At 68.3% G+C, this 55,552-nt stretch carries 53 protein-coding genes (2 of these 53 only partly in view); 40 read left to right on the top strand and 13 right to left on the bottom strand.

Translation table 11 applies throughout. From position 1 onward, the window contains the following. Positions 1–471 carry the 5' portion of a crotonase/enoyl-CoA hydratase family protein gene (locus HHL11_RS21170; protein ID WP_169420548.1) on the bottom strand. Its footprint begins 306 nt before the window's first position, so 471 of the gene's 777 nt are visible here — the first part of the coding sequence; it begins with the start codon at positions 469–471; the stop codon falls past the left edge of the window. A gap of 99 nt (positions 472–570) precedes the next feature. Between HHL11_RS21170 and HHL11_RS21165 the strand changes: the two genes are divergently transcribed. From HHL11_RS21165 to HHL11_RS21135, 7 genes are all read left to right on the top strand, one after another. Then, positions 571–1,434 carry an amidohydrolase family protein gene (locus HHL11_RS21165; protein WP_169420547.1) on the top strand — a complete coding sequence of 288 codons (864 nt, stop codon included), beginning with the start codon at positions 571–573 and terminating at the stop codon, positions 1,432–1,434. 68 nt (positions 1,435–1,502) lie between these two features. Next, entirely contained in the window at positions 1,503–2,390 is an 888-nt protein-coding gene (locus tag HHL11_RS21160; protein WP_169420546.1) for a glucosamine kinase nucleotide-binding domain-containing protein, read from the top strand. Continuing rightward, positions 2,387–3,520 (top strand): N-acetylglucosamine-6-phosphate deacetylase, encoded by a 1,134-nt coding sequence (gene nagA / locus HHL11_RS21155; protein ID WP_169420545.1) that lies wholly within the window; start codon positions 2,387–2,389, stop codon positions 3,518–3,520. The genes HHL11_RS21160 and nagA overlap by 4 nt, the downstream gene beginning before the upstream one ends. Further along, complete coding sequence (locus HHL11_RS21150; RefSeq protein ID WP_169421209.1) at positions 3,510–4,520, top strand: SIS domain-containing protein; 1,011 nt, start codon at positions 3,510–3,512, stop codon at positions 4,518–4,520. Before nagA ends, HHL11_RS21150 begins: the two co-directional genes overlap by 11 nt. A 278-nt stretch (positions 4,521–4,798) precedes the next feature. Then, entirely contained in the window at positions 4,799–6,721 is a 1,923-nt protein-coding gene (locus HHL11_RS21145; RefSeq protein WP_169420544.1) for a PrkA family serine protein kinase, read from the top strand. Positions 6,722–6,803: 82 nt separating this feature from the next. Then, positions 6,804–8,072, top strand: a complete 1,269-nt coding sequence (locus tag HHL11_RS21140) for a YeaH/YhbH family protein (protein WP_169420543.1) — start codon at positions 6,804–6,806, stop codon at positions 8,070–8,072. Beyond that, complete coding sequence (locus HHL11_RS21135; protein ID WP_169420542.1) at positions 8,069–9,619, top strand: SpoVR family protein; 1,551 nt, start codon at positions 8,069–8,071, stop codon at positions 9,617–9,619. The genes HHL11_RS21140 and HHL11_RS21135 overlap by 4 nt, the downstream gene beginning before the upstream one ends. Before the next feature lie 121 nt (positions 9,620–9,740). Here HHL11_RS21135 and HHL11_RS21130 read toward each other — a convergent pair whose 3' ends face one another. Continuing rightward, positions 9,741–11,243: a UDP-glucose dehydrogenase family protein gene (locus tag HHL11_RS21130; protein WP_169420541.1), complete on the bottom strand. Its 1,503-nt coding sequence runs from the start codon at positions 11,241–11,243 to the stop codon at positions 9,741–9,743. A 189-nt stretch (positions 11,244–11,432) separates the two neighbouring features. Here HHL11_RS21130 and HHL11_RS21125 point away from each other — a divergent pair, with 189 nt between their 5' ends. The 4 genes from HHL11_RS21125 (at position 11,433) to HHL11_RS21110 (ending at position 17,688) form a co-directional block, all read left to right on the top strand. After that, complete coding sequence (locus HHL11_RS21125) at positions 11,433–12,827, top strand: PilZ domain-containing protein (RefSeq protein ID WP_169420540.1); 1,395 nt, start codon at positions 11,433–11,435, stop codon at positions 12,825–12,827. Further along, positions 12,824–15,508: a glycosyltransferase gene (locus HHL11_RS21120; protein ID WP_169420539.1), complete on the top strand. Its 2,685-nt coding sequence runs from the start codon at positions 12,824–12,826 to the stop codon at positions 15,506–15,508. Before HHL11_RS21125 ends, HHL11_RS21120 begins: the two co-directional genes overlap by 4 nt. Positions 15,509–15,556: 48 nt before the next feature. After that, positions 15,557–15,958, top strand: coding sequence for a DUF1801 domain-containing protein (locus tag HHL11_RS21115; RefSeq protein ID WP_169420538.1), 402 nt, complete (start codon positions 15,557–15,559; stop codon positions 15,956–15,958). A gap of 101 nt (positions 15,959–16,059) precedes the next feature. After that, positions 16,060–17,688 carry a methyl-accepting chemotaxis protein gene (locus HHL11_RS21110; RefSeq protein WP_169420537.1) on the top strand — a complete coding sequence of 543 codons (1,629 nt, stop codon included), beginning with the start codon at positions 16,060–16,062 and terminating at the stop codon, positions 17,686–17,688. A gap of 17 nt (positions 17,689–17,705) precedes the next feature. Here the strand turns inward: HHL11_RS21110 and HHL11_RS21105 are convergent, their stop codons facing one another. After that, positions 17,706–19,001: a hypothetical protein gene (locus HHL11_RS21105; RefSeq protein ID WP_169420536.1), complete on the bottom strand. Its 1,296-nt coding sequence runs from the start codon at positions 18,999–19,001 to the stop codon at positions 17,706–17,708. A 154-nt stretch (positions 19,002–19,155) separates the two neighbouring features. Between HHL11_RS21105 and HHL11_RS21100 the strand changes: the two genes are divergently transcribed. From HHL11_RS21100 to HHL11_RS21070, 8 genes are all read left to right on the top strand, one after another. Continuing rightward, positions 19,156–20,061 carry an SDR family oxidoreductase gene (locus HHL11_RS21100; RefSeq protein ID WP_169420535.1) on the top strand — a complete coding sequence of 302 codons (906 nt, stop codon included), beginning with the start codon at positions 19,156–19,158 and terminating at the stop codon, positions 20,059–20,061. Positions 20,062–20,174: 113 nt separating this feature from the next. Further along, entirely contained in the window at positions 20,175–22,535 is a 2,361-nt protein-coding gene (locus HHL11_RS34180; RefSeq protein WP_205964509.1) for a DUF3141 domain-containing protein, read from the top strand. Then, positions 22,532–23,476, top strand: a complete 945-nt coding sequence (locus tag HHL11_RS34175) for a bifunctional enoyl-CoA hydratase/phosphate acetyltransferase (protein ID WP_205964507.1) — start codon at positions 22,532–22,534, stop codon at positions 23,474–23,476. The genes HHL11_RS34180 and HHL11_RS34175 overlap by 4 nt, the downstream gene beginning before the upstream one ends. A gap of 9 nt (positions 23,477–23,485) precedes the next feature. Continuing rightward, on the top strand, positions 23,486–24,667 hold the full coding sequence (locus tag HHL11_RS21090; protein WP_169420533.1) for an acetate/propionate family kinase: 1,182 nt from the start codon (positions 23,486–23,488) through the stop codon (positions 24,665–24,667). A 10-nt stretch (positions 24,668–24,677) separates the two neighbouring features. Further along, positions 24,678–25,184 carry a GNAT family N-acetyltransferase gene (locus HHL11_RS21085; protein WP_169420532.1) on the top strand — a complete coding sequence of 169 codons (507 nt, stop codon included), beginning with the start codon at positions 24,678–24,680 and terminating at the stop codon, positions 25,182–25,184. Beyond that, positions 25,181–25,957, top strand: coding sequence for an enoyl-ACP reductase FabI (gene fabI, locus HHL11_RS21080; RefSeq protein ID WP_169420531.1), 777 nt, complete (start codon positions 25,181–25,183; stop codon positions 25,955–25,957). The genes HHL11_RS21085 and fabI overlap by 4 nt, the downstream gene beginning before the upstream one ends. Before the next feature lie 19 nt (positions 25,958–25,976). Next, positions 25,977–26,213 (top strand): RNA recognition motif domain-containing protein, encoded by a 237-nt coding sequence (locus HHL11_RS21075; RefSeq protein ID WP_169420530.1) that lies wholly within the window; start codon positions 25,977–25,979, stop codon positions 26,211–26,213. A gap of 9 nt (positions 26,214–26,222) precedes the next feature. Beyond that, positions 26,223–27,251 (top strand): hypothetical protein, encoded by a 1,029-nt coding sequence (locus tag HHL11_RS21070; RefSeq protein WP_169420529.1) that lies wholly within the window; start codon positions 26,223–26,225, stop codon positions 27,249–27,251. Here HHL11_RS21070 and HHL11_RS21065 read toward each other — a convergent pair whose 3' ends face one another. From HHL11_RS21065 to HHL11_RS21045, 5 genes are all read right to left on the bottom strand, one after another. Then, positions 27,252–28,217, bottom strand: coding sequence for a virginiamycin B lyase family protein (locus tag HHL11_RS21065; protein WP_169420528.1), 966 nt, complete (start codon positions 28,215–28,217; stop codon positions 27,252–27,254). A gap of 45 nt (positions 28,218–28,262) precedes the next feature. Beyond that, positions 28,263–29,309 (bottom strand): response regulator transcription factor, encoded by a 1,047-nt coding sequence (locus HHL11_RS21060; RefSeq protein WP_169420527.1) that lies wholly within the window; start codon positions 29,307–29,309, stop codon positions 28,263–28,265. A 73-nt stretch (positions 29,310–29,382) separates the two neighbouring features. Continuing rightward, complete coding sequence (locus HHL11_RS21055; protein WP_169420526.1) at positions 29,383–30,495, bottom strand: 5-methyltetrahydropteroyltriglutamate--homocysteine S-methyltransferase; 1,113 nt, start codon at positions 30,493–30,495, stop codon at positions 29,383–29,385. Between the two features lie 49 nt (positions 30,496–30,544). Beyond that, positions 30,545–31,495: a PDR/VanB family oxidoreductase gene (locus HHL11_RS21050; RefSeq protein WP_169420525.1), complete on the bottom strand. Its 951-nt coding sequence runs from the start codon at positions 31,493–31,495 to the stop codon at positions 30,545–30,547. Positions 31,496–31,508: 13 nt separating this feature from the next. Continuing rightward, positions 31,509–32,555: an aromatic ring-hydroxylating oxygenase subunit alpha gene (locus tag HHL11_RS21045; RefSeq protein ID WP_169420524.1), complete on the bottom strand. Its 1,047-nt coding sequence runs from the start codon at positions 32,553–32,555 to the stop codon at positions 31,509–31,511. 140 nt (positions 32,556–32,695) lie between these two features. Here HHL11_RS21045 and HHL11_RS21040 point away from each other — a divergent pair, with 140 nt between their 5' ends. After that, positions 32,696–33,466 carry a GntR family transcriptional regulator gene (locus HHL11_RS21040; protein WP_169420523.1) on the top strand — a complete coding sequence of 257 codons (771 nt, stop codon included), beginning with the start codon at positions 32,696–32,698 and terminating at the stop codon, positions 33,464–33,466. Here HHL11_RS21040 and HHL11_RS21035 read toward each other — a convergent pair. Beyond that, positions 33,460–34,596, bottom strand: coding sequence for an ABC transporter substrate-binding protein (locus HHL11_RS21035; protein ID WP_169420522.1), 1,137 nt, complete (start codon positions 34,594–34,596; stop codon positions 33,460–33,462). The genes HHL11_RS21040 and HHL11_RS21035 overlap by 7 nt on opposite strands. Before the next feature lie 236 nt (positions 34,597–34,832). Here HHL11_RS21035 and HHL11_RS21030 point away from each other — a divergent pair, with 236 nt between their 5' ends. The 7 genes from HHL11_RS21030 to HHL11_RS21000 are packed head-to-tail and all read left to right on the top strand — an operon-like array spanning position 34,833 to position 41,330. Beyond that, positions 34,833–36,005, top strand: a complete 1,173-nt coding sequence (locus HHL11_RS21030) for an ABC transporter substrate-binding protein (RefSeq protein WP_169420521.1) — start codon at positions 34,833–34,835, stop codon at positions 36,003–36,005. 33 nt (positions 36,006–36,038) lie between these two features. Continuing rightward, positions 36,039–36,902 (top strand): branched-chain amino acid ABC transporter permease, encoded by an 864-nt coding sequence (locus tag HHL11_RS21025; protein ID WP_169420520.1) that lies wholly within the window; start codon positions 36,039–36,041, stop codon positions 36,900–36,902. Beyond that, positions 36,899–37,855, top strand: coding sequence for a branched-chain amino acid ABC transporter permease (locus HHL11_RS21020; RefSeq protein ID WP_169420519.1), 957 nt, complete (start codon positions 36,899–36,901; stop codon positions 37,853–37,855). Before HHL11_RS21025 ends, HHL11_RS21020 begins: the two co-directional genes overlap by 4 nt. Beyond that, positions 37,852–38,646, top strand: a complete 795-nt coding sequence (locus HHL11_RS21015; RefSeq protein WP_169420518.1) for an ABC transporter ATP-binding protein — start codon at positions 37,852–37,854, stop codon at positions 38,644–38,646. Before HHL11_RS21020 ends, HHL11_RS21015 begins: the two co-directional genes overlap by 4 nt. After that, positions 38,639–39,343: an ABC transporter ATP-binding protein gene (locus tag HHL11_RS21010; RefSeq protein WP_169420517.1), complete on the top strand. Its 705-nt coding sequence runs from the start codon at positions 38,639–38,641 to the stop codon at positions 39,341–39,343. Before HHL11_RS21015 ends, HHL11_RS21010 begins: the two co-directional genes overlap by 8 nt. Positions 39,344–39,347: 4 nt before the next feature. After that, positions 39,348–40,325 (top strand): Bug family tripartite tricarboxylate transporter substrate binding protein, encoded by a 978-nt coding sequence (locus HHL11_RS21005; protein WP_169420516.1) that lies wholly within the window; start codon positions 39,348–39,350, stop codon positions 40,323–40,325. A 57-nt stretch (positions 40,326–40,382) separates the two neighbouring features. Beyond that, the gene (locus tag HHL11_RS21000; RefSeq protein ID WP_169420515.1) at positions 40,383–41,330 is read left to right on the top strand and encodes an AEC family transporter; all 948 of its coding nucleotides are present in this window, start codon (positions 40,383–40,385) and stop codon (positions 41,328–41,330) included. A gap of 87 nt (positions 41,331–41,417) precedes the next feature. Here the strand turns inward: HHL11_RS21000 and HHL11_RS20995 are convergent, their stop codons facing one another. Continuing rightward, complete coding sequence (locus tag HHL11_RS20995; protein ID WP_169420514.1) at positions 41,418–42,329, bottom strand: LysR substrate-binding domain-containing protein; 912 nt, start codon at positions 42,327–42,329, stop codon at positions 41,418–41,420. A 100-nt stretch (positions 42,330–42,429) separates the two neighbouring features. On the opposite strand from HHL11_RS20995, the gene HHL11_RS20990 reads away from it, so the two are divergent. The 8 genes from HHL11_RS20990 to HHL11_RS20955 all read left to right on the top strand — a co-directional run bounded on the left by HHL11_RS20990 (position 42,430) and on the right by HHL11_RS20955 (position 49,182). Beyond that, positions 42,430–43,119, top strand: a complete 690-nt coding sequence (locus HHL11_RS20990) for a substrate-binding domain-containing protein (RefSeq protein ID WP_205964505.1) — start codon at positions 42,430–42,432, stop codon at positions 43,117–43,119. A 35-nt stretch (positions 43,120–43,154) separates the two neighbouring features. After that, positions 43,155–44,189, top strand: a complete 1,035-nt coding sequence (locus HHL11_RS20985) for an amidohydrolase family protein (RefSeq protein ID WP_169420513.1) — start codon at positions 43,155–43,157, stop codon at positions 44,187–44,189. Between the two features lie 133 nt (positions 44,190–44,322). Beyond that, on the top strand, positions 44,323–45,006 hold the full coding sequence (gene ligK / locus HHL11_RS20980) for a 4-carboxy-4-hydroxy-2-oxoadipate aldolase/oxaloacetate decarboxylase (RefSeq protein WP_169420512.1): 684 nt from the start codon (positions 44,323–44,325) through the stop codon (positions 45,004–45,006). Positions 45,007–45,065: 59 nt separating this feature from the next. Then, positions 45,066–46,046, top strand: a complete 981-nt coding sequence (locus HHL11_RS20975; RefSeq protein WP_169420511.1) for a tripartite tricarboxylate transporter substrate binding protein — start codon at positions 45,066–45,068, stop codon at positions 46,044–46,046. Positions 46,047–46,054: 8 nt separating this feature from the next. Then, positions 46,055–46,987 carry an amidohydrolase family protein gene (locus HHL11_RS20970; RefSeq protein WP_169420510.1) on the top strand — a complete coding sequence of 311 codons (933 nt, stop codon included), beginning with the start codon at positions 46,055–46,057 and terminating at the stop codon, positions 46,985–46,987. Between the two features lies 1 nt (position 46,988). Continuing rightward, a complete protein-coding gene (ligA, locus tag HHL11_RS20965; protein ID WP_169420509.1) occupies positions 46,989–47,375 on the top strand; it encodes a protocatechuate 4,5-dioxygenase subunit alpha in 387 nt (128 codons plus the stop codon). Next, positions 47,375–48,232 carry a class III extradiol dioxygenase subunit beta gene (locus HHL11_RS20960; protein WP_169420508.1) on the top strand — a complete coding sequence of 286 codons (858 nt, stop codon included), beginning with the start codon at positions 47,375–47,377 and terminating at the stop codon, positions 48,230–48,232. The genes ligA and HHL11_RS20960 overlap by 1 nt, the downstream gene beginning before the upstream one ends. Further along, complete coding sequence (locus HHL11_RS20955; protein WP_169420507.1) at positions 48,229–49,182, top strand: Gfo/Idh/MocA family oxidoreductase; 954 nt, start codon at positions 48,229–48,231, stop codon at positions 49,180–49,182. Before HHL11_RS20960 ends, HHL11_RS20955 begins: the two co-directional genes overlap by 4 nt. Positions 49,183–49,232: 50 nt before the next feature. On the opposite strand, the gene HHL11_RS20950 is transcribed toward HHL11_RS20955, so the two are convergent. Then, entirely contained in the window at positions 49,233–49,370 is a 138-nt protein-coding gene (locus HHL11_RS20950) for a hypothetical protein (protein WP_169420506.1), read from the bottom strand. A 156-nt stretch (positions 49,371–49,526) separates the two neighbouring features. Here HHL11_RS20950 and HHL11_RS20945 point away from each other — a divergent pair, with 156 nt between their 5' ends. Then, positions 49,527–50,420, top strand: coding sequence for an acyltransferase (locus HHL11_RS20945; RefSeq protein WP_169420505.1), 894 nt, complete (start codon positions 49,527–49,529; stop codon positions 50,418–50,420). Here the strand turns inward: HHL11_RS20945 and HHL11_RS20940 are convergent, their stop codons facing one another. Continuing rightward, on the bottom strand, positions 50,421–51,173 hold the full coding sequence (locus HHL11_RS20940; protein ID WP_169420504.1) for a GntR family transcriptional regulator: 753 nt from the start codon (positions 51,171–51,173) through the stop codon (positions 50,421–50,423). It abuts the gene before it with no gap. A gap of 112 nt (positions 51,174–51,285) precedes the next feature. Here HHL11_RS20940 and HHL11_RS20935 point away from each other — a divergent pair, with 112 nt between their 5' ends. Continuing rightward, positions 51,286–52,245 carry a tripartite tricarboxylate transporter substrate binding protein gene (locus HHL11_RS20935; protein WP_169420503.1) on the top strand — a complete coding sequence of 320 codons (960 nt, stop codon included), beginning with the start codon at positions 51,286–51,288 and terminating at the stop codon, positions 52,243–52,245. Beyond that, a complete protein-coding gene (locus HHL11_RS20930; protein ID WP_205964503.1) occupies positions 52,245–53,117 on the top strand; it encodes an isocitrate lyase/PEP mutase family protein in 873 nt (290 codons plus the stop codon). Before HHL11_RS20935 ends, HHL11_RS20930 begins: the two co-directional genes overlap by 1 nt. Before the next feature lie 14 nt (positions 53,118–53,131). On the opposite strand, the gene HHL11_RS20925 is transcribed toward HHL11_RS20930, so the two are convergent. Further along, positions 53,132–54,067 carry a LysR family transcriptional regulator gene (locus HHL11_RS20925; protein ID WP_169420502.1) on the bottom strand — a complete coding sequence of 312 codons (936 nt, stop codon included), beginning with the start codon at positions 54,065–54,067 and terminating at the stop codon, positions 53,132–53,134. A 102-nt stretch (positions 54,068–54,169) separates the two neighbouring features. Between HHL11_RS20925 and HHL11_RS20920 the strand changes: the two genes are divergently transcribed. Together HHL11_RS20920 and HHL11_RS20915 are read left to right on the top strand one after the other, a co-directional pair. Then, positions 54,170–54,967 carry an alpha/beta hydrolase gene (locus HHL11_RS20920; RefSeq protein ID WP_169420501.1) on the top strand — a complete coding sequence of 266 codons (798 nt, stop codon included), beginning with the start codon at positions 54,170–54,172 and terminating at the stop codon, positions 54,965–54,967. Between the two features lie 87 nt (positions 54,968–55,054). After that, positions 55,055–55,552: the start of an efflux RND transporter periplasmic adaptor subunit gene (locus tag HHL11_RS20915; RefSeq protein ID WP_169420500.1), read on the top strand. The gene runs 696 nt beyond the window's last position; the window shows 498 of its 1,194 coding nt (coding positions 1–498); the start codon lies at positions 55,055–55,057; its stop codon lies beyond the right edge, outside the window.

The raw sequence follows: 55,552 nt of genomic DNA, 5'->3' as shown, positions 1-55,552 counted from the left end.
CGTCATGCGCGCGGCGCCGATCAGGCGCGGGATGCGCACGGCGCCGCCACCGCCCACGAAGATGCCGCGGCTGCCTTCGGGCAGCGCGTAGAACGTGGAGTCGTCGGCCACGCGGACGTGGCAGGCCGCGGCCAGCTCCAGGCCGCCGCCGACCACCGCGCCATGCAGCGCCGCGATGACGGGCACCGGGCCGTATTGCACCTCCTCCAGCGCGGCATGCCACATGCGCGAGTGGTGCAGGCCGGCGCCGGCGTCGCGCTCCTTCAGCTCGGACAGGTCGAGGCCGGCGCAGAAGTGGTCGCCCGCGCCGGCGAGCACGGCGGCGCGCACGGTGGAGGGCAGGGCCTGGAACGCGTCGCGAATGGCCAGCACCAGTCCATCGGACAGGGCATTGCGCTTGGTGGGGCGGTTCAGGCGCACGATGGCGATGTCGCCATCGATCTCGATTTGGATGTCTTTGCTGCTGGTCATGGGTTTGCTCGGGTGGCGGATTATTTGTTATAAACAATAACCAATTCAAGCCAAACCTCCCTAGGGATTACCCTAGATAGGCGCCTAACGGAGACGACCGTGGATCCCACCAACCTCATCGCCATCGACATCCACACGCACGCGGAAATCAGCTGCTGGAACCCCTTCGACAACTACGGCGAGGAGTACGACCGCGCCGCCGACAAGTACTTCCGCAGCAGCCGCCGGCCGACGATCCAGGAGACGATCGCGTACTACCGCGAGCGCAAGATCGGGCTCGTGATGTTCACGGTGGACAGCGAGTCCAACCTGGGGCGGCGCCGCATCCCGAACGAGGAGATCGCGCAGGCCGCGCGCGAGAACAGCGACATGATGATCGCGTTCGGCAGCATCGACCCGCACAAGGGCAAGATGGGCGCGCGCGAAGCCGAGCGCATGATCAGGGAAGAGGGCGTCAAGGGCTTCAAGTTCCACCCGACGGTGCAGGGCTACCACCCTTACGACAAGATGGCCTGGCCGATCTACGAGGTGATCAACGCGCACAAGCTGCCGGCGATCTTCCACACCGGCCACAGCGGCATCGGCAGCGGCATGCGCTGCGGCGGCGGGCTGCGGCTGGAGTACAGCAACCCGATGCACCTGGACGACGTCGCCATCGACTTTCCCGACATGCAGATCGTGATGGCGCACCCCAGCTTCCCGTGGCAGGACGAAGCGCTGTCGGTGGCCACGCACAAGCCCAACGTGTGGATCGACCTCTCGGGCTGGAGCCCCAAGTACTTCCCGAAGCAGCTGGTGCAGTACGCCAACACGCTGCTGAAGGACCGCATCCTGTTCGGCAGCGACTACCCGCTGATCACGCCCGACCGCTGGATGAAGGATTTCGAGGAAGCCGGCTTCAAGCCGGAAGTGATGCCCGGCATCCTGAAGGGCAACGCGGTGCGGCTGCTGGGCCTGGCGTAGGCCGAAGGCCATGCCGGGGTTGCCACCCCGGCCTACGAACTCCCGTCGACCGCGCCGGTCCTACCGGGATGGTTGACTACCTGATCGGCGTCGACGGGGGCGGCAGTGGCACGCGGGCCCTGGTGCAGAGCAGCGCCGGGCCCTTCGTCGGCAGTGGCGAAGCCGGGCCGTCGGCGCTGGGGCAGGGCATCGCCAAGGCCTGGCGCAACATCGAACTTGCCATCCGCTCCGCCTTCGACCAGGGCAGCCTGGCTCTGCCGCCCTGGAACCGCTGCGCGCTCGCGGCCGGGCTGTCCGGCGTCACCCACGCGCCCTTGCGCGACGCCTTCCTCGCCGCCGATCCCGGATTTGCCCGGCTCGACGCCGAAACCGATTCCTTCACGATGCTCATCGGCGCCCATGGCGGCAAGCCGGGCGTGATCCTCATTGCCGGCACCGGCAGCATCGCCGAGGCGCTCCACGCGGACGGCAGCCGCGCTACAGTCGGCGGATGGGGTTTTCCGGTGGGTGACGAAGGCAGCGGCGCCTGGCTCGGCTTGCAGGCCGTGCGGCACGGGCAGGCCGCCATGGACGGCCGCGCCAACCCGTCGCCGCTGGCGCGCCGGGTGTGGATGCATTGCGGCGACGAACGCCAGGCGCTGCAAGCCTGGTGCGCTGCCGCCGGGCAGTTCGAATTCGCCCAGTTGGCTCGCGCCGTGTTCGACACCGAAGCGCAGGATCCGCATGCCGCCATGTTGCTGCAGCGCGCCGTCGAGGCCATCGAAGACCTCGCGCTGGCGGTCGACCCGCGTGGCCGCCTGCCGCTGGCCGCCAGCGGCAGCATTGCCGAGCGCCTGGCGCCGCGCATGCGCCCGGCCTGGCGCGGCCGGCTGGTGCCGCCCAAGGAGAATGCCGTGGCCGGCGCGCTGACGCTCATCCGCCAGGCGCAGGCGCGCGAACCGGAAGAGGCGGTGTGACCCGGACGCTCGCGGGCAACATCCTCACGCCGGACGGCTTCGTCGCCGGGAGCCTGGCCATAGCAAGCGATGGCCGCATAGCGGCCATTCGCGGCACGTCCCTCAGCGGACGCGAAGCACGCGATAGCACTCAACCCTTGCTGCTGCCAGGGTTCATCGACCTGCACGTGCACGGCGGCGCCGGCCGCGACGTGATGGAAGGCGGTACCGCCGCCGTCGAAGTCGCGCGCCAGCACGCCCGCCACGGCACCACGGCGCTGCTCGCCACGACGATGACGGCGCCCTACGAGGACCTCGAACTCGCGCTGCGCGACCTCGGCAACCTGTGCCGTGATGGTGCATCGGGCGCCGCGCAGGTGCTCGGCGTGCACCTCGAAGGCCCGTACATCAACGCGGCCAGGCTGGGCGCGCAACCCGACTTCGCGCGGCCGGTGGCGCTGGACGAGATCCGCCGCCTGCATGCGCTGGCCCCGGTGAAGCTGCTGACCGTGGCGCCGGAAGTGCCCGGCAACCTGGACGCGATCGGGCAACTGGTGGCGGCGGGCTTCCGCGTGCAGGTCGGCCATACGGCCGGCGGCTACGAGGACGGCCGGCAGGCCTTGCAGCGCGGCGCGCGCGGCTTCACGCACCTTTTCAACGCCATGACGCCGCTGCATCACCGCGTGCCCGGCATGGTGGGCGCGGCACTTGCACACGCGCAGTACGCGGAGATCATTCCCGACCTGCTGCATGTGCACGCGGGCGCCATCCGGGTGGCGCTGCGCAGCATCCCGCACCTGTATTGCGTGACGGATTCGACGGCTGCCACCGGCATGCCCGATGGCGAATACAAGCTGGGCCGCCAGGCCGTGACGAAGTGTCTCGGCGGCGTGCGCCTCGCGGACGGCACGCTGGCCGGCTCGACGCTCACGATGGACCGCGCGTTGCGCAACCTGGTCGACGGGATCGGCCTGGAGCTGGAAGACGCGGCCCTTCGCGTTTCCACCTACGCGGCCGATTTCCTGGAGCTCGCCGACCGCGGCCGGCTGGCAGCCGGCGCCTGGGCCGACATCGCGGTGCTCGACGCGCAGCTACAAGTGCGGCAAGTGTTCGTGCAAGGAGAAGCGATCGATGTCGCGCATGCTGGCTGAGGCGCAGGAAGCGCCGCAGGTCGTCGCCCGCCAACTGGCGCAGGACGCGGAGCGCTACCGCGCGCTCGGCGCACGCCTGCGCCAGGCGCCGCCAGCTTCGCTGCTCACCATCGCCCGCGGCAGTTCAGACCACGCGGCGCACTACGCAGCGTACCTCGTGATGGCGCGCCTGGGGCGGCTGGTGACCTCGATGCCCATGTCGCTGGTGACCCTGTACCACTCGAAGATCGAGTGCCGGGGCCTCGCGTCCTTCGCCTTTTCGCAATCGGGCCAGAGCCCCGACGTGGTCGGGCCCACGCGCTACTTCCGCGATGGCGGCGCGGTCACCTGCGCTTTCGTGAACGATTCCGCATCGCCGCTGGCGCAGGCGGCCGAATGGTTGTTCCCGCTGCACGCGGGGCCCGAGACCAGCGTCGCGGCCACCAAGAGCTTCATCGCGCAGCTGGTGGCCGGCGCGCGCCTGGCCGCTGCCTGGCAGGACGACACCGCGCTGCAACAAGCCTTGCAAGCCTTGCCGCAGGCCCTGGAACAGGCCGTGCGGGCCGACTGGTCACCCGCCGTCGCTGCGCTGCGCGACGTCGATCGCCTGTTCGTCATCGGCCGCGGCCTCGGCCTGCCGGTGGCGATGGAAGCGGCGCTGAAGTTCAAGGAAACCTGCGGCATCCAGGCCGAGGCTTTTTCGGCCGCGGAGATCCAGCACGGGCCGATGGCATTGATCGAACAGGGTTATCCCTTGCTGGTGTTTGCGCCCCGCGGGCCCGCGCAGGCCGGCGTGCTCGAAGTGGCGCGCGCGATGCGCGATCGCGGTGCATGCGTGCTGCTTGCCGCTCCGGCGGGAACACCCGATGCGATGCTGCCGCTGGTCGAAGCCGGCCTGCCGGATGTCGACCCCGTGTGCGCGATCCAGAGTTTCTATCCGATGGTGGAAGCGCTGGCGCGCGCGCGTGGCAACAACCCTGACAGCCCGCCGCACCTGAAGAAGGTCACGCGAACCAGCTGAGCACCTTCGCGAACATGGGCCGACGATGGCCCGAGCCTTGCATTGTCCAGCGCATCGCCAGAGACGAAAAGGGCATTTACACATTCGCATGTTCGCGCTGTCGCATGCACGCACAACTGCGTTCGCGAATGAACTCGGCCCTCTTGTTTTTATCTACCGTTCACCTACAGTGAAGTCGGCGTTCCGCCTACACGAGACGTTGAGGCAGAAAGCCGGAGCGGGAGTACAGTGACACCGCCACTGCGCAGCCGCTGCAGACCGTAAACGAAGGAGGCTTCATGGACGTCGTCCGCAATTTCCTCACGCGCTACGAGAAGACGCGCGAGGAAGAGATGTCGATCGAGGAATATCTCGATCTGTGCAAACGGGAGCCGCTGACGTACGCGACGGCCGCCGAGCGCATGCTTGCCGCCATCGGCGAGCCCGAGATGATCGACACGCGGCACGACCAGCGCCTGTCGCGCATCTTCGGCAACAAAGTCATTCGCATCTATCCCGCTTTCAAGGACTTCTACGGACTCGAAGAGCCGATCGAGCAGGTCGTCTCGCACTTCCGCCACGCGGCGCAGGGCCTCGAAGAAAAGAAGCAGATCCTGTACCTCCTGGGCCCCGTCGGTGGCGGCAAGTCGTCGATCGCCGAGCGCCTGAAGCAGCTGATGGAGCAGGTGCCGTTCTACGCGCTCAAGGGCTCGCCGATGAACGAGTCGCCGCTGGGCCTGTTCAGCAACGACGAAGACGGCCCGCTGCTCGAACAGCAGTACGGCATCCCGCGCCGCTACACGCAAAAGATCCTGTCGCCGTGGGCCGTGAAGCGCCTCGACGAATTCGGCGGCGACATCCGCAAGTTCAAGGTCGTCAAGCGCTACCCGTCCATCCTGAAGCAGATCGCCATCTCGAAGACGGAGCCGGGTGACGAGAACAACCAGGACATCTCCTCGCTGGTCGGCAAGGTCGACATCCGCAAGCTCGAAAGCTTTGCGCAGGACGATCCGGACGCCTACAGCTACTCCGGCGGCCTGTGCCTCGCGAACCAGGGCCTGCTGGAATTCGTCGAAATGTTCAAGGCGCCCATCAAGGTGCTGCACCCGCTGCTGACGGCCACGCAGGAAGGCAACTTCAAGGGCACCGAAGGCTTCGGCGCGATTCCCTTCGACGGCATCGTCATGGCCCACTCCAACGAGAGCGAGTGGAAGGCCTTCAAGAACAACAAGAACAACGAAGCCTTCCTCGACCGCATCTACGTGGTGAAGGTGCCGTACTGCCTGCGCGTCACCGAGGAAGTGAAGATCTACGAGAAGCTGATCAACAACTCCTCGCTGGCCGAAGCCACCTGCGCGCCCGGCACGCTGAAGATGATGGCGCAGTTCTCGGTGCTCACGCGCCTGAAGGAGCCGGAGAACTCCAGCCTCTTTTCCAAGATGCTGGTCTACGATGGCGAGAACCTGAAGGACACCGACCCGAAGGCCAAGAGCTACCAGGAATACCGCGACTACGCGGGCGTCGACGAAGGCATGACGGGCATCTCCACCCGCTTCGCCTTCAAGATCATCTCCAAGGTCTTCAACTTCGGCTCCGAAGAAGTCGCGGCCAACCCGGTGCACCTGATGTACGTGCTCGAACAGCAGATCGAGCGCGAGCAGTTCCCGGCCGAGACCGAGCAGAAGTACCTGTCCTTCATCAAGGAGCACCTGGCCGCCCGGTATGCCGAGTTCATCGGCAAGGAAATCCAGACGGCCTACCTCGAGTCGTATTCCGAGTACGGCCAGAACATCTTCGACCGCTACGTCACCTACGCGGACTTCTGGATCCAGGACCAGGAATTCCGCGACACCGACACCGGCGAGATCTTCGACCGCGCGGCGCTCAATGCCGAACTCGAGAAGATCGAAAAGCCCGCGGGCCTGTCGAACCCCAAGGACTTCCGCAACGAGATCGTCAATTTCGTGCTGCGCGCCCGGGCCAACAACGCCGGCAAGAACCCGGTGTGGACCAGCTATGAGAAGCTGCGCACGGTGATCGAGAAGAAGATGTTCTCCAACACCGAGGAACTGCTGCCCGTCATCAGCTTCAACGCCAAGGCCTCGGCCGACGAGGCCAAGAAGCACGAGGACTTCGTGCTGCGCATGGAGGAAAAGGGCTACACGAAGCGGCAGGTGCGCCTGCTGTGCGAGTGGTACCTGCGCGTGCGCAAGAGCTCCTGACGAACGAGGCTGTCCACCATCATCGAGACCTTTTAAGAGGAAGGGCCGCCCAGTGACCAACAGAATACCTGGCGAGCGGACCATGCTCCACCAGGTCATCGACCGGCGCCTGTCGGGGAAAAACAAGTCGATCGGCAACCGGGAGCGCTTCCTCAGGCGCTACCGGGACCAGATCAAGGAAGCCGTGCGCAAGGCGGTCGGTGACCGCGGCATCAAGGACATCGAGGGGGGCGCGGACATCACGCTGCCCCGCCGCGATGTGACCGAGCCGGTGTTCGGCCACGCGCCGGGCGGCAGCCGCGAGCTGGTGCACCCGGGCAACCAGGAGTACGTGCGCGGCGACCGCATCCAGCGGCCGCAGGGCGGCGGCGGGGGCGGCAACGGCAGCGGCGCTTCGCCGGATGGCCAGGGCGAGGACGATTTCGTCTTCCGCATCTCGCGCGAAGAGTTCATGAACTACTTCTTCGACGACCTGGCGCTCCCGCGCATGCTGCGCACCCAGCTGCTGGCCGACGTGCCCGAATGGAAGATGCGCCGCGCCGGCTTCATCTCCGAGGGCAACCCGACCAGCCTGCACGTGGTGCGCTCGATGCGCGTGGGCCTCGCCCGCCGCATCGCGATGGGCGGCGACCCGCGCCGCGAGCTGAAGGAGGCCGAACAGCAACTGGCCTTGCTGGAGGCAAGCGGCACCGAGGCCGAGCTCGAGAAGCAGCGCGTAGTGGTGGAAGAACTGCGCGCGCGGCTGAAGCGCGTGCCGTTCCTGGACCCCTTCGACCTGCGCTACCGCAACCGCATCCGCGAGCCCAAGCCCACCAGCAAGGCCGTGATGTTCTGCCTGATGGACGTCTCGGGCTCGATGGACGAGTCGCGCAAGGACCTCGCCAAGCGCTTCTTCATCCTGCTGTACCTGTTTCTGTCCAAGCACTACGAGAAGACCGAGGTGGTGTTCATCCGCCACCACACGCAGGCGGCCGAGGTGACGGAAGACGAGTTCTTCCACGCCACGGAGTCCGGCGGCACGGTCGTCTCAAGCGCGCTCACGCTGATGAACGACATCATCCGCGAGCGCTACATGGGCAGCGAGTGGAACATCTACGGCGCGCAGGCCTCGGACGGCGACAACTGGCAGCAGGATTCGTCCAAGTGCCGCGAGCTCCTGGACAACAAGATCCTGCCGCTGGTGCGCTACTACGCCTACGTGCAGGTGGCCGACGAGGACCAGAACCTGTGGGAGGAGTACACGCGCGTGCGTGACGCCAACCCGCACTTCGCCATGCAGAAGATCTGCACGCCCTCGCAAATCTTCCCGGTGTTCCGGGACCTGTTCAAGAAGACTCCGCAGGCCGCATGATGGAAGCCGAACTCCTTACCCCGTCGGACGCGAAGAAGGACGAGAGCCGGCGCCTGCCGAGCCCGTCCGACTGGAACTTCGACCTGATCGAAACCTACTTCCAGGCGATCCGCCGCACGGCGGAACGCTTCGGCCTGGACACCTATCCGAGCCAGCTGGAACTGATCTCGTCCGAGCAGATGCTCGACGCCTATGCCTCGGTGGGCATGCCGGTGAACTACCGCCACTGGTCCTACGGCAAGCACTTCATCCAGAGCGAGAAGAGCTACCGCCGCGGCCACATGGGGCTGGCGTACGAGATCGTGATCAACTCCGATCCCTGCATCGCCTACCTCATGGAGGAGAACACGATGCCGATGCAGGCGCTGGTGATGGCGCACGCCTGCTTCGGGCACAACTCCTTCTTCAAGGGCAACTACCTGTTCCGGATGTGGACGGACGCCAGCTCGATCATCGACTACCTGGTCTATGCCAAGAGCTTCGTCACCGAATGCGAGGAGCGCCACGGCATCGACGCGGTGGAACAGGTGCTGGACGCCTGCCATGCGCTGATGAACTACGGCGTGGACCGCTATCGCCGGCCGCAGAAGATCTCCATGGTGGAGGAGGAGCAGCGCCGCAAGGACCGCGAGGACTACCTGCAGCAGCAGGTCAACGACATGTGGCGCACGCTGCCCGCCAAGGCCGGCAAGCAGGCCGAGAAGAAGACGCGCCGCTTCCCCGAGGAGCCGCAGGAAAACATCCTGTACTTCATCGAGAAGAACGCGCCGCTGCTGGAGCCCTGGCAGCGTGAGATCGTGCGCATCGTGCGCAAGATCGCGCAGTACTTCTATCCGCAGCGGCAGACGCAGGTGATGAACGAGGGCTGGGCCACGTTCTGGCACTACACGCTGCTGAACACCATGTACGACGAGGGCATGCTCTCGGACGGCTACATGATGGAGATCCTCAGCTCGCACACCAACGTGGTGTTCCAGCCGCCGGTGACGCATCCGGCCTATAGCGGCATCAACCCGTATGCGCTGGGCTTCGCCATGTTCACGGACATCAAGCGCATCTGCCAGAACCCGACCGACGAGGACCGCGAGTGGTTCCCGGACCTGGCGGGCAGCGACTGGATCAAGTCGCTGGACTACGCGATGCGGCACTTCAAGGACGAGAGCTTCATCGGCCAGTACCTGTCGCCCAAGCTGATGCGCGACCTGCGCCTGTTCGCCATCATGGACGACTCGGCGCAATCCGAGCTGCTGGTCTCCGCCATCCACGACGACAACGGCTACCGGCGCCTGCGCGAGTCGCTGTCGCGGCAGCACGACCTGGGCTGGCGCGAGCCGAACATCCAGGTGTGGAACGTCAATGCGCGCGGCGACCGCTCGCTGACCCTGCGCCACATTCGCCACAGCGACCGTCCGCTGGACAACAGCGCAGAGGAAGTGGTGAAGCACGTCGCCCGCCTGTGGGGCTTCCGCGTCCGGCTGGAAAGCGTGGACGGCCACGACCGCGTGATGCAGCACTGGGAAGTGACACCGCCGGCGGCGGTGCATTGAAGAAGCGGCCCTCGGGCCGCTTCTCAATTCCGGGTCTCGAAATGTAGGGTGCGCAGCTTGCTGCGCACCGCGCGATGCTCCTCGTGAGGTGCGCAGCAAGCTGCGCACCCTACAGGGTTCGTCAGGATGCTTCCTCGCCGAGCGCCTTCGTCTCCGCGGCCGCCTGCGCCGCGAGCTCCACCAGCACCTCGATCGGCTCCTCCCTGGTGACCTCGTTCGCCACCGTGATCGGCGCGACCTGCATCTGCTCCTTCAACAACGCCAGGTTGTTCCGCCCGATCCCCAGGTACGTCAGCCCCGCCGCCGCCATCGCGTGCAGGTCATAGATGTTCCGCCCATCCAGCACCAGCGGTGAACGCAAGGCCTCCCGCAGCGCCCGCAGGTTCGGGCTCTTGTAGCTCTTCCACTCGGTCAGCACGATCAGTGCATCCGCGCCTTGCGCGGCATCCAGCGGCTTGGGCACGAAGGTCAGGTTGCGCAGCAGCTCGGGATGGTCGGCCAGGTCGCCGGCCAGCGCGCGCGCTGCCTGCTCCTGCGCCACCGGGTCGTGCGCGCGCACCGTGGCGCCGGCGCGCAGCAGCGCCTCGATGATGGAGCGGCTGGGCGCCTCGCGCATGTCGTCGGTGCCGGGCTTGAAGGCGAGCCCCCACACGGCGAAGGAGCGGCCCGCGAGCCGGCGGCCGAACTGCGCCCAGACCTTCTCCAGCAGCACCTTCTTCTGCGCCTGGTTCACGCGCTGCACTGCATCCAGGATCTGCAGCCCATGGCCGTTCTCGCTGGCGGTGCGGCACAGCGCGTCGACGTCCTTGGGGAAGCAGCTGCCGCCATAACCGGTGCCGGCATAGAGGAAGCTGTAGCCGATGCGCGGGTCGGAGCCTATGCCCTGGCGCACCAGCTCGATGTCGGCGCCGACGCGGTCGGCCAGGTTGGCCAGTTCGTTCATGAAGCTGATGCGGGTGGCCAGCATCGCGTTGGCAGCGTACTTGGTGAACTCCGCGCTGCGCACGTCCATCACGCGCGTGCGCTCGTGGTTGCGGTTGAACGGGCGGTACAGCTCGCGCAGCAAAGCGAGCGCGCGCTCGCCGGCGGGCGTCTCGTCCACGCCCAGCACGATGCGGTCCGGCCGCATGAAGTCCTCCACTGCCGCCCCTTCCTTCAGGAACTCGGGGTTGCTCGCCACCGCGAATTCGATGTCGGCGCCGCGTGCGGCCAGCTCCTCGCGGATCGCGGCCGCCACCTTTTCCGCCGTCCCCACGGGCACCGTGGACTTGTCGACGACGGCCTTGAAGCCCTGCATGTGGCGGCCGATGCTGCGCGCGGCGGCCAGCACGTACTGCAGGTCCGCGGCCCCGTCCTCGTCGGGCGGCGTGCCGACGGCGATGAACTGCACATCGGCGAAGGCGGTGGCCGCGGCGGGGTCGGAGGAGAACACGAGGCGTCCTTCCTCCACGTTGCGCGCGATGATCTCCTCCAGCCCCGGCTCGTGGATCGGCATGCCGCCCGCGTTCAGCAGGTGGATCTTGGCCTGGTCGACGTCGAGGCAGAACACGTTGTTCCCCAGTTCGGCGAGGCAGGCGCCGGTGACCAGGCCCACGTAGCCGGTCCCGATGATGGTGACGTTCATTGCTGCAGTACTCCCTCCGCATGCGTCTGCGGCGAACGCACAGGCTAGGCCGCGGGCCGGGCGCGCGTCGGCTCTTGCGCATCTGTTTGCGGAGTAGGCAGGCTCCTACGACTGGTCGAGTCAATTCCGGTGGCGCCGCATTTGTTGCACTTGTGACCATGCGCTCTCGAATCCAGAGGGAGCACTGCCATGATTTCGCGCGAAGCGAACCTGCCACGCAAGGCGATGCGGGTCGCGATCCCGCTGCACGTCGAGATCGCCGGCCGCACGCATGCGGCGCACGACTGGTCCACCACCGGCGTGGGCCTCACCGACCTGGAGCCCGTCCCGCAGCCCGGCGAGGTCGTCGATGCCAGGCTGAGCTTCCCGATGCGCGACTCGACCTTGCTGATCCCGGTGCAGCTGGCCTACCGCAGCCGCCACGGCAGCGTGCACGGCTTCGAGTTCCACGAGCTGTCGCCGCGCAACCGGCGCATCCTGCGCCACTACATCGAGCTGTCGCTGGACGGCAAGCTGGGCGAGGTCGACGACATCGTCGCGGTGGTCGCGCTGCCGGGCACGGGCACGCCGGTGCACGCGCCGCTGCTGCTGCAAGGCGGCGAAGGCCTGCCGCGCCCGAATCGCGCGCGCATGGCCGGCGCAGTGTTGCTGGGCCTGGCGGTGGTGGGCGCGGCGGTGGGCATCGTCTGGTACAACTTGACATACCAGTTGCAGGGCACCGGTTTCGCGAGCGGCAGCATTGCGCGCGTCACCGCCAACCACGACGGCCAGCTTGTACGACTGCTCGTACAGCCTGGTTCGCGCGTGGAGCCGGGCACGGCGCTGTTCACGGTCGACAACCCGCAGCTGCGCACCGAGGTGCGGGCGCTGGAGCAGCACATCGCGCTGCTGGTCGCCGAGCAGGCGCGCCTCGCACGCGAGCGCCGCGGCGCCGATGCCGGCCTGCTGGATTCGCTGCGGCGCAACTGGGCCGACCGCCAGGGCGAACTGGCGAACGCGCGCAAGCTGTACGAAGCCGGCGTCATCACGCAGCGCGACATGCTGGTGGTGAACGACCAGGCGCAAGCCATGCGCAACGACTACCTGCGGCAGGTGGCCGACAGCGCCACGCACAGCCAGAGCATCAACGCCTCCGACAACCTGAGCCGATTGCAGCTGGAGCTGGCGGCCAAGAAGGAACTGCTGGCGCGCCAGGACGAAGACAGCATCGTGCGCGCCCCGATGAAGGGCAAGGTGTTCACCGTGGAGCACGTGAACGGCGAGTTCGTGGCCGCGCGCGACCCGGTGGTGCTGCTGGAGGCCGACGTCACGCCCAGCGTGCTGCTGCGCCTGCCCAACGAGGACGCGGTGAAGCTGCGGCCCGGCATGCCGGCCACGGTGGCGGTGCCCTTCGAGAACAGGCAGTATCCGGCGCGGATCTCCGCCATCGGCCTGGCCGCGGCTTCGGCGGCGGCCGCCGTCACGCAGGAGGGCGGGCTCGACCAGACCCTGGTGAAGGTCGACTTCGACGACCGCCAGGTGCGGCTGCCGGCCAATGCGCGCGTGAACGTCTGGATCCGGAACCCCTCGCTGCCCTGGTCATGACCGCGCGCTCCGCCCGCCTGCAGGCGCTGCGCTCCGCGGTATTGCCGATCCTGCTGTACGGCACTTCCAGCTACGCTTTCCTCTATTGGGCGCGCGCAGGCCTGCACCCCTTGCACGTCAAGGTGCTGCTTGCCTTCGGCGTGCTGGCCTTCTGGCGCTATGGCTGGCAGGTGGTGCACTACCTGCGCGCGGCCTGGTATGCGCTGATCCACTATCCGCGCCTGCGCGCGGCGGCGGAGCGCGTGGCCGACAGCGGGCGCACGTCGGAGCGCATCTTCATCGTCGTGCCTTCCTACCTGGAGGAAGCCTGGGTCAGCACCGAGGCGACGCAGGCGCTGATGGCCAACATCGCCGCGCTGCCGTGCAAGGCGACCATCGTGGCGGCCGTGGGCAGCGACGAGGACGAAGCGGTCATCGCCGCCGCGGTCAACGCCCACCCCGCGCGCGACAAGGTGGAACTGGTGTTCCAGCGACAGAGCCAGGGCAAGCGCATCGCGATGGGCCATGCGCTGCGCGCCGTGGCGCGCCGCCACGACGATGAGCCGGACAGCGTGACCATCCTGATGGACGGCGACACCTGGCTCGCGCCCGACACCTTGGCGCGCGTGCTGCCCTTCTTCGCCGCCTTCCGCGACCTCGGCGCGCTGACCACCGACGAGACGGCCTTCATCCCGGGCCGCGATGCCTGGTACCGCGACTGGTTCGCGCTCAAGTTCGGCCAGCGCCACGTGCTGTTCCAGTCGCACAGCCTGTCGCACAAGGTGCTCACCTTGACCGGCCGCTTCTCGGCCTTCCGCACCGGCATCGTGGTGCAGGAAGACTTCCTGCAGCGCATCGAGCACGACACCATCGACCACTGGCTGCACGGCCGCTTCCGCTTCCTGATGGGCGACGACAAGAGCTCGTGGTTCCACGTGCTGCAAAGCGGTTGGAAGATGCTGTACCTGCCGGATGTCCGCGTGGTCTCGCTGGAAAGCCGCGAAACGAGCTTCCTGCGCGCCAGCGTGGAGCTGCCGTATCGCTGGTTCGGCAACACCATGCGCAACAACCCGCGGGCGCTGGCCCTGGGGCCGTGGCGCACCGGCTGGTTCATCTGGCTGGTGCTGCTGGACCAGCGCATCTCGATGTGGACCTCGCTGGTCGGCATCACCGGCGCGACCGTCATGGCCCTCACCAAGTCGCCGATCTTCCTGCCGCTGTACATCGCCTGGGCGGCGCTCGTGCGCACCGTGCAGGTGGCGGTGATCGCGGCCAACGGCCACGGCGTGACCTGGCGCACGATCCCGCTGATGCTCTACACGCACTGGATCGGCGCCATCGTCAAGATCCGCGCCTGGCACCACCTCTCGGACCAGAGCTGGAGCAAGGGCAGGGGCCGGCAGGCGGTGGCGGCCAAGGGCGGCCTGCTGCGGCGGCTCGCGCCGACGGCGACGATGCTCACGGCCTATGTGGCCTTCGGCCTGGTGATCCTGCTGACGCACAGCGCGCTGCGGCTGCCGGCTGCGGGCTGGCTGGCCCCTTCGTCCACGGCATGGCTGGTGACGCCCGCCAACGCCGCGACCGCGCCGCAGCCCGCGGGCACGGTGCCGCCCGGGGTGCGGGCCGACGATGGCCAGGACGACGCGGCGCCGCTGCAGGCCTGGCTGGACCGCCAGCCGCCGGGGCCGGTGGCGATCCGGCTGCCGGCCGGCGTGCTGGATTTCAAGCAGCCGCTGGTGATCCGGCGCGACGGCGTCAGCATCGTCGGCGCGGGGCGCGAGCGGACCCGCATCGTGTCGCACCTGCAGGCGCCGGCGCCGGCCGTGATCCAGGTCCTGGGCGAAGAAGGCAAGCGCACGGCGCGCCTGGCGCAGGCGCTGGGGCCGGACGAGAAGCTCGTGCGGGTCACGGGCCGGCTGCAGGTGCAGCCCGGGGACCTGCTGTGGCTGCGCGAGCCGAACGACGACGCCTTCCTGCACTCCATCGGCAGCCAGCGCTGGAATCGCAAGTATCCCTACCTGCGGCAGGCGCTGCTGCGCGTGGAGAGCGTGGATGCCGCGGGCGTGCATCTTTCCGAACCTTCGGGAGTGTCCTTCGACGCCAGTACAACCGAAGTTGCGCGCGCCTTGCCGGTGCGCGGCGTGCAGCTGGCGGACTTCAGCATCCAGCAGCTGGCCGATGGTCGCGCCATCGCCAGCGTGTCACACGTGTACGAGAACGTGCTGCCGGACTTCGCGGTCGACGCCATCTCGCTGCTGTGGACGCAGGATGCCGACATCGAGCGCGTGGGCGTCATCGACGCCGGCCGGCATCCGCTGTTGATCGAGCAGAGCTACGGCTTCCGCGTGCGCGACATCCTGCTCGATGGCGCCTGGAACAAGGGCGACCAGGGCAGCGGCTACCTGCGCATCGCGCGCAGCTACCGCGGACTCGTGGAAGGTGGCACGGTGCGCAACATCCGCCACATCGCGCTGCAATGGAGCTCCGCGTTCAACCGCATCCGCAACGTGTCCAGCAACGTCGACGTCAACTTCCACGGCGGCTATGCGCATCACAACGAGGTGGAGGGCATGCGCTTCTCCATCCCGCCCGAGCACCATTGGGGCCCGGTCTACTTGACGCCGCCCGACGCGCATTGGGCGCCGCCGGACGGTCCCGGAAACACCGTGGACGGCCAGCCGGCCGGTCATGCGCCGTCTTAGGGTGCGCAGCTTGCTGCGCACCGCTCACGGGCCCATGATCGGTTTGTCATGGATCGGCTGTTCCGCTTCGCCACCGCTGTCAAACAGGACCCTGCCGTCTCCGCCTGGCTGCACGAGCGGCCTGGCGAATTGGGCGCCATCGCACGCCACTGGTTCGAAACGCTGCGCGCCTGCGGCGACGACATCCGGGAGCTGATGCACGACGGCCAGGCCACCGCCTGTGTCGCCGACGCCGCATTTGCTTACGTCGCTGTCTACAAAGCCCACGTGGACGTGGGCTTCTTCCTCGGTGCACAGCTGCCCGATCCCGCGAGCCTGCTGGAGGGCACCGGGAAGTTCATGCGCCACGTGAAGCTCGGGCCCGGACGCGAGGTCGATTCCGAGGCGCTGATGCACCTGATCTCGTTGGCTTGCCGCGACATGCAGGCCCGGGTGCACGCCGGAAGCTAGGGCCTCCGCGTGAGGTCGACAGTCCGCTTTGACGCAGATCAAAGGATTCGTATGGTAGAGGAAAGTATTCTTCGTGCCGACCGAAGAGGAGACCTGCGCCGATGCGAAACAACCAGCCCGTCACCCAGCAAGAACACCGGCTTGCCGACGACGCGATCATCATGTCCATCACGGACACGGAGAGCCGCATCGTCTACGTGAACCCCGACTTCATCCAGGCCAGCGGCTTCGAGCGGGAGGAGCTCACCGGCGAATTCCACAACCTGGTGCGCCATCCGGACATGCCGCGCGAGGCCTTCGCCGACCTGTGGGCGACCATCCGCGGCAACGAGTCGTGGACCGGCATGATCAAGAACCGCCGCAAGAACGGCGACCACTACTGGGTGCGCGCCAACGCGACGCCCATCACGCGCGACGGGCACATCACCGGCTACACCTCGGTCCGGGTGACGCCGACGCGGCAGGAGGTCGAAGCGGCGGAAGCCCTCTACGCGCGGCTGCGCAATGGGACTGCGCGCGGCACCGCCCTGCGCAAGGGCGTGGCCGTGCGCACCGGCCTGCTGGCATGGACGTCCTGGCTCCAGGTGATGCCGCTGCGATGGCGCATCCGGCTGGCCGCATTGGGCGGGCTGGCGCTGGCCGTCGCCGCGATGCTCGCTGGCGGTTTGCCTTCAGCCACCGTGGCGCAGGCCGGCGCGCTCGCCTTGCTGGGCGCTTTCCTCAATTGCTGGATGCTGGAGGCGCAGGTCGCCCGGCCGCTGCAGCGCATCCTGGCGCAAGCCGAACTGTCCGCCCGTGGCCAGGCTTGCGCCGAACTGCACCTGAACCGGATCGACGAGATCGGCATGCTGGCGCGTGCGACCACGCAGGCCAACCTGAACCTGCGCTCGCTGGTCAAGGACGTCGTGAAGCGCTCGCACGCGGTCGACGCCAGCGGCACCGGCCTGCACCGCGCCAGCCAGGAACTGGCGGCGCGCACCGAACATCAGGCGAGCGCGCTGGAAGAATCGGCCGCCTCCATGGAGGAACTGGCAGCGGCGGTCAAGCAGAATGCCGAGCGCGCGCAGCGGGCGATGGACCTGGTGCGCTCGGCCAGCGAGACCACCCTGCAGGGCGGAGCGGCGGTCGGCGCCGTCGCCGACACCATGCAGGGCATCCGCGACAGCGCCGGGCAGATCGCGAACATCATCGGCCTGATCGACGACATCGCCTTCCAGACCAACATCCTCGCGCTCAATGCGGCGGTGGAGGCCGCGCGCGCCGGCGAGCAGGGCCGGGGCTTCGCCGTCGTCTCGGCGGAAGTGCGGGCGCTGGCGCGGCGCAGCGCGGAAGCCGCGAAGCAGATCAAGTCCATCATCGCGCACAGCCTCCAGCAGGTGGAGCAGGGCGCGCACCGGGTGCAGGGCGCGGCCGGGACGACGGCGGACGTGGTGGAGAGCGTGCGCCGCGTCAGCCGGCTGATGGAGGAGATCAGCGCGGCCTGCGCCGAGCAGAGCACCGGCGTGGCCCAGGTCGGGGACGCGGTCGTGCAGATGGACCAGGCCACGCAACAGAACGCCCAGATGGTGCAGGACGTCGCGGGCGCGGTGGCGCAACTGGCCCTGCAGACCGGCGACCTGGTGCTGGCGGTCGGCGTGTTCGCGGGCGCAGCCCATGGGGCTCCCGCTGCGCGGCAACGCCCGGCCGCGCCGACACGCGCCGGTTTGCGCCGCGCCACGGCGCCTGCCTGAGGCGGCGAGCCGCCGTTCTAGTTCGCCTGCAGCGAATACAACTCCGCCGGCTCCTTCGGCTTGACCACCGCACTCAGCTGCGTCAGCACCTCCAGCACGTCCAGCCGCGCGCTCAGGATCTCGCGCTGCATCTCGTGCAGCCGCAAGGTGAGTTCCTCGACGTCGCGGTCGGCGTCCGGCAGCGCCGTGACCGGGTGGTCCAGCCGGTAGCAGGCCAGCTCCGTCTTCTGCCGCACCAGCTTGTTCTCGGCCTGCAGCAGCCGCATGTCGTTCTGCTTCAGGCGCAGCCGCTCGGCCAGCAGCTCGATCTTCTGCGCCAGCGCGGCGCGGATCGACTCCTGCTGGTCGCGCGCGATGCCCTCGGTCGCTTCGGCCGCGGCGTCGCGCACCTGGTCGTTGCCGATCGGGATGCGCACCCGTACGCCGGCCACGTTGTAGGGGCCGCGGTCCAGGTCCTTGCTCCGCTCCACGTAGAAGCGCACCGAGGTGTTGTCCTTGTACGAGGGCAGGAAGCTGCCGCGGCCGGCCACCAGCGCCTGCAGCTGGATGTCCGGGGAGCGTTCCGCCGCGCGCTGCACCAGTTCGTCCACCGGTTTCAGCTGCACGTCCTCGATGTGGTTGATCAGCTCCTGCGAGGCCGGGTAGACCAGCACGTCGCGCAGGCCGCCGTAGTGCTGGCTGCGCAGCTGGGCGCGTTCGGCCTTGAACTCGATGTCGGCGACGTCGGCGCGGGTGGCGCGGCCGGCGGCGAGTTCGGCCTTGCGCCGCTCCAGCACCGGCCGGATCGCGGTGCTCTCGCGCGCATACATGGTGGCCAGCAGCTTGTTGCGCATCTGCTCCACGGCCAGCAGGTTCTCCTGCAACTGGCGCTCCTCCATGTCACGCAGCAGCTGCACGTACTGCGTCTTGCTTTCCAGCTTCAGGCGCTCCAGCGTGCGGCGCGCGTCGCTGCGGCCTTCGTTGAACAGCTCCCACTCGAGGCCGGCGCTGTAGCGCCCGCCGTAGTTGTCGGTCTGGTCCGCCAGGCCAGTGACGTAGAGGCCATTGAACGGAACCGCGTTGTCGAGCTTGGCGAAATAGCCATCGCGCTGCTGCTCCAGCCGCTGCGCCATCGCGCCATTGACCGAGTTCGCCGGGCTCGCCGTCGTGGACAGCGGCGGCACCTGCTGGGTGGTGAGCACCTGGCTGGTCATGCTGTTGCACAGGCTTCCCGCCAGGCGCAGGCGCACGCCCTGCGCGTGCGCCGCGGGCAAGCAGAAGGCAGCGGCCGCAGCCAGCGTGAGCGCGCCGGCGCCAAGCGGCAATCCCTGCATCGAAGACGTCCTTTCGTGGAGTAAATTCCGGGCCGGAAAGCAAAAGCCGAGGGGCGGCGGGCGCTGCCCGCCGCGGTCCTCGGCTCCTCGAAAAATTCTATGCGAGGCGCGCGGCCAGCGGGGCCGTCCAGCCGTGATTCACGAGAGGAAAACCATGTTCGCGAACAATCTCATGCAAGGCCAGCGCATCCTGGTCACCGGCGGGGGCACCGGCCTCGGCCAGTCCATGGCCGAGCGCTTCCTGGAGCTCGGCGCCGACGTCGCCATCTGCGGCCGCCGCAAGGCCGTGTGCGACGAGACCGCCGACGCCTGGCGCGCGCGCTTTCCGGACCGCCGCATCGACACCTTCGGCGTCGACATCCGCGTCGCGGCGGCGGTGGAGGAAATGGTGGCGGAGCTGTTCGAGGACGGTGGCCTGTCGGGCCTCGTCAACAATGCGGCCGGCAACTTCATCGCGCCGACCGAGAGCCTGTCGCCGCGCGGCTTCGACGCCGTCGCCAACATCGTCTTCCACGGCACCTTTTACGTGACGCAGGCCCTCGGAAAGCGCTGGGTGGCGCAGGCGCGCGCCGGCCACTGGACGCGCGACCAGCCCTGGCGCAGCGTGATGAGCATCATCACGACCTGGGTCGACAACGGCAGCCCCTTCGTGGTGCCCTCGGCCATGAGCAAGGCCGGCATCGACGTCATGACCAAGTCGCTGGCCGTCGAATGGGCGCCTTACGGCGTGCGGCTGAATGCGGTAGGCCCCGGCGAGATCCCGACCGAAGGCATGAGCAAGCGCCTCAACCCGGGCGAGGAACCCGGCGCCCGAAGCCGCGAGCGCAACCCGATGGCGCGGCCCGGCCGCATGGGCGAGCTGCAGAACCTGGCCGCCTTCCTGATGGCGCCCGCCCAGTGCGACTGGCTGACGGGCCAGAGCATCATGATGGACGGCGGCAACGCGCTGGCGACGGGGGGCAACTTCTACGAGCTGCGCAGCTGGAGCGAGCAGGACTGGCGCGAGGCGCGCGAGCGCATCGAGGCGCAGAACGCCAAGGACCGGGCGCAGCGGGGATAGGCTGCCGCCTGAATTTGCGCACTGCAGCATAAAGGCGCCATTGGACTTTCGTCCGATTGGGCCGCCGGGGTCAGGGGCTGGAACATGAGGCGGTTTTTACCCAGGCCGTCCCCATGTCCGACCCGACAAGAAAATTGTCCGCCAGCGCCGAACTCGCGACCAAGTCGGCGCTGCTGTTCCAGAAACGCGCCAAGGTGGCGCAGGAGCATTTCAGCGAGAGGGTGCGCCAGGCCAGCCAGGACCAGGGCACCGTCGCGCCGCCGAATCCCTGGGAGTTGTTCAGCGCCACCGGGCAGTACGCCATCGATTCGGCCCAGCGCTCCGTCCTCTTCTGGGACACGCTGCGCCAGCGCGGCAACGGCTTCATCGAGCGCTCTCGCGCCGGGCTGCCGCCGGTGCTGCACTTCGACTACGAGATGGTGCTGGACGGCCGCACGCTGCCGCGCAAGGTCAACTACGCGCTGGTGCGCATCGTGCCGCCCGACGGCCTGCAGGTCGATGACAGGCTGCGGCCCTACGTGATCATCGACCCGCGCGCCGGCCACGGCCCCGGCATCGGCGGCTTCAAGGACGACTCGCAGGTGGGGGCCGCGCTGCGCGAGGGCCACCCGGTCTACTTCGTCATCTTCTTCCCCGAGCCGGAAGAGGGCCAGACGCTGCTGGACGTGTGCGCGGCGGAGCAGGAGTTCGTGCGCAAGGTGCGCGCGCTGCACCCGGGCGCGCCCAAGCCGGCCATCGTCGGCAACTGCCAGGGCGGCTGGGCCGCCATGATGCTGGTGGCGTCCAGCCCGGACGACACCGGCCCGATCGTGATCAACGGCGCGCCCATGTCCTATTGGGGCGGCGCCTGGGCCGAAGGCGAGGGCGACAACCCGATGCGCTACGCCGGCGGGCTGCTGGGAGGGACGTGGCTCTCGTCCTTCACCTCGGACCTGGCGGACGGCAAGTTCGACGGCGCCTGGCTGGTGCAGAACTTCGAGAACCTGAACCCGGCCAACACCTTCTGGGACAAGTACTACCACGTGTACGCCAACGCGGACACCGAGCCGCCGCGCTTCCTGGACTTCGAGCGCTGGTGGGGCGGCTTCTACCTGATGAACCGCGAGGAGATCGAGTGGATCACGCAGAACCTCTTCGTCGGCAACAGGCTCTGGAAGGGCGCGGTGCAGACGGGGCAGGGCGGCGTGTTCGACCTGCGGGCGCTGAAGGTGCCCATCATCCTGTTCGCGTCCATGGGCGACAACATCACGCCGCCGCAGCAGGCCTTCAACTGGGTCGCGGACGTCTACGGCAGCACCGAAGAGATCAAGGCCCACGGGCAGGTGATCGTCGGCCTGCTGCATGAAGACATCGGCCACCTGGGCATCTTCGTGTCCGGCAAGGTGGCGAAGAAGGAGCACGCGCAGATCGTCGAGGTGATGGAGTCCATCGAGGCGCTGGCGCCCGGCCTGTACGGCATGAAGATCGCGACGAAGCGCGGGGCCGATGGCCAGCCGGCCTACGAGGTGAGCTTCGTCGAGCGGCAGCTGGAAGAACTGGTGCCGCAGTTGAACCGCTTCCGGCGCGGCGACGAGAAGGCCTTCGAGGCGGTGAACGCGGTGTCCGAGTTCAACCAGCGCGCCTACGAACTGTTCGCGCAGCCCACGGTGCAGGCGATGGCCACGGACTGGGGCGGCAAGCTGCAGCGCGACTTCCATCCGCTACGCTTCCAGCGCTGGTCCATCTCCGACCTGAATCCTTTCCTGTGGTGGCTGCCCGCAGCCGCCGAAGGCGTGCGCAGCCAGCGCCGCGCGATGGGCGCGGACCATCCGCTGCGCCGCTCGGAAAAGGCGATGGCGGAGATCACCAGCGCGGCGCTGGACTACCAGCGCGCCATCCGGGACGCGATCAGCGAGGCGAGCTTCTTCCAGGTCTACGGCAACCTGTTCTCGGTGCTGCTGGCGGACAAGCAGGAGGCGCAGGCCGCGCAGCCGATGCAGGACCCGCGCGAGCTGCCGGTGGTGAAGGACGCGCTCGCCTCGATCGCCCAAGGTGGCTACGCGGAGGCGACCGCGCGCGCCGCCTACCTGCTGGCGCGCAAGGGCGAGCCGCTGCCGCTGTCACGGCTGGAGCTGAAGCAGGAGCTGATGGGCGACTACCAGGACCTGCTGCCCGCCATGCCGCGCGACGAGGCGCGGCGCATCCGCGGCGAGCAGGAGCTGATCGTGCGCTATGCGCCGGACGAGGCCATCGCGACCTTGCCTTCGCTGCTGCCGCAGCGCTCCGACCGCGACCGCTTCCTGAACCTGCTGGAGCGGCTGCTGAAGGACAAGCGCGTGCAGGGCGTGAAGCCGCTGCCGGAGCAGGTGGCGATGTTCGATCGCATCCGCACGCTGGTCGGCGCCAAGGCCACCGTGCCTGCCGTCGCCAAGGCCAAGGCCCCCGCGCGCCGCCGCGCTCCCGCGCGTACCGCGGCTCCCAGGAGAATGCAATGAGCGCCGCCCGCCACGAGAACTACGACCGCCTGATCGCGCGCGCCCGCTCGCTGCTGCCGGTGTCGACGGCGGTGGCGCACCCCTGCGACGAACCCTCGCTCACCGGCGCCATCGAAGCGGCGGCGCTGGGCCTCATCGCGCCGCTGCTGGTCGGCCCGCGCGACCGCATCCTCGGCGTGGCGGAGCAGTTCGGCCTGAACCTCGCCGGCCTGGAGATCGTCGACACGCCCCACAGCCATGCGTCGGCGGACGAGGCCGTGCGGCTGGTGCGCGAAGGCCGCGCCGAATGCCTGATGAAGGGCAGCCTGCACACCGACGAATTGATGGGCGCAGTGGTGTCGCGGGAGGGCGGCCTGCGCACCGCCCGGCGCATCAGCCACTGCTTCGTGATGGACGTGCCGAACCACGCCACGCCCCTCATCATCTCGGACGCGGCGATCAACATCGCGCCCTCGCTGGAGGACAAGGTCCACATCGTGCAGAACGCGATCGACCTGGCCCAGGCCCTGGGCGTGCCCGAAGCGCGGGTGGCGATCCTGTCGGCGATGGAGACGGTCAACCCGAAGATCCCATCGACGGTGGAAGCCGCCGCCCTCTGCAAGATGGCCGATCGCGGCCAGATCACCGGCGGCATCCTCGATGGCCCGCTGGCGCTGGACAACGCCATCGACCTGCAGGCCGCCGCGATCAAGAAGATCGCCTCGCCGGTGGCGGGCCGCGCCAACGTGCTGATCGTGCCGGACCTCGAGGCGGGCAACATGCTGGCCAAGAGCCTGAGCTTCCTGGCGGGCGCCGCCGCGGCCGGCATCGTGCTGGGCGCCAAGGTGCCGATCATCCTGACCAGCCGCGCCGATTCGGTCACCACGCGCCTGGCTTCGTGCGCGGTCGCCTCGCTGGTGGCGCATGCGCGCCGCGCGCAGCCGGCCAAGGCGCTGGGCTAGGAGCACGCCATGGCCGACGCCATCGCCGTCCTCAACGCGGGCTCCTCCAGCCTCAAGTTCTCGCTGTTCATCGTGCGCGGCGAAGAGCTGGAGCCGGCCCAGCGCGGGCAGGTGGAAAGCCTGTACACCGACCCGCACTTCATCGCCAAGGATGCGGCGGGCCGGGTGCTGGAAAACAAGCGCTGGGGCCACGGGTTGAAACTGGGCCACACGGGCGCGGTCGCCCACCTGGTGGCGCACCTGCGCGAGAGCCTGCAGGGCGCCCACCTGGCCGGTGTGGGCCACCGCGTCGTGCATGGCGGCATGGAATACACGAAGCCGGTGCGCGTGGACGCCGGGCTGGTACAGGCGCTGCAGAAGTTCGTTCCGCTCGCTCCGCTGCACCAGCCGCACAACCTGGCGCCCATCGCCGCCATCCTGGGGAAGCTGCCGGACCTGCCGCAGGTGGCCTGCTTCGACACGTCCTTCCACCGCAGCAATCCCGAGGTGGCGCAGATGTTCGCGCTGCCCCATGCGCTGCACACCCAGGGCGTGCGCCGCTACGGCTTCCACGGGCTGTCCTACGAGTACATCGCCTCCACCTTGCCGCAGGTCGACGCGCGCGCCGCTGCCGGCCGCACGGTGGTCATGCACCTGGGCAACGGCGCCAGCATGTGCGCGCTGGAGGGCGGGCGCAGCGTCGCCAGCACCATGGGCTTCACGGCGGTCGAGGGCCTGCCCATGGGCACGCGCTGTGGCAGCGTCGACCCGGGCGTGATCCTGTACCTGATGGACCAGCGCGGGATGGACGTGCGCGCCATCGAGAAGATGGTCTACAAGGAGTCGGGCCTGCTGGGCGTGTCCGGCGTGTCCAGCGACATGCGCGCGCTGCTTGGCAGCAGCGACCCGCGCGCCGCCGTTGCCATCGACCTGTACTGCTATCGCATCCGGCGCGAGCTCGGCTCGCTGGCGGCGGCGCTTGGCGGGCTGGACGCGCTGGTGTTCACCGCCGGCATCGGCGAGCACGCGGCGCCGATCCGCGAGCGCGTCTGCCGCGACGCCGAGTGGCTGGGCCTGCGGCTGGACACCGGCGCCAATGCGCAGGGCGCGCGCCGCATCAGCGCCGAGGGCAGCCGCGTTGCCGCCTACGTGGTGCCGACCAACGAGGAACTGATGATCGCCCGCCACACGCGCGCGCTGCTGGCGGGCTGAGGCCAAGAGCATGGACGCACGCCACTACACCGCCATGGCCACGCTGCGCGACGGCAGCGCCGTCCTGGTCCGGGCGCAGCGGCCGGACGACCGCGCCGGCCTGGAGCAGGCGCTGGGGCGCATGGACGACGAATCGATCCAGATGCGCTTCTTCGCGCCCAAGCGCTACTTCAGCGACACCGAGCTGTCCTTCTTCCTCGACATCGACTTCGTACAGCAGGTCGCGCTGGTGGCCGAACTGGATGGCGTCATCGCCGGCGGCTGCCGCTACATCGCGACGCAGCCGGGGCGGGCGGAGGTGGCCTTCGCCGTCGCCGACGACTGCCAGGGCCGCGGCCTCGGCCGCGTCCTGCTGGAGCACCTGGCGGGCATCGCCCGCGCGCAGGGCCTGCAGCAGCTGTTTGCCGAAGTGCTGCCCGACAACACGCCCATGCTCGCGGTGTTCCGCAAGTCGGGGCTGCAGACCGTGACGCGCCACGAAGCCGGCGTGGTGCACGTCACCCTGGACCTCACATGAAAGTTGCAACTCCACCCCTGAAGGGCATGAAGGCGCTGGTCGTCGGCATCGCCAACGAGAACTCCATCGCCTACGGCTGCGCCGCCGCGTTCAAGCAGCTGGAAGCGGACCTGGCCATCACCTACCTGAACGAGAAGGCGAAGCCGCACGTCGAGCCGATCGCGCAGCGGCTGGAGGCGTCGATCTTCCTGCCCTGCGACGTGTCGCAGCCCGGGCAGCTGGAAGCCGTGTTCGACCAGGTCGACAAGCAGTGGGGCCGGCTCGACATCCTGGTGCACTCGGTCGCCTGGGCGCCCAAGGAGGACCTGCAGGGCGGGCTGCTGGCCTGCAGCGCCGAGGGCTTCGCCAAGGCCATCGACGTCTCCTGCCACTCGTTCATCCGCATGGCGCGCCTGGCCGCGCCGCTGATGAAGGAGGGCGGCACGATGATGGCCATGAGCTACCACGGCGCCGAGAAGGTGGTGCCCAACTACAACGTGATGGGCCCGGTAAAGGCGGCCCTGGAAGCCTCGTGCCGCTACCTCGCGTACGAGCTGGGGCCCCAGGGCATCCGCGTGCACCCGGTTTCGCCCGGGCCGCTGAAGACGCGCGCGGCCTCGGGGCTGAAGGACTTCGACCTGCTGCTGAACGAGGCGATGCAGAGGGCTCCGCTCGGCGAGCTGGTCGACATCATGGACGTGGGGTTCGCCTGTGCGTACCTGGCCACGCCTTATGCCCGCCGCATCAGCGGCGGTACGGTGTACGTCGACGGCGGCGTGCACATCATGGCCTGAGAGCCGGAGGAGACCCACCATGCGCATCGTGATCGGAAACCTGCCAGACGACGTGACGGAGGAAAGCATCCAGGAGGCCCTGTCGCCCTTCGCGCCGGTGGAAGCCATCAAGCTGGTGCACGAGAGCGGCGCGCCGACGGCGATCATCGAGCTGGAGACCACCCGCCCGCACGCCGAGAACCTGGCCAACCGCATCCGCGGCCGGCTCTACCAGGGCAAGCCGCTGAATGCCTGGGTGCCGACGATGGACTGGTAGGCGGCTGCCATGTTCGACGGCAGCCTCCTGGAACGCCTGTTCGGCAAGGCCGAAGCGAAGGACGAGGCGCAGCAGCGCCTCGTCGCCGAACTCACCGACATGATCGTGGACACCGTGGAGCCCAAGGTGCGTGCGCATTCGCGCTACCGCCAGAAGCTGCACGACTGCGTGACGACCACGATGGCCTTCCTGCGCGAGCTCGGGCGCGCGCCGCTGGAGCCGGTGCTGCTGGCGCGCGCGCGCTGGAACGAAGACCCGCTGCTGCACGCGCTCTATGGCCGCGCCGACGACATCCCCGACTTCCTGGGCCGCAACCGCGAGCTGCGCGCCTTCTTCGAGGCGCCGGCGAACGCGGCTTGCGAGGAAGCCTATGCGCTGCTGGGCGTGCACATGCACGAGAAGACCGTGCTGGGCCCGAAGTTCGAGGACGGCGTGATGCGGGAAGACGTGGCGCAGGTCACGGTCAACTTCACCGGCCACCGGCTGGTGTGCCCGTCGGCCACGCTGGCGCAGGCGCGGCTTGAGGTGGGCAGGCGCATCATGAACCGGCTGGCCCAGGTGACGCTGGCGCGCATCCTGGCGCTGGACGAGAAGGCGCTGGGGCTGGAGCGGCACAAGGCCTATCTCGGCACGCGGCTGCGGATGCTGAAGCTGGCGCAGGACGGCATGCAGGGCATCGTCGACGACCCGAGCACGATCGATGCGCAGATCCGCGACACCGAGCGCCAGCGCGACGAGGCGGTGCGCGGCTTCATCGAGACGAAGTCCAGCGTCGCCACGCTGGACTCCTACATTGCGCTGATCGACGACGTGTTCTCGCACCCGGCGCAGCACGTGAGCCTGTCGCAGAGCGACGTGACGGTCAGCCGCATGAGCGTGAAGGTCGACGTGAACTCGCAGGACCGGCACGACACGCTGCGGCTCGCGGAGTTGCGGGTGGGGGACAAGGTGGATGCGATCGTCGCTTTCGTGCAGTGCCCGCGCTCGGAGATGCCGCCGAAGGGGAACCTGCTGGCGCAGGCGGAGCGCTTCCTGTAGTCAGGTGCGGATGACGGAGATGTACTCCGTCCCGCTCTCCCCCAGCCACACCTCGCCCTTGCGCCCCAGGATCTGGCGGACGTTGGCGGATTCGCGTGGCAGCTTGTGCGGTTCGAACTTCTCGCTGGCCGGGTCGAAGGACCAGATCGTGTTGGAACCCCAGTCGCTCACCCACGCCCGATCGCGCTCGTCCACGTACACCGCGTAGGCCTGCGGCCGCGCGCCGGGCAGCTTCCAGCTGCGCCAGTTGCCAGCTGCCGGGTCGTGCATGGACAGGTTCCCGCTGTTCCACTCGCTGACCCACAGCCGCCCGCGGCTGTCGCTCCAGATGCGGCGCGGGCCGCCATCGCGGTCGGGCGGCGGAATGGGCGTGGAGTCGCCGGTGCGGCGGTCGATGCGCGCGATGAAGGAGTTGGCGAGCGAGCAGTGCCAAATGTCGCCGGTCGGCGTGGCGCAGATGCCGTAGGGCCCGCGCCCGCGCGGCGCCGCTTTTGCACTGACGTGCCCGGTCTTCACTTCCACCTTGCCGACGTAGCCGGCCTGGCCGGTGAACCAGAGGTCGCCATCGGCGTCGAAGGCGCAGGTGTTCAGGTTGGCGTAGGGGGTGTTCGCCGGCAGCCGGAACAGCGTCACCTGGCGCTGCGGCCAGGTGACGCGGGCGATCGCGTTCTGGCCGCCATCGGTGACCCAGGCCGCGTGGTCCGGCCCCTGAATGACGCCGTGCGGCGCCGAGCCGCTGCCCAGCGCGACGAGCTCGGCGCGGCCGCTGGCCGGGTCGAACCAGCCCAGGTGGCCGCTGGCCTGCGCGGTGAACCAGACGCCGCCATCGGGCGCGGGAGCGACATCATGGATGCCGGTCTGGCTGCGGGTGGCGAGCTTCCAGGATTGCAGGCCGGCCTGGGCGCTGGCCAGCGGCGGCAACGTGGCGGCCGCGAGGGCGGCCAGGGTGGTGCGACGGGTGGGCACGGTGGGATCCTCCCACGCGCGTTGTGCCGCGCCGCCGCGCGCGCGTCAAGCCTTGGCCGGCAGCAGTTCCACGGCTTCGTCGCCGCGCGCGGTCGGCGCGTGCCGTCCCAGCGCCGCATGGTCCGCGAGCTTGCGCGCCACGTCGGCGGTGGCGGCCAGCCGCCAGCCTTGGGCAGCGGCGACGTCGTGCACCGCGTCCACGCCCAGGATCGTCTCGCCGGGCACCATGGTATGGCCCTGGTCGCCGTGCAGGCCGTCGTCCACCGCCACCAGCATCACCGGGCCGCGGTGGATGGCCACGGTGGCCGGCCGGCCGGTGGGCGCGCGCTTCAGCAGCGCGGAGGCGGCGCGCATGATGCGCGTTTCCGCCGGCGTGGTGAGGGTGGCTTCGTCGGCCGCGAACACCGCCATCAGCCGGGTGCCGTAAGGCAGGACGTGCTTGGCGCCGAACAGGTAAAGCGTGTCGCGCGCGGACTGCTGCACCTGCTTCACGAGTTCCGCAAGCTCGGCGGCCGCGCCCTGCGTCGGCGGGCCCAGCAGGTCCGCCAGCAGCACGTAGGCCTGGTCGAAGGAGACGTCGCCCGCCGCATTGGCGCGGGTCCAGCGCGCGTTGATCTCGCGCACCAGCTGGTCCTCGTACTGGCGGCCCAGGGATTCCTTCTGCTGCTCCAGCGCGTCCTCGACGACGTTGGACACCGAGCTCATGAAGGCGGCCTGCTGCGCCTCGCGCCGGGCCAGCACGGCATTGATGGCTTCGGCCAGCTCGTCGGGGCGGTAAGGCTTGGTGAGGTAGTCGTCGGCGCCGGCCGTCATGCCCTGGCGCATGTGCTTGCGGTCGGACATGGCAGTGAGCAGGATCACCGGCACGTTGGCCAACCCCGGGTCGTTGCGCATCTGGGCGACGACCTCGTAGCCGGTCATGCCCGGCATCATCACGTCGCAGACAACCACGTCCGGCCGTTCCGCCATGGCCGCCGCCACGCCCTTGGGGCCGTCCGGCGCCTCGCGCACTGCATGCCCTGCCTTCTTCAGGGCAAAACTGGCGACGAAGCGCTGGGCGTCGTCGTCTTCGATGATGAGCACATTGGCCATTCGATCGATTCTCGCAAAGAAAAAAGCGCCGCGGGGCGGCGCTTTTCCTATGGAAACGAAATGGGTGCGGGTTTCAGTCCACGTTCCACATCTCGCGGGCCACGTCCACCACCAGTTGCAGCTTCTTGCGCTGGTCTTCCACGGCGATGTTGTTGCCGTGGACGGTGCTGGAGAAGCCGCACTGGGGCGACAGCGCCAGCTGCTCCATCGGGGCGTACAGGGCGGCGGCTTCGATGCGGCGCTTCAGTTCGTCCTTGTCTTCCAGCTGGCCGAACTTGGTGGTCACCAGGCCCAGCACCACGGTCTTGCCCTTGGGCAGGAAGCGCAGCGGCTTGAAGTCGCCGGAACGGGCGTCGTCGTATTCCAGGAAGAAGGCGTCGAGGTCCATTTCCTTCAGCAGCGCCTCGGCCACCGGCTCGTAGTTGCCGGCCGCCGCGTGCGTGCTCTTGAAGTTGCCGCGGCACAGGTGCATGCCCAGGAGCATGCCTTGCGGCTTCTGCGCCACCACCTTGTTGATGAACTTGGCGTAGCGGTGCGGCAGCTCGTTGGGGTCGTCACCGCGCTGGCGGGCGGCTTCGCGCATCTTCTCGTCGCACAGGTAGGCGAGGTTGGTGTCGTCCATCTGCACGTAGCGGCAGCCCGCTTCGTACAGGGAGCGCAGCTCGTCGCCGTAGGCCTTGGCCACGTCGTCGTAGAACGCGGGGTCCAGCTCAGGGTAGGCTTCCTTGCTGATGCCGGCGCGGCCGCCGCGGAAGTGCAGCATTGTCGGCGACGGGATCGTGACCTTGGGCGTGTGGCCGGCGGAGACCTGCGACTTCAGGTAGTCGAAGTCGGCCTTCTGGATGTCCTTGGCGTGGCGCACCTTGTCGATGACGCGGATCACCGGCGGGGCCAGTTCCTCGGTGCCGTCCGGCTTGCGGATCGTGACCGGGATGTCCGTCTTCACGCCACCGAGCTGCTCGAGGAAGTCGATGTGGAAGTAGGTGCGGCGGAACTCGCCGTCGGTGATCGCCTTGAGGCCGATGCTTTCCTGGAACTTGACGATCTCGGCGATCGCCTTGTCTTCCACGGCGCGCAGCTGTTCGGGCGTGATCTCGCCCTTCGCCTTCTGGGCGCGGGCTTCGAGCAGGTATTGGGGACGCAGGAAGCTGCCGACGTGGTCGTAGCGGGCAGGGAGTTGCATCATGGGCGAAGGGTCCTCGGGATAAAGCGCGGAAACGGCGGAGTTTAACGGGTCACAAATCGAGGACCAGCAGCTTGCCCTTGGCGCGCGAGCAGCACGGCGTGAACTGGTCGTTCTTCGCCTTCTCGTCGTCGGTGAAGTACAGGTCGCGGTGGTCGCATTCGCCTTCCAGCACGCGCGTGATGCAGGTGCCGCACACGCCCTGTTCGCAGGACACGAGGATCTCGACGCCGTGCTCCAGCAGTGCGCTGGTGACCGACTTGTCGGCCGGGATCTCGTAGACCTGGCCGCTGCTGGCGATCTTGACCTGGAAGGCCTGGTCGCCGGTGGTGTCCTGCGGCGCGGCGCCGAAGTATTCCAGGTGCACGTGGTCGGTGGGCCAGCCTTGCTGCTGCGCCGTCTTCACCACCCAGTCGATGAAGCCGCCGGGGCCGCACACGTACAGGTGCGTGCCGGCGTCCGGCTTGGCGATCACGCGGGCCAGGTCCAGCTTCTGCGCGGCGTCGCCGTCGTCGTGGTGGTAGGCCACGTTGGCGCCGAAGGGCGAGGCGGCGATCTCGTCGCGGAAAGCGGTGCGGTCCGGCGAGCGCGTGCAGTAGTGCATCGTGAAGTCGGCGCCGATGTGCGACAGGCGCTGCGCCATGCACAGCAGCGGCGTCACGCCGATGCCGCCCGCGAACAGCAGCGTCTTCTGCGCGTGCACCAGCGGGAAGTGGTTGCGCGGCTCGCTGATCTGGACGGTGTCGCCTTCCTTCAGCTGGTCGTGCATGGCCACCGAGCCGCCGCGCGAGGCGGGGTCGCGCAGCACCGCGATGCGGTAGCGGTGCTGTTCGGCCGCGTCGTTGCACAGCGAATACTGGCGCGTCAGGCCGCCCGGCACCGTCACGTCGATGTGCGAGCCGGCGCTGAAGGCGGGCAGGGCAGCGCCGTCGGCGCGCGCGAGTTCGTAGCTGAAGATGCCGGTGGCTTCCTGCGTCTTGCGCAGGACCTTGACGGTGATCATGGGCGGTGGGTGGTTAAGCGGCGAGTTTCTGCGGCTGTTCGGCCGCGACCAGGCGGTCGATGATACGCCGGCTCTGCACGCCCCCCGCGTCGATGTTCAGCATCAGCAGGCGGCGCTCGGGGTGCAGCAGCAGGTTCTTCTGCTGCGCTTCCAGCACCGCGGTGTCCTCGGAGAACACCTTGCCCTGGCCTTCGCGGATCTGCGCGGTGAGGTTGGTGTCCTTCACGTTGAAGTTGCGTGCCATGCCCCAGAAGTACCACATGGTGTCGTCGGTCTCGGGGGTGAGGAAGTCCACCACGATCGAATAGACCTTGTCTTTCGGATCGGCGTGGTAGCCGCCGCGGCCGGCCAGCGCCACGCCCACCTCGATCATGATGTGGCTGGGTGGGCTGAAATGGCACACCTGCCAGCGGTCCACCGGCTGGTCGTCGGGCAGGCCGTTGCCGCGCAGGTTGGCGCGCCAGAAGGGCGGGGCCATCACGTTGTCCATGAAGCGGTTGGTGATGACGTGGTCGCCCTCGGTCTTCGTGTTCACCGGGGTCTCGTCGATCTCCTTCTGGCCGATGGACGTCGAGTGCACGTAGGTCTCGTGCGTCAGGTCCATCAGGTTGTCGACCATCAGGCGGTAATCGCACTTGATGTGGTACAGGCCGCCGCCGTAGGCCCAGTTCGGGTTCTCGGCCCACTCCAGGTGGTGGATCTTGGCCGGGTCCGCCTTCTCTGCCTCGCCGGGCCACACCCAGATGAAGCCGTAGCGCTCGACGACCGGGTAGGCCTTGATCTTCGGGAAGCCGGCCGTGCGCTGCAGCGGCATCGACACCGTCTTGCCGTCGCATCCCATGACCAGGCCGTGGTAGCCGCACACCAGGTTGTTGTCGCAGACGTAGCCGAGCGACAGCTGCGCGCCACGGTGCGGGCAGAAGTCCTCCACCGCAGCAACCTGGCCGTTGGCCTGGCGATAGAAGGCGATGCGCTCGTTGCAGATGGTGCGGCCCAGGGGCTTGGCGTTGATCTCGTCGGGCGTGCAGGCAACGTACCAGGCGTTCTTCGGGAAAGACATGGCTAGTCTCGAAAGGGTGGGTTGAATGAGGATGGGCGGATTATGGTCCAAAGAATACGTGCTGTATACAATGGCTTGCCATTTCGATCTGGAATCCGCCAGAATGGCTGAAACAAGGGCTCTTCTGTATACATGAAGCCATGACAACGCGTACCAACACCGCCCCCGCCGACACCGAAGCCAGCGGCGGCTCGCAGGCCGTGAAGGCCCAGCTGCGGCTGCGCGAGATGATCCTGGCCGGCGAGCTGGCGCCCGGCGCCCGCATCGCGGAGCTGGCGCTGGTGGAGCGGCTGGGTGTATCGCGCACGCCGATTCGCGCCGCGCTGATGCGGCTGGAGCAGGAAGGCCTGCTGGAAGCGCTGCCGAACGGCGGCTACGCCGTGCGGACCTTTTCGGAGCGTGACGTGTCCGATGCCATCGAGCTGCGCGGCACGATGGAGGGGCTGGCCGCGCGGATGGCGGCCGAGCGTGGCGCCGCGCCGGTGGTGCTGGCGGAAGCGCGCGAATGCCTCGATGGCGTCGATGCGCTGCTGCGCGAGCCGGCGCTGGACGACGAAGGCTTCGGCCAGTACGTCGAACTGAACCAGAAGTTCCACAACCTGCTGTCCGAGATGGCGGGCAGCAGCGTGATCGCGCGCGAGCTGGAGCGGGTGGTGAGCCTGCCCTTCGCCTCACCTTCGGGTTTCGTCGTGGTGCAGGCCACGTCGGCGCAATCGCGCGACATGCTGATCGTGGCGCAGGACCAGCACCGGCAGGTGCTGGACGCGATCGAGCGGCGGGAAGGTTCGCGCGCCGAGGCCATCATGCGCGAGCATTCGCGCCTGGCCCAGCGCAACCTGCGCGAGGCGGTGCGCAGCCCGGAGCGGCACCAGATGCCGGGCGTGCGCCTGATCCGCCAACGCAATCAATAGTGCAACTTGCCGTCGGCTCCGACGACGGCGATGTCCACCCACTTGCTGCCGATCTGGCCCTTGGAGAAGTCGACCCGGTAGCCGCCGAAATCGATCTCGCCGGTGGTGCGCAGCACCTTCTCGATCGAGGCTGGCGTGATGACGGCGTCCTTGCTGCGCTTGATGGCCTCGCCCACCGTGCGGGCCGACAGGTAGCCTTCTAAGTGGAAGGAGGTGTAGGTCGTGACCTGCGGGTAGGCCGCTTTCATCGCCGCCTGGAAGTCGCGCTGCAGCGGCAGCACGATGCCGTTCGGGTTGGGGTAGGTCTGGGCGATGCCGACACCCCGCGCGCCTTCCACCCCGGCCAGTTTCACCAGCATTGGCGTCGGCACGTACGACAGGATGAACATCGACTGCGACATGCCGGCCTTGCGCAGCGCCGCCACGCCGTCGGCCATGAAGCGGGGCGCGCCCACCACCAGCACCGTCTGCGGCTCCAGCTTCTTCAGTTCCTGCGCGGCCGCCGCCATCTCCGGGGCGCCCGGGCCGGACTTCACGCCCTGGATGCCCAGGCCGGGGGCGGCCTTGGCGGTGTCCTGTGCCACGGCGAAGCCGGAGGTGCCGATGGCCAGGTCCTGGTACAGCACGCCCATCTTGCTCACGCCCAGGGTGCGGGCGTGGTTCACGATCTTCTCGATCTGCTGCTTGTCGCCCGCGCGCAGGTGGAACAGGTGCGGGTGGCCCGGGTTGCGCAGCACCTCGGCGCCCGGGATGGCGTTGATCACCAGGACGTCGCTCTCGTCGAGCAGCTTGTCCTTGAACATGCGCAGCAGCGCTTCCGAGCCGATCGGCGAGAGCAGGGCGACTGGCTTCTTCTGCATGGCCTTGCCGAACTGCTCGGCGAAACCGTCGCCGGAGTAGCGGTCGTCCAGGTCGAAGAAGTTCAGCTTCAGGCCGCGGACGCCGCCGCTCTTGTTGACCTGCTGCACATAGGCCTGGATGCCCTCGTTGATCTCCACGGCGTCCGGCACCGGGATCTTCGTGAACGGGCCGACCTGGCCGATCGTGACTTCCTGCCCCCACGCGGCGCCTGCACCCAGGACCGCGGCGATGGAAAGCATGCGCGCGCAGCGCAGCAGCGTCGACTTCATGAGTTCTTTCCTCTTATTGCTTAAGTAATCTACCTCATCCTAGATGTGTCACAACGTAACCGCAATCCCCCGACCGGGGCTTGTTTGTGAAATAACTCTCGCTTCCTATCGCAAACCGTCATAACTGATAGAGGGATGCCCCGGCTTGCCGCCCAGTCGGGCGCGCGCACAATGCCGCCCGACGCACCACGGGCGGGGCGCCTGCGCGCCTGTCCGGTCAACCAAGGAGACCCCAAATGCACAAGAGAACGATGCTTCAGGCCGCCGTGGCCCTGGCCCTGGCGGGCACCGCCGGCCTCGCCACCGCCGCGGACGACGTGTTCAAGATCGGCCTGATCCTGCCGATGACCGGCCAGCAGGCCACCACCGGGCGCCAGATCGAGGCCGCCGCCAAGCTGTGGATGGCGCAGAACGGCGACACCGTCGCTGGCAAGAAGGTGCAACTGATCGTCAAGGACGACGCCAGCGTGCCGGCCAACACCCGCCGCCTGGCCCAGGAACTGGTGGTCAACGACAAGGTCAACGTGCTGGCCGGCATGGGCATCACGCCTTCCGCACTGGCCGTGGCGCCCATTGCCACCCAGTCGAAGACGCCGCTGGTGGTGATGGCCGCCGCCACCTCCAGCATCACCGAGGCCTCGCCCTTCATCGTGCGCAGCAGCTTCACGCTGCCCCAGGCCTCCGTGGCCCTGGCCGACTGGGCGCCCAAGAACGGCATCAAGTCCGTGGTGACCCTGGTGTCCGACTACGGCCCGGGCCTGGACGCCGAGAAGTTCTTCGCCGAGCGCTTCCTGTTCAACGGCGGCAAGGTCATGGACAAGCTGCGCGTGCCGCTGATGAACCCGGACTTCGCCCCCTTCCTGCAGAAGGTGCGTGACCTGAAGCCGGACGCCGTGTTCGTGTTCGTGCCCTCGGGCGCCGGCACCGCGGTGATGAAGCAGTTCGCCGAGCGCGGCATGGACAAGGCCGGCATCAAGCTGATCGGCACCGGCGACGTGACGGACGACGACCTGTTGCCGGAAATGGGCGACGTCGCCCTGGGCGTGGTCACCTCGCATCACTACTCCGCCGACCACAACTCGCCGGCGAACAAGAAGTTCGTGGAAGCCTTCGAGAAGGCGAACAAGGGCCTGCGCCCGAACTTCATGGCCGTGGGTGGCTACGACGGCATGCGCATCATCTACGAAGCGCTGAAGAAGACCGGCGGCAAGGGCGGCGGCGAAGCGCTGCTGGGCGCCATGAAGGGCCAGATCTTCGAAAGCCCGCGCGGCCCGGTGTTCATCGATGCGCAAACCCGCGACATCGTCCAGAACATCTACCTGCGCAAGGTGGAGAAGAAGAACGGCCAGTTGTATAACGTGGAATTCGACGTCATCAAGGACGTCAAGGATCCCGGCAAGACCAAGTAAGAAAACCAAGGGGGCCTTCGGGCCCCTTTCACCATGCTCACCATCCTTTTCGACGGCATCGCCTACGGCATGCTGCTCTTCGTGCTTGCGGTCGGCCTGGCCGTGACCATGGGCTTGATGAACTTCATCAACCTGGCGCACGGCGCGTTCGCCATGGTCGGTGGCTACATCACCGTGCTGGCGATGCAGCGCCTCGGCGTGCCCTTCCTGGCGTCTCTGCCGCTTGCCTTCGTCGGCGCGGCGCTGCTGGGCGCGGTGCTCGAACGCACGCTGTACCGCCCGCTGTATCGCAAGCCGCACCTGGACCAGGTGCTGTTCTCCATCGGCCTCGTGTTCATGGCCGTGGCGGCCGTCGACTACTACATCGGCTCGACGCAGCAGATCATCCAGCTGCCGCAGTGGCTCAAGGGCCGCACCGACATCGGGTCGCTGGGCGTGGGCCACTATCGCCTGTTCATCATCGCCGTCTGCGCGGTGCTGACCGTCATCCTGCAGTACATCCTGGCGAAGACGCGCTTCGGCAGCCGCCTGCGCGCCTCGGTGGACGACCAGCGCGTCGCCGCCGGCATGGGCATCAACGTGAACGTGGTGTTCCTCTCCACCTTCGCCTTCGGCTCCGGTCTGGCCGGCCTGGGCGGGGCGCTGGGCGCCGAGGTGCTGGGCCTGGACCCGAGCTTTCCGTTGAAGTTCATGATCTATTTCCTGATCGTGGTGGCGGTGGGCGGCACGTCCTCGATCACCGGCCCGCTGCTCGCCGCGCTGCTGCTAGGCATCGCCGACGTCGCCGGCAAGTACTACATCCCCAAGATGGGGGCATTCATCGTCTACACGCTCATGATCGTCATCCTGCTTTGGAAGCCGAACGGGCTGTTCGTGCGCCAGGGGGGCAAGGCATGACGGCACAACAGAGTCTGCTGCGCCCGGTGCGCATGAAGTGGTGGGAGCCCGTGCTGTGGCTCGTGCTGTTCGCCGCGCCCGTGGCGTTCCCGTCGCAGGCGCCGATCATCAACGAGACCGCGATCTGGGCGCTGTTCGCGCTGTCGCTGGACCTGGTGCTGGGTTACGCCGGCGTCGTGTCGCTGGGCCAGGCCGCTTTCTTCGGCTTCGGCGCCTACATCGCGGCGCTGTTCGCCAAGCACGTGAGCCCCGATCCGCACATCGGCATGCTGGTCGCCATTGGCGCGAGCGCGGCGCTGGGCCTGCTGGCCAGCCTGACCATCCTGCGCGGCACCGACCTCACGCGGCTGATGGTGACCCTGGGCCTCGCGGCCATCCTGCTGGAACTGGCCAACAAGCTGGACTGGCTGACCGGCGGCACCGACGGCATCCAGGGCTTGACCATCGCCCCGGTGTTCGGCCAGTTCGAGTTCGGCATCGACGGCCGCGTGGCCTCGTATTACTCGATGGGCCTGCTGCTGCTGTTCGTGCTGCTCTGCCGCCTGATCGTCAACTCGCCCTTCGGCGCGACGCTCAAGGCCATCCGCGACAACCGCCTGCGCGCCATGGCCATCGGCATCCCGGTGCATGCGCGGCTGATCTCGATCTACGCTCTCGCCGCTGGCATCGCCGGCGCGGCCGGCGCGGCCTTCGTGCACACCTCGGGCTACACCTCGCTGGAAGCGTTCTCCTTCGACCGCTCCGCCGACGTGATGCTGATGGTGGTGATCGGCGGCGTGGGCTGGCTGTATGGCGGCATCTTCGGCGCCATCATCTTCAAGGTGATCCAGGACGTGCTGTCGCAGATCACGCCGCAATACTGGATGTTCTGGATCGGCCTGTTCCTGGTGGTGCTGGTCCTGGTCGGGCGCGACCGCTTGCTGCGTCCCTGGACCTGGTGGAGGAAAGCATGAGCGCAGACATCGTGCTGTCCTGCGAAGGCCTGGTGAAGCGCTTCGGCGGCATCACCGCGACCAACAACGTCACGCTGAACCTGAAGCGCGGCGCCCGCCACGCGCTGATCGGCCCCAACGGCGCCGGCAAGACGACGCTGATCAACCTGCTGACCGGCGTGCTGGAGCCCACCGAGGGCCGCATCACGCTGGAAGGCGAGGACATCAGCAACTTGGCGCCGCACCGCCGCGTGCGCCGCGGCATGGTGCGCACCTTCCAGATCAACCAGCTGTTCAACTCGATGACGCCGCTGGAGACGCTGGCGCTGGTCGTGTCGCAGCACCAGGGCCTGGGCGCCACCTGGTGGCGCTCGCTGGGCCGCAACGCCGCGGTGGCCGAACGCGCCGAGCAACTGCTCGCACAGTTCCACCTGGCCGAAGTCGCCAACCAGCGCACCGAGCACCTGGCCTACGGCAAGCGCCGCCTGCTGGAGATCGCTATCGCGCTGGCCTGCGAGCCGCGCGTGCTGCTGCTGGACGAACCGGTGGCGGGCGTGCCCGCGGGCGAACGCGAGGAACTGCTGCAGACCGTGGCGGCCTTGCCGGCCGACGTGTCCGTGCTGCTGATCGAACACGACATGGACCTGGTCTTCAGCTTCGCCGACCGCATGACCGTGCTGGTGAACGGCACCGTGCTGACCGAAGGCACGCCGGAGGAGATCGAGTCCAACCCCGAGGTGAAGGCCGTGTACCTCGGCCACGGCGACGAGCTGAACGAAGCCGTGCCCCTGGAGACCCCCAACCATGGCTGAACTGCTGAAAGTCGAAAAGCTGCGCGCCGGCTATGGCGAGGCCGTGGTCCTGAACGACGTGGCCTTCAGCCTCGCCGAAGGCCAGACCCTGGCCCTGCTGGGACGCAACGGCACCGGCAAGACGACGCTGATCAACACGCTGGCCGGCGCGACGCGCCAGCACGCGGGCAGCATCACGCTGGGCAGCGTCGCCCTGCACAAGCTGCCTTCGCACCAGCGCGCCGCGGCCGGCATCGGCTGGGTGCCGCAGGAGCGCAACATCTTCAAGTCGCTGACGGTACACGAGAACCTGACCGCGGTCGCGCGGCCGGGCCGCTGGACGCCGGAGCGCGTGTACGAGATGTTCCCGCGCCTGGCGGAGCGCAAGACCAATCTGGGCACGCAGCTGTCCGGCGGCGAGCAGCAGATGCTGGCCATGGGCCGCGCGCTGGTCGTCAACCCCAAGCTGCTGCTGCTGGACGAGCCGCTGGAAGGCCTGGCGCCGATCATCGTCGCCGAGCTGCTGAAGGCTGTCTCGCGCATCACCCGCGAGGAGGGCCTGTCGGCCATCATCGTGGAACAGCATCCGCAGGCCATCCTGGCCATCTCGGACACGGCGATCGTGCTGGACCACGGCACCGTGGTGCACAGCGACAGCGCCAAGGCGCTGCGCTCCAACCCCGAGCTCCTCGACCGCCTCCTGGGTGTGGCACGATAGACGCATGAAATTCCAACGCAGGCAGGTGCTGGCAGCCTTCGCGGCCGGCGCCGTTTCCCCCTTCGCCCTGGCGCAAGCCAACTGGCCCACCAAGCCGATCAAGATCGTGGTGCCTTTCGGCCCGGGCGGCGTGGCCGACCTGACCGCGCGCGCCGTCGGCGAGGCGCTGGGGGCCAAGCTGGGACAGGCCGTCATCATCGACAACAAGCCGGGCGCCGGCGGCATCACGGGCGGCGACGCCGTGGTGCGCGCCGCGCCGGACGGCTACACGCTGTTCCTCATGAGCAATGGCACGGCGGTCAGCGCCGGCCTGTTCAGCAAGCTGCCCTTCGATCCGCAGAAGGACTTCGCGCCGATCTCGCTGCTGGGCACCTTCGACCTGGCGGTGATCGTCCCCGAGAACTCGCGCTTCAAGAACCTCGGCGAGCTGCTGGCCGCGGCCAAGGCGAACCCGGGCAAGCTGAACATCGCGACCATCGCGGTGGGCAGCACGCAGAACCTGGCGGCCGAACTGTTCAAGACCACCGCCGGCATCGACGTGCAGGTGGTGCCGTTCAACGGCTCGCCGATGGTCATCACCGCGCTGCGCGGCGGCCAGGTGGATGCCGCCATCGAGATCCTGGCGCCGCTGAAGGGCCAGATCCAGAGCAAGGCGCTGCGCCCGCTGGCCGTGCTGGGCGAAAGGCGCCCGGCCGACATGAAGGACGTGCCGACGGTGGCGGAAAGCGGCGGCGCGCTCGCGGGCTTCAACGTCGCCTCCTGGAACGCGCTGGCGGCGCCGGCGCACACGCCCAAGGAAATCATCACGAAGCTCAATCACGAGCTGCAGGCGCTGCTGATGCAGCCCGAGATGAAGAAGAAGCTGGCCGACATCAACGTCGACGCCCGCTCCAGCACGCCGGAGCAGCTGGCCGGCCTGCTTTCCAGCGAAATCAAGCGCTGGAGCGACGTGATCGCGCGGGCGAAGATCCCGCGCCAGTAAGAGCTCCCGGGCAAGCGCGGCCATCGGCCCGCTTGCGCCGCGCAAGAACGACACCCAGTGCTCGCCATCCTGGCATTGACGGGCCCGATCTACGCGATCGTGGCCGTGGGCTGGCTCTGCACGCGCTACGGCCTGTTCGACCGCACCGACATGCGCGTGTTCGGCAAGTACGTGGTCAACCTGGCGCTGCCGGCGCTGCTGTTCACCGCGATCGCGCAGCGGCGCTTCGGCGAAGTGCTGCAACCCGTTTTCCTCGCCGCCTACGGCCTGGGTTCGCTCGCGTCCCTGCTGCTGGGCCTGCTGTGGGCGCGGCGCGTGGCGCGCAAGCGCGTGTCCGCCTCCGCGATCGCGGGCCTGGGCATGGCCTGCCCGAACTCCAGCTTCATCGGCTTTCCGGTGGTGGCGCAGGTGTTCGGCCCCACGGTGGCCGGCATCGGCCTGGCGATGGCCTTGCTGGTGGAGAACTTCTTCACCATCCCGCTGGCGCTGGCCATCGCCGACAGCGACGGCGGCGGGGAGGGCTCGGTGGACGCGGCCTTGCGGCGCTCGCTGCGCAGCATCTCGCGCAATCCCATGATCTGGGGCATCGTCGCCGGCTTCGTGTTTTCCTTCTTCCGCTGGGAGCTGCCGGAGCCGGTGGCGCGCACCGTCAACCTGTTCGCCACGGCTTGCGGCTCGTTGTCATTGTTCGTGATCGGCGGCTCGCTGGCGGGCATCCGCATCCACGGGCCCGTGGCGCGCGACGCCGGCGTGGTGGCCATCGGCAAGCTGCTGGTGCACCCGCTGGCGGTGCTGTGCCTGGTGCTGCTGTTGCCGCCCATGGAGCGCCAGCTGCAACTGGCCGTGGTGGTGATGGCGGCGGTGCCGATGATGGGGATCTATCCCATCCTGGCGCAGAAGTACGGGCACGACACGGATGCCGCGGCGGCGCAGCTGGGGACGACGGTGGCGTCGTTCTTCACGCTGACGGCGCTGCTGTGGGTGGTGCAGCACTTCTGGGCGTGATCGCACGTGCGGTGCGCAGCGGAGCTGCGCACCCTACATGCGGGGTTGCAGCTCGTAGGGTGCGCAGCTCCGCTGCGCACCGCGCGACTAAGCGTGCGCGACCACGCTCGGCGCCGTCTTCCGGATCAGGTCCAGCGCCGCCTTCTGCACCGGCGTCGCCGGCCGCTGCAGGCTGGTCGCCAGCGACAGCCGGATCCGCATCGGCGGCGTGCCGATCGGCTGCGCCGTGTAGGCCGAGGGCCGCGGCGTGTTCAGCAAGGCGTTGCGCGAGAGGATCGCGCAGCCGGCGCCATCCAGCACCAGGTCCAGGATCGCGGACACGCCGTCGATCTCCAGCGCCACGTTGGGCCGCAGGCCCGCATCCGCCATCTCCGCCTCCACGTGCATGCGGATGGCGTTGGGCCGGGTCGGGATCACCAGCGGCAGCCGCGCGACCTCGGCCAGGTCCACCGGCCCGGGCGGCGGGTCCTCGTGCAGCCCCGGCGGGCGGCGGCGCACCAGCAGCAGGTCTTCTTCCAGCAGGGGCAGGATGTCCAGCTCGCGCGAGGGCTGGGCGTTGTAGAGGACGACGATGTCCAGCCGGCCGCCGATCAGGCCTTCCTGCAGGCTGGCCGACAGCCCCTCGCTGATGGACAGGTGTGCCTCGGGCAGGGTTTCGCGGAAGGAGCGGCTCAGCGGCACGGTCAGCACCCGGGCCACGCTGGTCGGCAGGCCCACGGCCACCCGGCCGGACAAGCCGCCGCGCAGCCGGCCCAGGTCTTCCTTGGCCCGCTCCACCTGGTGCAGGATGCCCCGGCCGTGGTCCAGCAGCAGCTTGCCCGCCTCGGTGGGGACGGCGCCGCGGCCGTTGCGGACCAGGAGCGTCTGGCGCAGCTCCACCTCGAGCAGGCGCACCTGGCGCGACAGCGCCGGTTGGGCGACGTCGAGCTCGATGGCGGCGCGGGTGAAGCTCCCGAGCTCCGCCACCCGCACGAAATACTCCAGTTGCTTGAGGTCCATCTGAACAGGAATAGCTTTGTACGAATTATGCCGAAGCGCTATACCTGCTAGTCCACGGCCCCGCTTTTGTTTGGAGGAGGGCGCGTTGACAATGCGCGCCATGAGTGCCGTGATCCAGGGTATTTCCTCAATGGCCACCCGGCTCGTGCTGAACGAGCTCGCGCAGGCCTACCAACAGCAATCGTCCAGCCCCGTCGCCATCGAATCGGTGGGCGGCGTCGATGCCGCCAAGCGCGTGCAGGCTGGCGAATACTTCGACTTCGTGGTGCTCGCCGCCGATGCGATCGACAAGCTGATCGTCGCGGGCCGCGTCGTCGATGGCAGCCGTGTCGACCTCGTGAACTCCGGCGTCGCAGTGGCCGTGAAGGCCGGCGCTCCGCAGCCCGACATCTCCAGCGAAGAGGCGCTCAAGCGCGCCGTGCTGGCCGCGCCCACCGTCGGTTACTCCACCGGCCCGAGCGGCGTGGCGCTGGTCAAGCAGTTCGAGCGCTGGGGCATCGCCGCGCAACTGGAAGGCCGCCTGGTGCAGGCCCCGCCCGGCGTGCCCGTGGGCTCGCTGGTGGCGCGCGGCGACGTCGCCCTGGGCTTCCAGCAACTGAGCGAGCTGCTGCCGCTGGAAGGCATCACCATCGTCGGCCCGCTGCCCGCGGCCATGCAGATCAACACCATCTTCTCCGCCGGCATCTGTGCCGCCTCGGCCCAGCCCGAAGCGGTGCGCAGCCTGCTGGCCTTCATGGCTTCGCCCGCCACCGCCGAAGCGAAACGGCGCCACGGCATGGAAGCCGCCTGAAACCGTCACCGGAACCAACAACAGGAAGACCCGAGATGAGCATCATCATCGATTGCCACGGCCACTACACGACGGCCCCGAAGCAGCTGGAGCAATGGCGCAACCAGCAGATCGCCGGCATCAAGGACCCGTCGCAGAAGCCCAAGGTCGCCGACCTGAAGATCAGCGACGACGAACTGCGCGAGACGATCATCAACAACCAGCTGCGCCTGATGAAGGAGCGCGGCAACGACATGACGCTGTTCTCGCCGCGCGCGAGCTTCATGGCGCACCACATCGGCGACTTCGAGGTGTCCAGCACCTGGGCCGCGATCTGCAACGAGCTGTGCTTCCGCGTCAGCCAGCTGTTCCCCGACCACTTCGCGCCGGTGGCGATGCTGCCGCAGTCGCCGGGCGTGGACCCGAAGACCTGCATTCCCGAGATGGTGAAGTGCATCGAGCAGTACGGCAACGTCGGCATCAACCTGAACCCGGATCCCTCGGGCGGCCACTGGAAGGAGCCGCCGCTGACGGACAAGTGGTGGTACCCCATCTACGAGAAGATGGTGGAGTACGACGTGCCGGCCATGATCCACGTGTCCACTTCGTGCAACCCCGCCTTCCATACCACCGGCGCGCACTACCTGAACGCGGACACCACCGCCTTCATGCAACTGGTGCAGGGTGACCTGTTCAAGGATTTCCCGACGCTGCGCTTCATCGTCCCGCACGGCGGCGGCGCGGTGCCTTACCACTGGGGCCGCTTCCGCGGGCTGGCGCAGGAAATGAAGCGCCCGCTGCTGAAGGACCACGTGATGAACAACGTGTTCTTCGACACCTGCGTGTACCACCAGCCGGGCATCAACCTGCTGAACACCGTGATCCCGGTGAAGAACGTGCTGTTCGCCTCCGAGATGATCGGCGCCGTGCGCGGCATCGACCCCGAGACCGGCAACTACTACGACGACACGAAGAAGTACATCGACGCGTCGCCTATCCTGTCCGCCGAAGACAAGCACGCGATCTTCGAAGCGAACTCGCGCCGCGTCTTCCCGCGCCTCGATGCGCTGCTGAAGCAGCGCGGCAAGTAATACGGACTGCCGGACGCAAAAGACGCAAAGGATTCGCGAAGGACGCAAAAGAAGAATTGATTGAGTCCTTTTGCGTCCTTCGCGAATCTTTTGCGCCCTTTGCGTCCGGAAGTTTGAATCCAGGAGCTAAACCATGTATGAACTAGGCGTCGTCTACCGCAACATCAAGCGCACCGACCGCGAAACTGCCGATGCGCTGGCGAAATTCGGCTCGGCCACCGTGCACGAAGCCATGGGCCGCGTCGGCCTGCTGAAGCCCTACATGCGCCCCATCTACGCCGGCGCGCAAGTGTCCGGCACCGCCGTGACGGTGCTGGTGCACCCGGGCGACAACTGGATGATGCACGTCGTCGCCGAGCAGATCAAACCCGGCGACATCGTCGTGGCGGCCTGCACCAGCGAGAACACCGACGGCTTCTTCGGCGACCTGCTGGCCACGTCCTTCCAGGCCCGCGGCGCCCGCGCGCTGATCATCGACGCCGGCTGCCGCGACGTGAAGACGCTCACGGAGATGGGCTTCCCGGTCTGGAGCAAGGCCATCAGCTCCAAGGGCACCATCAAGGCCACGCTCGGCTCCGTCAACATCCCGGTGGTCTGCGCCGGCGCGCTGGTCACCCCCGGTGACGTGATCGTGGCCGACGACGACGGCGTGGTCTGCGTGCCCGCCGCCATGGCGAAGAAGACGCTGGACGCCGCCACCGCCCGCGAAGCCAACGAAGGCGAGAAGCGCGCCAAGCTGGCCAGCGGCGTGCTGGGCCTGGACATGTACAAGATGCGCGAGCCGCTGGAAAAGGCCGGGCTCAAGTACATCGACTGATAGTGGATGGTGCGCAGCGGAGCTGCGCACCCTACAGACGACAAGAGCAAGGAGATTTCATGCGCGACACCATTTCCCGCCGCCAGGCCCTGACCGCCATCGCTGCTGCTGCGGCCACGCCGCTGGCAGCGCAAGCGCAGGGCGCCTGGCCTGAGCACCCGGTCAGCATCGTCGTCGGCTACTCCGCCGGTGGCGCCGTGGACGCGGTGGCGCGCACGCTGGGCCAGGCCCTGCAGAAGCAGATGGGCCAGACCTTCCTGGTCGACAACAAGCCGGGCGCGGGCACCAACATCGCCGTCAAGTACGTCATCAACGCGAAGCCCGATGGCTACACGCTGTTGATGGCCGCCAACGCGCTGGCCGCGAACATGTCGCTGTTCCAGCCGCAGCCCTTCGACGCCGAGAAGGACCTGGTGCCGGTGGCGCTGATCGGCCGCGTGCCGGTGGTGCTGGCCGCCAACCCGGGCGCGCCCTTCAGCAACGTCAAGCAGCTGATCGAAGCCGCCAAGAAGAAGCCGAACTCGGTGGCCTTCGCCTCGCCCGGCAACGGCTCGACGCCGCACATGGCCGCGGAGCTGTTCGCCCGCGCCGCCGGCATCGACCTGATGCACGTGCCCTACAAGGGCGGCGCCCAGGCCATCACCGACGTGGTCGGCGGCCAGGTGCCCCTGCTGGCGATGAACGCGCTGGAAGTGAAGCCGATGGCCGAGAGCGGCAAGCTCAAGGTGCTGGCCGTGCTGAGCCCGCAGCGTTCGCCCATCTTCCCCGACGTGCCCACCATCGCCGAAAGCGGCTTCAAGGGCTTCGAGGCCTCCGTCTGGTACGCGCTGATGGCGCCGGCCCACACGCCCGCGGCCATCGTCGACAAGCTGCATGCCGAAGTGCAGAAGGCCCTGGCCTCGCCCGAGGTGAAGGAACGCGTCACGGCCGTCGGCGGCGAAGTCATCCCCGGCACGCGCCAGCAACTGGCGCAGCTGCTGCATTCCGAGATCCAGCGCTACGCGAAGCTGGTCAAGGATGCCAACATCAAAGCGGATTGAACGAAGACATGAGCAAACCCACTTCCGGCGGTTTCGAGAAGACGCCCGGCTGGCTCGACTGGTACGCAGGCCCGAGCAAGCCCCAATTCAAGCTGCCGCCCAACGCGGTCGACGCGCATTGCCACGTGTTCGGCCCCGGCGCGGAGTTCCCCTATGCGCCCGAGCGCAAGTACACGCCCTGCGACGCCAGCAAGGCGCAGCTGTTCGCGCTGCGCGACCACCTGGGCTTCACGAAGAACGTGGTGGTGCAGGCCACCTGCCACGGCGCCGACAACCGCGCCATGGTCGACGCGCTGAAGGCCTCCAATGGCAAGGCCAAGGGCATCGCCACCGTCAAGCGCAGCATCAGCGACGCCGAACTGCAGGAGCTGCATGCCGCCGGCGTGCGCGGCGTGCGCTTCAACTTCGTCAAGCGTCTCGTGGACTTCACGCCCAAGGACGAACTGATGGAGATCGCCGGCCGCATCGCCAAGCTGGGCTGGCACATCGTCATCTATTTCGAGGCGGTGGACCTGCCCGAGCTGTGGGACTTCTTCACCGGCCTGCCGACCACGGTGGTGGTGGACCACATGGGCCGCCCGGACGTGACCAAGCCGATCGACGGCCCCGAGTTCGAGCTGTTCCTGAAGTTCATGCGCGAGAACACCAACGTGTGGAGCAAGGTGAGCTGCCCCGAGCGCCTGTCGGTGTCCGGCCCGCCGGCGCTGGACGGCGAGCGCAATGCCTACCAGGACGTCGTGCCGTTCGCGCGCAAGGTGGTCGAGAGCTTCCCCGATCGCGTGCTGTGGGGCACCGACTGGCCGCACCCGAACCTGAAGGGCCACATGCCCGACGACGGCCTGCTGGTGGACTTCATCCCGCACATCGCGCCCACCAAGGAACTGCAGCAGAAGCTGCTGGTCGACAACCCCAACCGCCTCTACTGGCCCGAGGAGAAATAGCATGTCTCTCGACAAGCCGTACGCCAACATCCCCGGCACCACCATCTTCGACGCCGAGCAGAGCCGCAAGGGCTACTGGCTCAACCAGTTCTGCATGTCGCTGATGAAGGCCGAGAACCGCGAGCGCTTCAAGAAGGACGAGCGCGCCTATCTCGACGAATGGCCGATGACCGAGGACCAGAAGAAGTCGGTGCTGTCCCGCGACATGAACGCCATGATCGCGCTGGGCGGCAACATCTACTTCCTGGCCAAGATCGGCGCCACCGACGGCAAGAGCTTCCAGCAGATGGCGGGCTCGATGACCGGCATGACCGAAGAGGCCTACCGCGACATGATGGTCGGCGGCGGCCGTCCGGCCACCTGGGGCCGGGAACAGGAGAAAAAATAATGGCGCGCATCACCGCCTCCGTCTACACGTCGCACGTGCCCGCCATCGGCGCGGCCATGGACCTGGGCAAGGCCCAGGAGCCGTACTGGCAGAAGGTCTTCTCCGGCTACGAATTTTCAAGGAAATGGGAGCAGGAGAACAAGCCGGACGTCGTGTTCCTGGTCTTCAACGACCACGCCACGGCCTTCAGCCTGGAAATGATCCCGACCTTCGCGATCGGCACCGCGGCTGAATTCCAGCCCGCCGACGAGGGCTGGGGCCCGCGCCCGGTGCCCAAGGTGATCGGCGCGCCGGACCTGGCTTCGCACATCGCCCACTCGGTGATCCAGCAGGACTTCGACCTGACCATCGTCAACAAGATGGACGTGGACCACGGCTTGACCGTGCCGCTGTCGCTGATGTGCGGCCAGGTGAAGGAATGGCCCTTCAAGGTCATTCCCTTCGCCGTCAACGTCGTGCAGTACCCGGTGCCGAGCGGCATGCGCTGCTTCAAGCTGGGCCAGGCGATCCGCAAGGCCGTCGAGAGCTTCGACGAAGACCTGAACGTGCAGATCTGGGGCACCGGCGGCATGAGTCACCAGCTGCAGGGCCCGCGCGCCGGCCTGATCAACAAGGAGTGGGACAACAAGTTCCTGGACCGGCTGATCGAGGATCCGGAAGGCCTGGCCAACGTGAACCACATCGAATACGTCAACGAAGCCGGCAGCGAAGGCATCGAACTGGTGATGTGGCTGATCGCGCGCGGCGCGATGAGCGACGTCGCCGGCGGCCCCAAGCCCGTCGTCAAGCACCGCTTCTACCATGTCCCGGCGTCCAACACCGCCGTGGGCCACCTGATCCTGGAGAACCCCCAATGAGCAAGACCGTCCGCATCGCCCTGGCGGGCCCCGGCGCCTTCGGCATCAAGCACCTCGATGGCCTGAAGAACATCGATGGCGTGGAAGTCACGTCGATCATCGGCCGCGAACTGGGCAAGGCCCAGGAAGTGGCCGACAAGTACGGCGCCAAGCACGTGACGAACAACCTCGACGAGGCGCTGGCGCGCCCCGACGTCGACGCCGTCATCCTGTGCACGCCCACGCAGATGCACGCCGCCCAGTCCATCGCCGCCATGAAGGCCGGCAAGCACGTGCAGGTCGAGATCCCGCTGTGCGACAAGCTGGAGGAAGGCCGCGAAGTGCTGGCGACGCAGAAGCAGACGGGCCTGGTCGCGATGGTCGGCCACACCCGCCGCTTCAACCCCAGCCACCAGTACGTGCACAAGGAAATCGAGGCCGGCAAGTTCAACATCCAGCAGATGGATGTGCAGACCTATTTCTTCCGCCGCACCAACATGAACGCCGCCGGCCAGGCCCGCAGCTGGACCGACCACCTGCTGTGGCACCACGCCGCGCACACGGTGGACCTGTTCCAGTACCAGGCCGGCAGCAAGGTCGTGAAGGCCAATGCGATCCAGGGCCCGATCCATCCGGCGCTCGGCATCGCCATGGACATGAGCATCCAGCTGCAGGCTGAGAACGGCGCCATCTGCACGCTGTCGCTGTCCTTCAACAACGATGGCCCGCTGGGCACCTTCTTCCGCTACATCGGCGACACCGCGACCTACATCGCGCGCTACGACGACCTGTTCAACGGCAAGGAAGAGAAGATCGACGTGTCGAAGGTGGACGTGTCGATGAACGGCATCGAACTGCAGGACCGCGAGTTCATCGCCGCGATCCGCGAAGGCCGCGAGCCGAATTCCAGCGTGGGCCAGGTGATGGCCTGCTACGACGTGCTGGACCAGCTGGAGAAGCAGCTGGGCTGACCGTCACCGGTCCCCAAGCAAAAAGCGCCGCAAATGCGGCGCTTTTCTTTTTACTTCGGCTCCTCGCTCGGGCTGGTGGTCGCCGGGGCCGGCTGCGGCGCCGACTTGCGGGCCGCCTTTTCTTCCTTCTTGCGCTTCTTCTCGAGTTCGCGTTGGCGTTTCTCGAATCCGTAGTTGGGTTTCGGCATGCTGGTCTCCTTGGGGACAGGCCGCGCTCGCCTGTCAGATGGGCAATTGCTCTGCAGGAGCCCTTTGCGCGTGTCTCGCCGCTCCATGGTAGCGCATCTCAAGCGAACTTGACCCCGCGCAAAACCGCATCCGGCGAAGGGCGCGATCATTCCCGCATGCCTTCCCTCCTGCGCGGAGCGCTGTCCGCGCTGCTGCTCGCCCTGAACACGCTCTTCTGGAGTTCGCTGGTCTTCGCCGGCGCGCTGGTCAAGCTGTTGCTGCCGTTCCACGCGGCGCGGCGCCGGATCGACCCGCTGCTCGATGCCTTCGCCCGCGGCTGGGTGGCCTGCAACAGCGCCTGGATGCGGTGGCTGCTGCCCACGCAATGGGACGCGGAAGGCGCGGATGGCCTGGAGCGCGCCGGCTGGTACCTGGTGAACTGCAACCACCAGTCCTGGGTCGACATCTTCGCGCTGCAGCACGTGCTGCACGGGCGCATCCCGCTGCTCAAGTTCTTCCTCAAGCAGCAGCTGATTTACGTGCCGGTGATCGGGCTGGCCTGGTGGGCGCTGGATTTCCCCTTCATGCGCAGGCACGGCAAGAGCGAGCTGCGCCGCCGGCCGGAACTGCGGGCCCAGGACCAGGAGGCGACGCTGCGCGCCTGCCGCAAGTTCTCTCGCGCGCCGACCAGCGTGATGAACTTCGTCGAAGGCACGCGCTTCACGCCGGGCAAGCACGGCGCCCAGGCCTCGCCTTACAAGCACCTGCTCAAGCCCAAGGCCGGCGCCTTCGCGCTGACGCTCAACGCGATGGGCGAGCGCTTCAACTCGCTGCTGGATGCGACCATCGTCTACCCGCAGGGCGTGCCGAGCTTCTGGGACTTCCTGTGCGGCCGCGCGCCGCGCATCGTCGTGCGCTTGCGGCAGTTGCCCATCCCGGAAGGATTCGCCGCCAGCGACTACGCCAGCGACCCGGCCTTCCGCCGGCGCTTCCAGCGCTGGCTGGCGGCGCTGTGGGAGGAGAAGGACCGGCAGGTCGACGAGCTGCTGCACGCCGCGGCGCGCGCCTGATCAGGTCTCCTCCACCTCCACCTTCGTCGCATCCTCGCGCCGCGACATCCGCATCCGCAGCTGGAAGCGGTCCGCCCGGTACCAGGCCATGAACAGCTGGATCGCCGCGCCGTCGGCGTCGTACAGCACCCGCGTGAGCTTCATGATCGGCGCGCCGATGGCGATGCCCAGCGCCTGCGCTACCTCGTAGCCCGCGGCCTCGCAGGTCACCACCTGGTCGGCCGCGCCGATGCGGATGCCATGCTCCTCCAGCAGCTGCACGAAGGCCTTGCGTTCCAGCGCCGTGCGGCTGACTGCCGGCGCCACATGGCGCGGCACGTGCACCTCCGTGTAGGTGAGCGTGCCGCCTTCGTTGGAGCGCAGGCGCACGACCCTCAGCAACTTCTCGCCAGCGGCAAGCCCGAGCTGCTGCGCAACGAAAGGCGAGGCCGGCACCCAGCGGAAGGACAACACCTTGCGCACGTCGGGCCGCCCGCGATCGAGGAACTTGTCGACGTGTTCCCGCAGCAGGCGAGGGCGCGCGGGCGCGCCTTCGGCCGCGGCGACGGTGCCGCGCCGCTCGGTACGCAGCACCAGCCCCTGGTCCTGCAGGCGCTGCAGCGCGGTGCGGATGGTGACGCGCGCCGCGCCGAATTCGGCGGCCAGCGCCCGCTCGCCCGGCAGCCCGGTGCCGTCGTACATGCCGGCGCGGATGCGCGCGGCGAGCGCCATCTCGATGCGGTGGTAGCGGGCGACGGGGGAGGCTTGGGCCATGTTGTGGTCTAAAGGATAGGACCAGTGGTTCCATTGTAGGGAGAGCCCCGGGCACCCAGAATGCGCGATTCGCTGCAGACTCGGGCCCTTGCCGCCCCCTGAAGGAGACAACATGCAAACTTTCCGCCGCCTGGCTGTGCTGTGCGCCGCCACCGTCACCGCCGTCGCCGCCCACGCCGCCGACCCCTGGCCCAGCCACCCCATCCACTTCGTCGTGCCCTTCGGCCCCGGCGGCGCCAATGACCTGCTGGGCCGCGCGGCCGCCGACGGCGCCTCCAAGGCGCTGGGCGTGCCGGTCATCGTCGACAACAAGCCGGGCGCCGGCGCGGTGCTGGGCACCGACATCGTCGCCAAGGCGCAGCCCGATGGCTACACCTTCCTGATCAGCGCCGCCGGCGTCATCTCCAACAGCATGATCCGCAAGGTCCCGTACAAGGACAGCGACCTCGTGCCGGTGGCGATGGTCGGCCTGGCCCCCTCGGTCATCATCGTGCCCGCCAACTCGCCCTACCAGGACCTGAAGGACTTCGTCGCGAAATCCAAGGAAGGCAAGGGCCTGCACTTCGGCACCGCCGGCGTCGGCAGCACGCCGCACTTCGTCGAGGGCATGCTCACCACCGACTACGGTGCCAAGCTGGACCTGGTGCCCTACAAGAGCGGCGGCGAATCCGTGGCCGCCGTGCTGGGCGGGCAGATCGATGCGACCTCCGAAGCCAGCATCGTCGTGATCCCTTACCTGAAGGCCGGCAAGCTGAAGGCGCTGGCCACCACCTGGACGCAGCGCATCGCTGCCTACCCGCAACTGCCCACGGCCATGGAGCAGGGCTTCAAGGACGTGCAGATCGCGCACTGGGCCGGCGTGCACGCGCCCGCCGGCACGCCGGTGGAGATCCAGGACAAGCTGGCCGCGGCCATCGACAAGGCCATGAAGGACCCGGCCACCATCGAGAAGCTGCGCGGCATGGGCATCGAGCCGATCGGCGGCACCCGTGCCTCCTTCGTCAAGTTCGTCGACGAAGAGCGCGTGCGCCTGGGCAAGGTGGTCAAGGCCACCGGCATGAAGGACGAGTGATGACTGCTGTGAGCCCGCGCAAGGCGCTGCGCGCGCTGGCCGAAGCACGCCGCGGCGTGATCGTGCCCGGCGCCTTCAATGCGCTGTCGGCGCGCGTGATCGCCGACGCCGGCTTCGAGGCCATCTACGTCACCGGCGCGGGCGTCACCAACATGTGGTTCGGCATGCCCGACCAGGCCTTCATGGGCCTGGCGGAAATCGCCGACCACACGGCGCGCATCCGCGACGCCGTGGACCTGCCGCTGCTGGTGGACGCCGACACCGGCTTCGGCAACGCGCTGAACGTGTACCACACGGTGCGCACGCTGGAGCGCGCGGGCGCCGACTGCATCCAGCTGGAAGACCAGGTGGCGCCCAAGCGCTGCGGTCACTTCAGCGGCAAGGAAGTCATCTCCACCGAGGAAGCGGTCAGCAAGATCAAGGCGGCGGTGGACGCGCGCCGCGACGCCGACCTGATGATCATGGCGCGCACCGATGCCTGCGCCACGCACGGCTTCGAGGCCGCGATCGAGCGCGCGCAGAAGATGAGCGAGGCCGGCGCCGACATCCTGTTCGTCGAGGCCGTCACGCAGCCGGATGAAGTGCGGGCGCTCCCCAAGCGCCTGGGCCCGCCCCAGCTGATGAACATGGTGATCGGCGGCAAGACGCCGATCTTCGGCGCGGACGATCTCGCTGCGCTGGGCTACGGCTTCGTGCTGTACGCCAACGCCGCCCTGCAGGGCGCGCTGGCCGGCATGAACCGCGTGCTCACCGTGCTGCGCGACACGAAGCGGGTCGACGAAGACCCGCAGCTGGTGGCGCCCTTCGCGGAGCGCCAGCGCCTCGTTGGCAAGCCGGAGTGGGATGCGCTGGAGAAGCGCTACCGCACGTAGGCGGCCTCGACGTCTCAGGCGACCAGCGCTTCCTTCCGCGGCTGCTCCCGCTCCGCCGCCTTCGCGAACACCTCCGCCGCCCACTCCACGAACGCGCGCACCCGCGCGCTCAAGTGCCGGTTCGGCGGATACACCACGTGCAGCGGGATCAGCGGATGCTTCCACTCCGGCAGCACCTCCACCAGCTCCCCGCGCGCGATGTGCGGCATCGCCTGGAAACAGGCGACTTGCGCGATGCCCAGCCCCGCGAGCGCCGCCGCGAGGTACGCATTGCCTTCGTTCACCGACAGCTTGTGCCGCCCGGCCACCTCGATGCGCTCCTCGCCCTTCTCGAACACGTTGGGAAACAGGCGTCCCGTGCGCGGCGAGAAGAAGTTGATGACGGTGTGGCCGTCCTCCAGCTCCAGCGGATGCCTGGGCGTGCCGTTGGCGGCCAGGTAGGCCGGCGTGGCGACGGATACCAGCCCCATGTTGGCGATGCGCCGTGCCACCAGCGATTGCTCGGTCAGTTCGCCGCCGCGGATCACGCAGTCGACGTTGTCGCTGATCAGGTCCACGGGCCGGTCGCCCACGCCCAGGTCCAGCTGGATGTCCGGGTAGCGGCGGTAGAAGTCCGGCAGCGCCGGGATGATGATCTGCGACGCGATCGATGAGCCCACGTCCACGCGCAGCCGGCCGCCCGGCTTGCCCTGCGCCAGCGTCATCGCCGCTTCCATCTCGTCGAGATCGTTCAACAGCCGCGAAGCGCGCTCGTAATAGGCGGCGCCATCGGGCGTGACGGTCACGCGTCGCGTCGTCCGGTTCAACAGCTTCACCTTCAGCCGGGTCTCCAGCTGCTGCAGCAGCTTGGTGGCGGAGCCCTTGGGCATGTCCAGGGACTCGGCCGCCCGCGTGAAGCTGCCGGTTTCCACCACTCGCCCGAACACCCGCATTGCCTGGATCTGGTCCATGAACTTCTACTCCTCGTCGGTGCGCATTGTTCACGGCCTGGAAACAGACAACTGGCCACGGCCCCGTTTATCCGCACGATCCGAATGCCTATATTTGCTGTCATGCGATCCTTGCCCGACCTCCTGGAGCTGCCCGGCCACGCGCCCATGGCCCTGCGCCTGCACGGCGACAAGCGTGCCGCCGCCGGCCGCCTGGTGCTGCACCTGCATGGCGGCGCCTTCACGGGCGGCGGCCTGGACAGCGGCGAGTGCCTGGCGCAACTGCTGGCCGAGAGCGGCGCGCTGGTGCTGTCCATCGCCTATCCGCTGGCGCCCGAGCATCCCTTCCCGCAAGCGGTGGAAGCGGGCTATGCGGCACTTTCCTGGCTGCACCAGCAGCGCGCGCGTATTGCCGGGCCCAAGGCGCAGGTGTTCCTGGCCGGCGAAGAAGCGGGCGGCAACCTGGCCGCTGCCATCGCGCTGGTGGCGCGCGACCGCGCCGCGCCGCCGCTGGCCGGCCTGGTGCTGGTAACGCCGATGCTCGACCCGTGCACGGCTTCCGCTTCGCAGCGGCAAGCCCAGGGCGCCGAGGTGCAGTGCCGCTTCGCCCAGGGCTGGGGCCAGTACCTGCCCAACCCGCGCGACGCCGAGCATCCTTATGCGGTGCCAGCGTACGCGCAGCGTCTGGCTGGCCTGCCGCCTACGCTGGTGCTGGCGGGCGAGGACGATCCCATGCGCGACGAAGCCACCGCTTTCGCGCGCCGCCTGGAGCAGGCCGGCGTTGCCGTCCGCACGGCGCTGGTCCCGGCCACCGGCTGGCCCGAGTCGCTGGAGACCGTGGCCGAGCCCTGTCCCTGCGCCGCGGTGGTGCAGGGCGAGTTCGCGCGCTTCCTTGCCGCGCCCGTGCCGCAGCCCTCGTAGCGCTCCGCGCCACCCCTTCATCCCCCATTGCACATCCCGGCCTGTTGGCCGGGCTGGGCCAACGCATCCCAAAAGAAAGGCATCACCATGGAAAACGCTGCCAACAACAAGAAGCGCAACTGGCGACTGTGGACCGCGGCCGGCGCCGTCGCCAGCCTGTCCGCCCTCGCCACCGCCGTCATCAGCCTGCAGGGCGGGGCCGCGCAGGCCACGGCCAATGCCGCACCGCCGCCGCCGCAAGTGTCGGTGGCAACTGTCAGCGAGGCCGATGTCACTGCCTGGGACGAGTTCTCCGGCCGGCTGGAAGCCGTCGAACGCGTCGAGGTACGTTCGCGCGTCGCCGGTGCCGTGCAGGCCGTGCATTTCCGCGAAGGCGCGCTGGTGCGCCAGGGCGAGCTGTTGATCACGATCGACCCCGCGCCTTACCAGGCCGAAGTGGAACGCGCCGAGGCGCAGGTGGCCGCCGCGCAGGCGCGCCAGGCGCAGGCGCAGAGCGAGCACGCACGCGCCCAGCGCCTGTGGGAAGAGAGTGCCATCGCGCAGCGTGAGCTGGAAGAGCGCGCCAACGCCGAACGCGAAGCCGGC

The organism is Ramlibacter agri (assembly GCF_012927085.1).
GTDB classification, from domain to species: domain Bacteria; phylum Pseudomonadota; class Gammaproteobacteria; order Burkholderiales; family Burkholderiaceae_C; genus Ramlibacter; species Ramlibacter agri.
This window is presented reverse-complemented; position numbering and strand designations above follow the sequence as displayed.

What these genes read in the sequence shown, in the direction of transcription:
- HHL11_RS20990 (WP_205964505.1), top strand. Translation starts at nt 42,430, where the DNA reads ATGAGTGCCGTGATCCAGGGTATTTCCTCAATGGCCACCCGGCTCGTG.
- HHL11_RS21110 (WP_169420537.1), top strand. Translation starts at nt 16,060, where the DNA reads ATGCGAAACAACCAGCCCGTCACCCAGCAAGAACACCGGCTTGCCGAC.
- HHL11_RS21030 (WP_169420521.1), top strand. Translation starts at nt 34,833, where the DNA reads ATGCACAAGAGAACGATGCTTCAGGCCGCCGTGGCCCTGGCCCTGGCG.
- HHL11_RS20970 (WP_169420510.1), top strand. Translation starts at nt 46,055, where the DNA reads ATGAGCAAACCCACTTCCGGCGGTTTCGAGAAGACGCCCGGCTGGCTC.
- HHL11_RS21125 (WP_169420540.1), top strand. Translation starts at nt 11,433, where the DNA reads ATGATTTCGCGCGAAGCGAACCTGCCACGCAAGGCGATGCGGGTCGCG.
- HHL11_RS21120 (WP_169420539.1), top strand. Translation starts at nt 12,824, where the DNA reads ATGACCGCGCGCTCCGCCCGCCTGCAGGCGCTGCGCTCCGCGGTATTG.
- HHL11_RS34175 (WP_205964507.1), top strand. Translation starts at nt 22,532, where the DNA reads ATGAGCGCCGCCCGCCACGAGAACTACGACCGCCTGATCGCGCGCGCC.
- HHL11_RS21085 (WP_169420532.1), top strand. Translation starts at nt 24,678, where the DNA reads ATGGACGCACGCCACTACACCGCCATGGCCACGCTGCGCGACGGCAGC.
- HHL11_RS21135 (WP_169420542.1), top strand. Translation starts at nt 8,069, where the DNA reads ATGATGGAAGCCGAACTCCTTACCCCGTCGGACGCGAAGAAGGACGAG.
- HHL11_RS21020 (WP_169420519.1), top strand. Translation starts at nt 36,899, where the DNA reads ATGACGGCACAACAGAGTCTGCTGCGCCCGGTGCGCATGAAGTGGTGG.
- HHL11_RS20995 (WP_169420514.1), bottom strand. Translation starts at nt 42,329, where the DNA reads ATGGACCTCAAGCAACTGGAGTATTTCGTGCGGGTGGCGGAGCTCGGG.
- HHL11_RS21100 (WP_169420535.1), top strand. Translation starts at nt 19,156, where the DNA reads ATGTTCGCGAACAATCTCATGCAAGGCCAGCGCATCCTGGTCACCGGC.
- HHL11_RS20975 (WP_169420511.1), top strand. Translation starts at nt 45,066, where the DNA reads ATGCGCGACACCATTTCCCGCCGCCAGGCCCTGACCGCCATCGCTGCT.
- HHL11_RS21075 (WP_169420530.1), top strand. Translation starts at nt 25,977, where the DNA reads ATGCGCATCGTGATCGGAAACCTGCCAGACGACGTGACGGAGGAAAGC.
- HHL11_RS21140 (WP_169420543.1), top strand. Translation starts at nt 6,804, where the DNA reads ATGCTCCACCAGGTCATCGACCGGCGCCTGTCGGGGAAAAACAAGTCG.
- HHL11_RS21090 (WP_169420533.1), top strand. Translation starts at nt 23,486, where the DNA reads ATGGCCGACGCCATCGCCGTCCTCAACGCGGGCTCCTCCAGCCTCAAG.
- HHL11_RS21035 (WP_169420522.1), bottom strand. Translation starts at nt 34,596, where the DNA reads ATGAAGTCGACGCTGCTGCGCTGCGCGCGCATGCTTTCCATCGCCGCG.
- HHL11_RS21045 (WP_169420524.1), bottom strand. Translation starts at nt 32,555, where the DNA reads ATGTCTTTCCCGAAGAACGCCTGGTACGTTGCCTGCACGCCCGACGAG.
- HHL11_RS20945 (WP_169420505.1), top strand. Translation starts at nt 49,527, where the DNA reads ATGCCTTCCCTCCTGCGCGGAGCGCTGTCCGCGCTGCTGCTCGCCCTG.
- ligK (WP_169420512.1), top strand. Translation starts at nt 44,323, where the DNA reads ATGTATGAACTAGGCGTCGTCTACCGCAACATCAAGCGCACCGACCGC.
- HHL11_RS34180 (WP_205964509.1), top strand. Translation starts at nt 20,175, where the DNA reads ATGTCCGACCCGACAAGAAAATTGTCCGCCAGCGCCGAACTCGCGACC.
- HHL11_RS21070 (WP_169420529.1), top strand. Translation starts at nt 26,223, where the DNA reads ATGTTCGACGGCAGCCTCCTGGAACGCCTGTTCGGCAAGGCCGAAGCG.
- HHL11_RS20960 (WP_169420508.1), top strand. Translation starts at nt 47,375, where the DNA reads ATGGCGCGCATCACCGCCTCCGTCTACACGTCGCACGTGCCCGCCATC.
- HHL11_RS21050 (WP_169420525.1), bottom strand. Translation starts at nt 31,495, where the DNA reads ATGATCACCGTCAAGGTCCTGCGCAAGACGCAGGAAGCCACCGGCATC.
- HHL11_RS21040 (WP_169420523.1), top strand. Translation starts at nt 32,696, where the DNA reads ATGACAACGCGTACCAACACCGCCCCCGCCGACACCGAAGCCAGCGGC.
- HHL11_RS21005 (WP_169420516.1), top strand. Translation starts at nt 39,348, where the DNA reads ATGAAATTCCAACGCAGGCAGGTGCTGGCAGCCTTCGCGGCCGGCGCC.
- HHL11_RS21055 (WP_169420526.1), bottom strand. Translation starts at nt 30,495, where the DNA reads ATGATGCAACTCCCTGCCCGCTACGACCACGTCGGCAGCTTCCTGCGT.
- HHL11_RS20925 (WP_169420502.1), bottom strand. Translation starts at nt 54,067, where the DNA reads ATGGACCAGATCCAGGCAATGCGGGTGTTCGGGCGAGTGGTGGAAACC.
- HHL11_RS21060 (WP_169420527.1), bottom strand. Translation starts at nt 29,309, where the DNA reads ATGGCCAATGTGCTCATCATCGAAGACGACGACGCCCAGCGCTTCGTC.
- HHL11_RS21160 (WP_169420546.1), top strand. Translation starts at nt 1,503, where the DNA reads ATGGTTGACTACCTGATCGGCGTCGACGGGGGCGGCAGTGGCACGCGG.
- HHL11_RS21115 (WP_169420538.1), top strand. Translation starts at nt 15,557, where the DNA reads ATGGATCGGCTGTTCCGCTTCGCCACCGCTGTCAAACAGGACCCTGCC.
- HHL11_RS20940 (WP_169420504.1), bottom strand. Translation starts at nt 51,173, where the DNA reads ATGGCCCAAGCCTCCCCCGTCGCCCGCTACCACCGCATCGAGATGGCG.
- HHL11_RS20935 (WP_169420503.1), top strand. Translation starts at nt 51,286, where the DNA reads ATGCAAACTTTCCGCCGCCTGGCTGTGCTGTGCGCCGCCACCGTCACC.
- HHL11_RS21145 (WP_169420544.1), top strand. Translation starts at nt 4,799, where the DNA reads ATGGACGTCGTCCGCAATTTCCTCACGCGCTACGAGAAGACGCGCGAG.
- HHL11_RS21105 (WP_169420536.1), bottom strand. Translation starts at nt 19,001, where the DNA reads ATGCAGGGATTGCCGCTTGGCGCCGGCGCGCTCACGCTGGCTGCGGCC.
- HHL11_RS21130 (WP_169420541.1), bottom strand. Translation starts at nt 11,243, where the DNA reads ATGAACGTCACCATCATCGGGACCGGCTACGTGGGCCTGGTCACCGGC.
- HHL11_RS21150 (WP_169421209.1), top strand. Translation starts at nt 3,510, where the DNA reads ATGCTGGCTGAGGCGCAGGAAGCGCCGCAGGTCGTCGCCCGCCAACTG.
- HHL11_RS21015 (WP_169420518.1), top strand. Translation starts at nt 37,852, where the DNA reads ATGAGCGCAGACATCGTGCTGTCCTGCGAAGGCCTGGTGAAGCGCTTC.
- HHL11_RS20950 (WP_169420506.1), bottom strand. Translation starts at nt 49,370, where the DNA reads ATGCCGAAACCCAACTACGGATTCGAGAAACGCCAACGCGAACTCGAG.
- HHL11_RS21010 (WP_169420517.1), top strand. Translation starts at nt 38,639, where the DNA reads ATGGCTGAACTGCTGAAAGTCGAAAAGCTGCGCGCCGGCTATGGCGAG.
- HHL11_RS20955 (WP_169420507.1), top strand. Translation starts at nt 48,229, where the DNA reads ATGAGCAAGACCGTCCGCATCGCCCTGGCGGGCCCCGGCGCCTTCGGC.
- fabI (WP_169420531.1), top strand. Translation starts at nt 25,181, where the DNA reads ATGAAAGTTGCAACTCCACCCCTGAAGGGCATGAAGGCGCTGGTCGTC.
- ligA (WP_169420509.1), top strand. Translation starts at nt 46,989, where the DNA reads ATGTCTCTCGACAAGCCGTACGCCAACATCCCCGGCACCACCATCTTC.
- HHL11_RS21025 (WP_169420520.1), top strand. Translation starts at nt 36,039, where the DNA reads ATGCTCACCATCCTTTTCGACGGCATCGCCTACGGCATGCTGCTCTTC.
- HHL11_RS20920 (WP_169420501.1), top strand. Translation starts at nt 54,170, where the DNA reads ATGCGATCCTTGCCCGACCTCCTGGAGCTGCCCGGCCACGCGCCCATG.
- HHL11_RS20985 (WP_169420513.1), top strand. Translation starts at nt 43,155, where the DNA reads ATGAGCATCATCATCGATTGCCACGGCCACTACACGACGGCCCCGAAG.
- HHL11_RS20930 (WP_205964503.1), top strand. Translation starts at nt 52,245, where the DNA reads ATGACTGCTGTGAGCCCGCGCAAGGCGCTGCGCGCGCTGGCCGAAGCA.